49 protein-coding genes and 1 pseudogene (2 of these 50 only partly in view) are annotated in these 57,671 nt (G+C 59.9%); 21 read left to right on the top strand and 29 right to left on the bottom strand.

Features of this window, described 5'->3' with window-relative positions:
* The 3 genes from P3T18_RS02990 to P3T18_RS02980 form a co-directional block, all read right to left on the bottom strand.
* Positions 1-1,496, bottom strand: the 5' portion of a protein-coding gene (locus P3T18_RS02990; protein WP_429298417.1) for a diguanylate cyclase. It extends 427 nt beyond the left edge of the window; 1,496 of the gene's 1,923 nt are visible here — the first part of the coding sequence; the start codon lies at positions 1,494-1,496; its stop codon lies off the left edge, out of view.
* 218 nt (positions 1,497-1,714) lie between these two features.
* On the bottom strand, positions 1,715-2,656 hold the full coding sequence (locus P3T18_RS02985; RefSeq protein WP_429298416.1) for an oxidoreductase: 942 nt from the start codon (positions 2,654-2,656) through the stop codon (positions 1,715-1,717).
* A 90-nt stretch (positions 2,657-2,746) separates the two neighbouring features.
* Positions 2,747-3,595 carry an IclR family transcriptional regulator gene (locus tag P3T18_RS02980; RefSeq protein WP_429298415.1) on the bottom strand — a complete coding sequence of 283 codons (849 nt, stop codon included), beginning with the start codon at positions 3,593-3,595 and terminating at the stop codon, positions 2,747-2,749.
* Between the two features lie 41 nt (positions 3,596-3,636).
* Between P3T18_RS02980 and P3T18_RS02975 the strand changes: the two genes are divergently transcribed.
* Genes P3T18_RS02975 through P3T18_RS02955 form a run of 5 tightly spaced genes read left to right on the top strand, consistent with a single transcriptional unit; the run spans position 3,637 to position 8,627 of the window.
* The gene (locus P3T18_RS02975) at positions 3,637-4,935 is read left to right on the top strand and encodes an MFS transporter (RefSeq protein ID WP_429298414.1); all 1,299 of its coding nucleotides are present in this window, start codon (positions 3,637-3,639) and stop codon (positions 4,933-4,935) included.
* Between the two features lie 20 nt (positions 4,936-4,955).
* Positions 4,956-5,867 (top strand): polysaccharide deacetylase family protein, encoded by a 912-nt coding sequence (locus P3T18_RS02970; protein WP_429298413.1) that lies wholly within the window; start codon positions 4,956-4,958, stop codon positions 5,865-5,867.
* Complete coding sequence (locus P3T18_RS02965; RefSeq protein WP_429298412.1) at positions 5,864-6,616, top strand: SDR family NAD(P)-dependent oxidoreductase; 753 nt, start codon at positions 5,864-5,866, stop codon at positions 6,614-6,616. Before P3T18_RS02970 ends, P3T18_RS02965 begins: the two co-directional genes overlap by 4 nt.
* 45 nt (positions 6,617-6,661) lie before the next feature.
* Positions 6,662-7,843 (top strand): M20/M25/M40 family metallo-hydrolase, encoded by a 1,182-nt coding sequence (locus P3T18_RS02960; RefSeq protein ID WP_429298411.1) that lies wholly within the window; start codon positions 6,662-6,664, stop codon positions 7,841-7,843.
* A gap of 25 nt (positions 7,844-7,868) precedes the next feature.
* Positions 7,869-8,627: an SDR family NAD(P)-dependent oxidoreductase gene (locus P3T18_RS02955; RefSeq protein ID WP_429298410.1), complete on the top strand. Its 759-nt coding sequence runs from the start codon at positions 7,869-7,871 to the stop codon at positions 8,625-8,627.
* Between the two features lie 58 nt (positions 8,628-8,685).
* Here P3T18_RS02955 and P3T18_RS02950 read toward each other — a convergent pair whose 3' ends face one another.
* The 13 genes from P3T18_RS02950 to cyoA form a co-directional block, all read right to left on the bottom strand.
* On the bottom strand, positions 8,686-9,450 hold the full coding sequence (locus tag P3T18_RS02950) for a hypothetical protein (RefSeq protein ID WP_429298409.1): 765 nt from the start codon (positions 9,448-9,450) through the stop codon (positions 8,686-8,688).
* 46 nt (positions 9,451-9,496) lie between these two features.
* The gene (locus P3T18_RS02945; protein ID WP_429298408.1) at positions 9,497-10,909 is read right to left on the bottom strand and encodes a hypothetical protein; all 1,413 of its coding nucleotides are present in this window, start codon (positions 10,907-10,909) and stop codon (positions 9,497-9,499) included.
* A gap of 2 nt (positions 10,910-10,911) precedes the next feature.
* Positions 10,912-13,593, bottom strand: coding sequence for a type VI secretion system Vgr family protein (locus tag P3T18_RS02940; RefSeq protein ID WP_429298407.1), 2,682 nt, complete (start codon positions 13,591-13,593; stop codon positions 10,912-10,914).
* Positions 13,594-13,786: 193 nt separating this feature from the next.
* Complete coding sequence (locus tag P3T18_RS02935; protein ID WP_429298406.1) at positions 13,787-14,074, bottom strand: PAAR domain-containing protein; 288 nt, start codon at positions 14,072-14,074, stop codon at positions 13,787-13,789.
* Positions 14,075-14,129: 55 nt separating this feature from the next.
* On the bottom strand, positions 14,130-14,585 hold the full coding sequence (locus P3T18_RS02930; RefSeq protein WP_429298405.1) for a hypothetical protein: 456 nt from the start codon (positions 14,583-14,585) through the stop codon (positions 14,130-14,132).
* Between the two features lie 4 nt (positions 14,586-14,589).
* Positions 14,590-19,326, bottom strand: a complete 4,737-nt coding sequence (locus tag P3T18_RS02925; protein WP_429298404.1) for an RHS repeat-associated core domain-containing protein — start codon at positions 19,324-19,326, stop codon at positions 14,590-14,592.
* A 16-nt stretch (positions 19,327-19,342) separates the two neighbouring features.
* Positions 19,343-19,879: a hypothetical protein gene (locus P3T18_RS02920; protein ID WP_429298403.1), complete on the bottom strand. Its 537-nt coding sequence runs from the start codon at positions 19,877-19,879 to the stop codon at positions 19,343-19,345.
* A gap of 7 nt (positions 19,880-19,886) precedes the next feature.
* Positions 19,887-20,249 carry an OB-fold protein gene (locus P3T18_RS02915; protein ID WP_429298402.1) on the bottom strand — a complete coding sequence of 121 codons (363 nt, stop codon included), beginning with the start codon at positions 20,247-20,249 and terminating at the stop codon, positions 19,887-19,889.
* Between the two features lie 41 nt (positions 20,250-20,290).
* Complete coding sequence (gene tssI, locus P3T18_RS02910) at positions 20,291-23,434, bottom strand: type VI secretion system tip protein TssI/VgrG (RefSeq protein ID WP_429298401.1); 3,144 nt, start codon at positions 23,432-23,434, stop codon at positions 20,291-20,293.
* 374 nt (positions 23,435-23,808) lie between these two features.
* Positions 23,809-24,192: a cytochrome o ubiquinol oxidase subunit IV gene (gene cyoD / locus P3T18_RS02905; RefSeq protein ID WP_429298400.1), complete on the bottom strand. Its 384-nt coding sequence runs from the start codon at positions 24,190-24,192 to the stop codon at positions 23,809-23,811.
* Complete coding sequence (gene cyoC, locus P3T18_RS02900; protein ID WP_429298399.1) at positions 24,189-24,812, bottom strand: cytochrome o ubiquinol oxidase subunit III; 624 nt, start codon at positions 24,810-24,812, stop codon at positions 24,189-24,191. Before cyoC ends, cyoD begins: the two co-directional genes overlap by 4 nt.
* Positions 24,813-24,814: 2 nt before the next feature.
* The gene (gene cyoB / locus P3T18_RS02895; RefSeq protein ID WP_429298398.1) at positions 24,815-26,815 is read right to left on the bottom strand and encodes a cytochrome o ubiquinol oxidase subunit I; all 2,001 of its coding nucleotides are present in this window, start codon (positions 26,813-26,815) and stop codon (positions 24,815-24,817) included.
* Between the two features lie 5 nt (positions 26,816-26,820).
* Positions 26,821-27,681 (bottom strand): ubiquinol oxidase subunit II, encoded by an 861-nt coding sequence (gene cyoA / locus P3T18_RS02890; RefSeq protein ID WP_429298397.1) that lies wholly within the window; start codon positions 27,679-27,681, stop codon positions 26,821-26,823.
* 340 nt (positions 27,682-28,021) lie between these two features.
* On the opposite strand from cyoA, the gene P3T18_RS02885 reads away from it, so the two are divergent.
* The gene (locus tag P3T18_RS02885) at positions 28,022-29,416 is read left to right on the top strand and encodes a PLP-dependent aminotransferase family protein (RefSeq protein WP_429298396.1); all 1,395 of its coding nucleotides are present in this window, start codon (positions 28,022-28,024) and stop codon (positions 29,414-29,416) included.
* Positions 29,417-30,114: 698 nt separating this feature from the next.
* Here the strand turns inward: P3T18_RS02885 and P3T18_RS02880 are convergent.
* Positions 30,115-31,005: a LysR substrate-binding domain-containing protein gene (locus P3T18_RS02880; protein WP_429298395.1), complete on the bottom strand. Its 891-nt coding sequence runs from the start codon at positions 31,003-31,005 to the stop codon at positions 30,115-30,117.
* A 116-nt stretch (positions 31,006-31,121) separates the two neighbouring features.
* Between P3T18_RS02880 and P3T18_RS02875 the strand changes: the two genes are divergently transcribed.
* On the top strand, positions 31,122-32,117 hold the full coding sequence (locus P3T18_RS02875) for a zinc-binding dehydrogenase (RefSeq protein WP_429298394.1): 996 nt from the start codon (positions 31,122-31,124) through the stop codon (positions 32,115-32,117).
* A gap of 99 nt (positions 32,118-32,216) precedes the next feature.
* Here the strand turns inward: P3T18_RS02875 and P3T18_RS02870 are convergent, their stop codons facing one another.
* Entirely contained in the window at positions 32,217-32,672 is a 456-nt protein-coding gene (locus P3T18_RS02870; protein ID WP_429298393.1) for a winged helix-turn-helix transcriptional regulator, read from the bottom strand.
* 125 nt (positions 32,673-32,797) lie between these two features.
* On the opposite strand from P3T18_RS02870, the gene P3T18_RS02865 reads away from it, so the two are divergent.
* From P3T18_RS02865 to P3T18_RS02835, 7 genes and pseudogenes are all read left to right on the top strand, one after another.
* Complete coding sequence (locus P3T18_RS02865) at positions 32,798-33,433, top strand: NADPH-dependent F420 reductase (protein WP_429299026.1); 636 nt, start codon at positions 32,798-32,800, stop codon at positions 33,431-33,433.
* Between the two features lie 54 nt (positions 33,434-33,487).
* The gene (locus P3T18_RS02860) at positions 33,488-34,429 is read left to right on the top strand and encodes an SDR family oxidoreductase (RefSeq protein WP_429298392.1); all 942 of its coding nucleotides are present in this window, start codon (positions 33,488-33,490) and stop codon (positions 34,427-34,429) included.
* Positions 34,430-34,478: 49 nt separating this feature from the next.
* Entirely contained in the window at positions 34,479-35,099 is a 621-nt protein-coding gene (locus P3T18_RS02855) for an NADPH-dependent F420 reductase (protein ID WP_429298391.1), read from the top strand.
* Between the two features lie 149 nt (positions 35,100-35,248).
* Positions 35,249-35,425 (top strand): hypothetical protein, encoded by a 177-nt coding sequence (locus P3T18_RS02850; protein ID WP_429299052.1) that lies wholly within the window; start codon positions 35,249-35,251, stop codon positions 35,423-35,425.
* Positions 35,365-35,490, top strand: a pseudogene (locus P3T18_RS02845) (hypothetical protein); the annotation flags it as partial. The gene P3T18_RS02850 and the pseudogene P3T18_RS02845, both read left to right, overlap by 61 nt.
* 24 nt (positions 35,491-35,514) lie before the next feature.
* Positions 35,515-35,814: a carboxymuconolactone decarboxylase family protein gene (locus P3T18_RS02840; RefSeq protein ID WP_429299051.1), complete on the top strand. Its 300-nt coding sequence runs from the start codon at positions 35,515-35,517 to the stop codon at positions 35,812-35,814.
* A gap of 83 nt (positions 35,815-35,897) precedes the next feature.
* Complete coding sequence (locus tag P3T18_RS02835) at positions 35,898-36,569, top strand: peroxiredoxin-like family protein (RefSeq protein ID WP_429298390.1); 672 nt, start codon at positions 35,898-35,900, stop codon at positions 36,567-36,569.
* Positions 36,570-36,579: 10 nt separating this feature from the next.
* Here the strand turns inward: P3T18_RS02835 and P3T18_RS02830 are convergent, their stop codons facing one another.
* Positions 36,580-37,494 carry a LysR family transcriptional regulator gene (locus tag P3T18_RS02830; protein WP_429298389.1) on the bottom strand — a complete coding sequence of 305 codons (915 nt, stop codon included), beginning with the start codon at positions 37,492-37,494 and terminating at the stop codon, positions 36,580-36,582.
* A gap of 213 nt (positions 37,495-37,707) precedes the next feature.
* Here P3T18_RS02830 and P3T18_RS02825 point away from each other — a divergent pair, with 213 nt between their 5' ends.
* The 5 genes from P3T18_RS02825 to P3T18_RS02805 all read left to right on the top strand — a co-directional run bounded on the left by P3T18_RS02825 (position 37,708) and on the right by P3T18_RS02805 (position 42,019).
* Complete coding sequence (locus P3T18_RS02825; RefSeq protein ID WP_429298388.1) at positions 37,708-38,229, top strand: 2,4'-dihydroxyacetophenone dioxygenase family protein; 522 nt, start codon at positions 37,708-37,710, stop codon at positions 38,227-38,229.
* On the top strand, positions 38,226-38,984 hold the full coding sequence (locus tag P3T18_RS02820) for an SDR family NAD(P)-dependent oxidoreductase (RefSeq protein ID WP_429298387.1): 759 nt from the start codon (positions 38,226-38,228) through the stop codon (positions 38,982-38,984). The genes P3T18_RS02825 and P3T18_RS02820 overlap by 4 nt, the downstream gene beginning before the upstream one ends.
* Before the next feature lie 68 nt (positions 38,985-39,052).
* Positions 39,053-40,354, top strand: coding sequence for an MFS transporter (locus tag P3T18_RS02815; protein ID WP_429298386.1), 1,302 nt, complete (start codon positions 39,053-39,055; stop codon positions 40,352-40,354).
* A 10-nt stretch (positions 40,355-40,364) separates the two neighbouring features.
* Positions 40,365-41,093, top strand: coding sequence for an SDR family NAD(P)-dependent oxidoreductase (locus P3T18_RS02810; protein WP_429298385.1), 729 nt, complete (start codon positions 40,365-40,367; stop codon positions 41,091-41,093).
* A gap of 101 nt (positions 41,094-41,194) precedes the next feature.
* Positions 41,195-42,019, top strand: coding sequence for an IclR family transcriptional regulator (locus tag P3T18_RS02805; protein ID WP_429298384.1), 825 nt, complete (start codon positions 41,195-41,197; stop codon positions 42,017-42,019).
* A gap of 102 nt (positions 42,020-42,121) precedes the next feature.
* Here the strand turns inward: P3T18_RS02805 and P3T18_RS02800 are convergent, their stop codons facing one another.
* The 6 genes from P3T18_RS02800 to P3T18_RS02775 form a co-directional block, all read right to left on the bottom strand.
* Positions 42,122-43,444: a TIGR00366 family protein gene (locus tag P3T18_RS02800; protein ID WP_429298383.1), complete on the bottom strand. Its 1,323-nt coding sequence runs from the start codon at positions 43,442-43,444 to the stop codon at positions 42,122-42,124.
* Positions 43,445-43,797: 353 nt separating this feature from the next.
* On the bottom strand, positions 43,798-44,835 hold the full coding sequence (locus P3T18_RS02795) for a substrate-binding domain-containing protein (RefSeq protein ID WP_429298382.1): 1,038 nt from the start codon (positions 44,833-44,835) through the stop codon (positions 43,798-43,800).
* A 61-nt stretch (positions 44,836-44,896) separates the two neighbouring features.
* Positions 44,897-45,904 carry an ABC transporter permease gene (locus tag P3T18_RS02790; protein WP_429298381.1) on the bottom strand — a complete coding sequence of 336 codons (1,008 nt, stop codon included), beginning with the start codon at positions 45,902-45,904 and terminating at the stop codon, positions 44,897-44,899.
* Positions 45,894-47,498, bottom strand: coding sequence for a sugar ABC transporter ATP-binding protein (locus P3T18_RS02785; RefSeq protein ID WP_429298380.1), 1,605 nt, complete (start codon positions 47,496-47,498; stop codon positions 45,894-45,896). Before P3T18_RS02785 ends, P3T18_RS02790 begins: the two co-directional genes overlap by 11 nt.
* Positions 47,499-47,552: 54 nt before the next feature.
* Positions 47,553-49,358 (bottom strand): thiamine pyrophosphate-binding protein, encoded by a 1,806-nt coding sequence (locus P3T18_RS02780; RefSeq protein ID WP_429298379.1) that lies wholly within the window; start codon positions 49,356-49,358, stop codon positions 47,553-47,555.
* A gap of 215 nt (positions 49,359-49,573) precedes the next feature.
* On the bottom strand, positions 49,574-50,950 hold the full coding sequence (locus tag P3T18_RS02775; protein ID WP_429298378.1) for an FGGY-family carbohydrate kinase: 1,377 nt from the start codon (positions 50,948-50,950) through the stop codon (positions 49,574-49,576).
* A 215-nt stretch (positions 50,951-51,165) separates the two neighbouring features.
* Between P3T18_RS02775 and P3T18_RS02770 the strand changes: the two genes are divergently transcribed.
* Both P3T18_RS02770 and P3T18_RS02765 read left to right on the top strand, forming a co-directional pair.
* Complete coding sequence (locus P3T18_RS02770) at positions 51,166-52,908, top strand: FAD-dependent oxidoreductase (protein WP_429298377.1); 1,743 nt, start codon at positions 51,166-51,168, stop codon at positions 52,906-52,908.
* Positions 52,905-53,687, top strand: a complete 783-nt coding sequence (locus P3T18_RS02765; protein ID WP_429298376.1) for a GntR family transcriptional regulator — start codon at positions 52,905-52,907, stop codon at positions 53,685-53,687. Before P3T18_RS02770 ends, P3T18_RS02765 begins: the two co-directional genes overlap by 4 nt.
* Positions 53,688-53,815: 128 nt before the next feature.
* On the opposite strand, the gene P3T18_RS02760 is transcribed toward P3T18_RS02765, so the two are convergent.
* The 4 genes from P3T18_RS02760 to P3T18_RS02745 all read right to left on the bottom strand — a co-directional run.
* Entirely contained in the window at positions 53,816-55,027 is a 1,212-nt protein-coding gene (locus P3T18_RS02760) for a pyridoxal phosphate-dependent aminotransferase (protein WP_429298375.1), read from the bottom strand.
* 49 nt (positions 55,028-55,076) lie between these two features.
* On the bottom strand, positions 55,077-56,420 hold the full coding sequence (locus tag P3T18_RS02755; protein WP_429298374.1) for an MFS transporter: 1,344 nt from the start codon (positions 56,418-56,420) through the stop codon (positions 55,077-55,079).
* Between the two features lie 251 nt (positions 56,421-56,671).
* On the bottom strand, positions 56,672-57,613 hold the full coding sequence (locus P3T18_RS02750) for an NAD(P)-dependent oxidoreductase (RefSeq protein WP_429299025.1): 942 nt from the start codon (positions 57,611-57,613) through the stop codon (positions 56,672-56,674).
* Between the two features lie 17 nt (positions 57,614-57,630).
* Positions 57,631-57,671: the end of an aldehyde dehydrogenase family protein gene (locus P3T18_RS02745; RefSeq protein ID WP_429298373.1), read on the bottom strand. Its footprint extends 1,390 nt past the window's final position; 41 of the gene's 1,431 nt are visible here — the last part of the coding sequence; the start codon falls outside the window, past its right edge — the gene reads right to left on this strand; it ends in the stop codon at positions 57,631-57,633.

The raw sequence follows: 57,671 nt of genomic DNA, 5'->3' as shown, positions 1-57,671 counted from the left end.
GCAACCGCACCGGATGAAGACGCGTGCGTGGTCGAGTCGAATAGCTCCTCCACCTTGCTGTCGAGGTAGCGGCGATTACGCAGGCCCGTGAGGCTATCGATAAACACCATGTCGCGAAGCTGACGCTCCTCGGAAAGCCGCGTTTTTTCGGCAATAACCGCATCGTTGATATCCCGTACCGCGAACGCGAGCGCCGTGCGTCCGCCCGGCAGGCCGGAAGGGATGGCAGTGATAAAGCAGCTCACCCAGATGTATTCGTGATCTGCACGGCGAAACCGGTACTGCGCCGACTCCTCCATGCCGGTATCCCATGTCTGCGCCAATATTGCGGCAAGCTCGTGCCTGTCGTCGGGGTGGATCAGATCGCGCACCGAATGTCCGCGCAGCATGTCCGGTTCATAACCCAGAACGACGCTTGCGCGTGGCGACACGTACTTGAACATTCCGTCGGCCGATAGCTCCATCAAGACTTCTTCCGACCGCTCGGCAAGATTCCGAAACCGACGCTGCCCATCAGCCAGCGCCGACAGCAACGCATTGCGCTGAGTCTGCAAAACGGTAATGGGAAGCACGATAGACAGCGCCGCGACGGTAAAGAGCTGCAACGCGAGTATGCGGTCCTGCATCGTGGCAAACGGAAAAAGCCAGAGCGGCCCCGTTCCGTGCACCGTGAGAGGAACCGAAATCGTAATAAATATCAGCGTGCCCACGAGCACCGTCGACAACTCGCCTCTAAATGCCAGGAACGCCAGAGGCGGCAGCATCCAGTACAGGTCGTCGTAGCTGGTTTTCGAGAAAATCACTATGGAGACGATTGCGACCAAGGCTAAAAGCAACGTCGATTTGGCGCGATTACCCGGCTCGAGCAGCGTTCTCCACTCGCCGGACAGCAACACGAGCGTGACAGGCGTAAATATCAGGAAGCCCAGTGCGTCGGATATCACCCAATTCGAAAATGACGAAAACGGATGACTGGTAAAAATGCCCTGAAGCAGAAACACGGCGACCATGCCGGAAAACATGGAAGCGACAATGCACGGGCCCACTAAAAACTGGACGAATACTTTGGGCTGCAAGAGTTCTTTAGCGGAGCGCACGCCGGGCAGCATGAGCGCGGCGGCACAGGTCTCGACCATTCCGGCTGCCGTGAAAGAGAAAGCCACATAGAAAGTCTCGTCGCCGATCAGATTGCCGAGTATGAGCCCGACGGCCGCGCCGACCAGAAAGACGAGCTTGTGGCGTCGCCGGAGCAGCATCATGTGACCGAGAAGGTAGCCGTCGACGATCCATATCGCCACGAGCTCGCCCGCCATTGTTTTCAACTGGCCGCTAATGACGAGTAGCACGAAGGCGGCTGCAAAGCCGGTAAGGCCGACGCGCGCCATTTGCGCGAGTTCTTTTCGCGCAAAGACCTTTCTCAGCGAGTCAAATGCCAGATCTGGTAAATCGGCACGTACCTTCGAAACGACATCGACCTTTCTTTCTACCTCGGCCATCTATATCACCTTAAATTTTTTAAATTTTATTTTTGGTGTCCCGGAATTACGTTATATCGGCCGTGTGCGGCTCAACTTGAGAGTTTGAGTTGCAAAAGAAAATTGAAGGATTCTTTCTGCAAGTTTCACCGTGATTTCGAACTGGCGTTTGAATTAACGGATATTAGACGAGGGGCGGGAAAGCCATCGGCGTGGCGCTCGTTTTAGCCCCAGAGCTCTTATAGGAATCGAACTCCGGTCAGTGTTTCGCATACCTCCCACAACCGTCGCGCTGATTCCGCGTCTTTTGCCTGCGGCGCAATCAAGGCATCACCTACGCGGTCGCCACGCATCTCTTTCCAGCCAGTCGGACCATAATAACCACCGCCAGCCACGTCTGGCGACGTAGCCGCATACAAAGTCGGCAACGCTCCGGCGCCTTCACTATTCAGAAGTGCACCGATCAGATGACTTGCTACCGCACGCATCGCACTGTCCAGCGCGGAGCGCTCTCCGGCGCGGAACAGGTTGGTCATCGCTACGCCCGGATGTGCTGCGACCGACATAACGCGCGATCCCTGAGCCCGCAAACGGCGGTCTAACTCGAGTGCGAAAATCAGATTGGCCAGCTTGGACTGCTGATACGACTGCATCGACGAATAGTGTCGAATGCACTGCAGGTCGTCGAAGTTCAGGCGTCCCCGTTTATGAGCAATTGACGCAATCGTCACCACGCGGGAATGGTCGGACAGAGCGGACTTTTCCAGCAGCGGCATCAGCAAGCCCGTCAGTGCAAAATGTCCGAGCACGTTGGTCCCGAATTGAAGCTCGAACCCGTCGGCGGTTTCAAGCCGCTTCGGAGGCGCCATAACGCCCGCATTGTTGATGAGCGTGTGAAGCGGACGTTGCTCGGCAAGCTGCCGTTGTGCAAACTCCCGAACCGATTCGAGAGACGCAAGATCCAGAACTGCGAGTTCGACACTGGCGCCCGGTGCGCTGGCTTTCAGGCGACCTAGCGCCGCCTCTCCGCGACGCAAGTCACGGCATGCCATCACGACGTGCGCGCCTTTTTGTGCGAGCACTAAAGCGGCGTGATAACCGATACCGCTGTTCGCTCCCGTGATGAGGATGCGTTTGCCGTCTAGCGGCGTGATATCGCCTGGCGTCCAGGTTTCCGTCATATCGGCTCTAGCGTTGTGCGTCGTGGTCGGACCGTCAGCGTAGCACCGGATTGAACTTTGCGTTGTGTGGACGGTGATTAGGTGGCAAGGCTACCGTTCACGCACGGCATGATTGATCAACTCGACCGTCTCTAGCAATTTAGGCAGCATGGTCGAGACGAATACATCCGATTCCCACTCGCGTGCGGACCCGGCAACGTGCACGGCTCCGAGTGGAAAACCATCCGGCGCCACGAGGGGCGCCGCCACGACGATTTCTCCCGCGATGGCTTCGCCGACGGCTACGGCATATCCATCGCGCCGGGCCGTTTTGATGCGCGCCATGATGGCGGGCACATCCGTGATGGTCGAAGCATTCAGGGCAGGCCGCGGATTGTTCTCGACGATCTCTCTCGCCCTCTCGTCTGACAGGCAAGCCAGCATCGCGCGTCCGCCGGCTGTACAGAACACCGGCATTCGACGCCCGACCAGCGCCGTGTAGAAATTCTCGCGCTTGCTCTGCAGGCGCACGACATACACCAGCGTTGCTTCGTCAAACAGACTCAGATCGACACGCTCCTCGCACGCCCGCCGCAGTTCGATCAGATGCGTTGTCGCCAACTCCACCAATGGCTCGGTGCGAATGTATTGAAACGAAAAATCGAGAAACGCGCGGCCCATCGAATAGCGTCGCGTATCCGGGCATTTCTCCAGATAACCCAGTTCGCTGAGCGTATGGGTCATACGCTGGACTGTGCTCTTGTCGAGTCCGCTCCGCGTGCATATTTCCGCAAGACTCAAATAGCGTCCGCCACCGACGAACGCACGCAGCACCTCAAACCCTTTGGCCAGCGACCCGATGAACAGACGGTTCCGCTCCGCACTATTAATTTCGCTCATTGACTTTCCAAGAAAGAAGCTCTTAACATAAATAGCGCAATAAGATACATCGTATTGCATTGCGCTACAACACGTTTCTTGATCTTCTGACCGGGAACCTCATGACCAGCGCTTCTCTCTCGAACGATCGGCCTGTCGCCATCACGGCAGACCGGTCTCGCAAGGCCATCTATGCCGCGTGCGTTGGCAATCTGCTGGAGTGGTACGACTTCGGCGTGTACGCCTATCTGGCTCCGTTGATCGCACTGAAGTTCTTCCCCGGACACGACCCGGCGGCGTCCTTGCTGGCCGCCTTCGCCGCGTACGGCGTGGGCTTTCTGGCGCGACCGCTGGGCGGCGTTGTGATTGGGCGCCTCGGCGACACACGCGGGCGCAAAGCCGCGCTGGTGCTGACCATTTTCATGATGGCGCTCGGCACGATCGGCATCGGTCTGTTGCCGTCGTTCGATAGCATTGGTTTGTGGGCACCGATCTGCCTCGTCGCGTTGCGCATTGTTCAAGGCATCGCCGCCGGCGGCGAATGGGGTACGTCGACCGCATTCATCATCGAATGGGCGCCGCCGACACGACGTGGCTTTTACGGCAGCTTTCAGCAGGTGAGCACTGCGGGCGGCTCGCTGCTCGGATCGGCCGTTGCCGCACTGGCGACAACGACCCTGAGCGAGCCGCAGATGCACGCATGGGGCTGGCGGTTGCCTTTCGTGCTCGGCATCGTTCTGCTTGCAGTTGGCGTCTTCATTCGTCGCAACGTCGAGGAAACGCCCTCTTTCACCCTCGCACAGCAGCACACTCAGCCCGCGCACAAGGTCGTATCCGGCATCCGGCTGGGCGGTTTAGCGTTCGGCTTCACTATCTTCTGGACGGTGGCCTATTACTCGCTGCTCGCGTGGATGCCTACCTTTACGCACAAGTACGCCGGCCTGTCGGCGTCGCAAGCGCTCTGGTCGAACACGGTTGGACTGATCGCCATGGTGATTGCGGTGCCGGTGTGGGGCGCCGTATCGGACCGCATTGGACGTAAGCCGCTCTTACTGGCGAGCGTCGTGAGCATCGGCGTGCTGGCCTGGCCGCTGTATTACCTGATGTCGACCAGAACAGGCCTCGTGTGGGTCATGCCCATCCAGATCCTGTTCGGCGTTTTGCTGGCGATGTATTCCGGCCCAGGACCTGCCGCGATTTCAGAAATATTTCCCACGCATTTGCGTTCGACATGGATGTCGATCGGTTACACGCTTGCTGCGGCGGTATTCGGTGGATTCGCACCGTTCATGTCGTCGTGGCTCATCGGCTCGACCGGATCCGCGTTATCGCCAACTTATTTCTATCTGATTCCTGCCGCCGCGATTTCGCTGTTCGTCATCGCCAGTCTGCGCGAAACGAGCGGACACGCCCTGAACTGACCTAAAGGAATTCGCCGATCATGACCGAACCCGCTCCGATGCAACCGTGGCAATGGGAAGAACCGCACTGGCGCAAGCTGGTAAATCGTGCCCGCGCCGGCCGTTCGCTGCACCCCACGCATTGGCCCGACAACAAGCGCTGCGCCGTAGCACTATCGTTTGATTCGGATCACGAAACGAATGAGTTGCGCGACGGCGGAAAGTCGATTGGCCGGCTGTCCTGGGGACAATACGGCGGTCGCGTCGGTATTCCGCGCATCCGCGAAATCCTCAATCGCCATGCCGTGCCGGCGAGTTTCTATGTGCCGGCGGTGACCGCCTTGCTTCACCCGGACGAACAGCGTGCGCTGGTTGCCGAAGGTCATGAGATTGGCATTCACGGCTGGATTCACGAACTGAACTCGGTCCTTCCCGAATCCGACGAACGCGATCTGATGCTGCGCGCCGCCGACGTGCTCGAATCCGTGTCGGGCCAGCGTCCGGTTGGTTTGCGCACGCCGTCCTGGGACTTTAGCGACGCGACCCTGAGCATCGAGAAAGAAATGGGGTTGCTGTATGACTCGTCGTTGATGGCCGACGAAAGCTGCTACGAACTTCTGCTCGATGGAGAACCATCGGGCATTGTCGAAGTGCCCGTGGAATGGGTCCGCGACGACGCAGTGTATTTCATGATGAACCGCTTCCAGTCGCTACGCCCCTACACTGCACCCACCGACGTGCTCGATATTTTCGTGCGCGAATTCGAAGCGGCCTATCAGGAAGGCGGCCTGTTCCAACTGACCATGCACCCTCACATCATCGGTTATCGGTCACGCATCTGGATTCTCGAAGAAGTGATCCGCCGCGCGAAAGCGACGGACGACGTGTGGTTCGCAACGCACGCGGACATTGCGCGCTGGTCTTTGGCGCACAGTCGGGAGAAGGCGGCATGAGTCTGGTCGATAGGCGCATTATCGTCACCGGTGCAGCATCGGGCATTGGACGCGGCGCGGCAGCCTATCTCGCTGCGCTAGGCGCGCGGGTTGCACTGCTCGATCGCGACGCCGACGGACTCGCGCGCAGCGTCGATGCCATCCCGTCGTCCGCGCCGAGCGCCATCGCGGACGTCACCGACGACCAGGCGGTCGACGTTGCCGTTCAACAATTGATCGACTCGCTCGGCGGCCTCGACGGCGTTGTCAATTGCGCGGGTGTCGATCTGCTGCGGCCATTTGATGAAACCCAGTCCGCCGACTGGCAACGCGTGCTCGCAGTCAACCTGTTCGGGCCCGTGAATGTCTGCAAGGCCGCGCTGCCCGCGCTTCGTCACGGCAACCGGCCCGCGATAGTGAACGTCGCGTCGGCGGCCGGTCTGCATCCGCTACCCAATCGAACGGCTTATTGCAGCAGCAAAGCCGCACTCGTGATGTTCGGCAAAGCGCTGGCGATTGACCTCGCACCCGACGGTATTCGCGTCAATTCGATCTGTCCGGGCATTGTCGAAACACCGATGCTCGATGCGTCGATCCTCGCGAGTCCGGACCCGCACAACGCGCTTTCTCACATCACGAGCCGCTATCTAATCCCACGTGCCGGCAAGGTCGACGAAATCGCCGCCGCCATCGCTTTTCTGCTCGACGACGCCGCGGGCTACATCACGGGCTCGTCGCTCGCCGTGGACGGCGGACGCAGCTTCCACTAATCGCCTGAACGCCGCCATGCCGGAGTTCGCTCCAGCGCCCACATCATGAATCAAGACAACGATCTGCAACTTCTCTCGCTTCCTTTCGATACCGAATCGATGATTGCGCGCCTGCGTGCCTGGGTCGAGTCGGAGAGTCCGTCGTACGACGCAAACGCCGTCAACCGCATGACTGCGCTCGTTGCTACAGAACTCGGCGAACTCGGCGCGCACGTCGAAATCATTCCGGGCAACGGCGTGGGCGACAGCCTGCGAGCGCGCCTGCCGCATGCGCACGGTGCCGGTGCGCCAGGCATTCTGGTGATGGGCCACCTCGACACCGTGCACCCTGAAAACACGTTGGCGCGGCTACCCTGGCGCAGAGAGGGCGGCAAATGCTACGGCCCGGGAATCCTGGACATGAAAGGCGGCGTGTTTCTGGCTGTCGAAGCGCTGCGACAATTGCAGCGCGCGGGTGTGACGACAGGTCTCCCGGTCACGTTCCTTCTGACGAGCGACGAGGAAATCGGCAGTCCCACTACTCGCGCGCTAATCGAGCAGGAGGCATTGCGTCACCACTACATTCTTATTCCTGAGCCTGCACGCCCCGACGGCGGTGTCGTCACGGGCCGGTACGCCATTGCCCGTTTTAACCTGCAAGCGAGCGGCACGCCAAGTCACGCTGGCTCTCGCCCCGGCGACGGCCGGTCGGCAATCCGCGTCATGGCCGAGAAGCTGATCGAACTGGAGAACATGACCTGCGCTGACTACACGTTCAGCGTCGGTGTAATCGAGGGCGGTAAGTGGGTCAATTGCGTGCCGATGGACTGCCGTGCCGAAGCGCTTTCGATGGCGCGAACTCAGAACGATCTCGATCGCGCAATCGAGCGCGCGTCATCGCTGGGATTTCGCAGCGACACCGCTGCGTTCCGCGTTGAAGTCAGCAACACCCGTCCGGTCTGGAACACGAACGACGCGACACTGCGGCTTTACGAACTCGCACGCACCGAGGCTGCGCGGCTTGGTTTCGAATTGCCACGTCAAACCTCCGGCGGTGGCTCAGATGGCAATTTCACCGGTGCATTAGGTCTGACTACGCTTGACGGCTTGGGTCCGCGCGGCGCGGGCATGCACACGCTGAACGAGCACATCGACGAATCCAGCCTCGTGCCTCGCGCACGTCTTCTCGCCAGCCTGCTCTTGAAACTGGACGAACCCTCGGCGCGCAACACCCAGGCGGCCGCCTAACCCCATCAAGCACCGGAGATTCAGCATGAGATTCAGCGGAAAAACCGCGATAGTCACAGGCAGTGCACGCGGCATCGGCGCAGCAATCGCGCGCCGGCTGGCGTCGGAAGGCGCAGCCGTCTTAGGCGTGGATCAGGCCGAAGCGCGTGACACCGAGCATGACGCAAGCGGCGGATCGATCGAACACGTTCAGGCTGATATCGCCGATCCGTCAACCGCCGCGTCGCTTGCTCGCCGATTTGCGGATCGTCCCCTCGATATCCTTGTCAATAACGCCGGCATCGGTAACTCGCGACCCATCGATCAAACCTCGGACGCAGACTGGTCCCGCTACATGGAAATCAACCTCGGGGCGGCGTTTCGCATGTGCCGCGATCTGCTGCCCGTGCTGACACCACACCACAGTGCGATCGTCAACATGACGTCGGTGTTCGGTCTGGTCGGATTTCCAAACTCGCTGCCGTATTCCGTCAGCAAGGCGGGGCTCGCACAGATGACACGCCAACTGGCGGCGGATCTCGGTCCCAAAGGTATTCGCGTGAATGCAGTGGCGCCGGGCGTGATCGAAACCGATCTCACGCGCGAGCGTATCCAGAACAACGCGTGGTATCAGAAGATCATGTGCGACGCCACCGCGCTGCGCCGTAATGGAACGCCCGAAGATGTTGCAGGTGCAACGGCATTTCTCTGCTCGGACGACGCCGCGTTCGTTACGGGCCATGTTCTCGTCGTGGATGGAGGCTGGCTCGGCGCGCGCTTCCTGCCTTCCGTGGACGGCGAATGACGATCCTCCTGAGTTGATCCGCAACGCCGTTCGGGAGGAGCGACCGGCGTCCCGCCTCTTACTGCAGCACCACCAACACCGGCTTGCGATGTTCTCTCTCAAGCCTTCTGGGCAAGCTGACCATCACAAGATAGATGCGAACCAGCAGGCCGACAAACCAGAGCGAGACCGGCATGCCCAACACGGCAAGGAAGAGCAGCACGCCATTTGCCCCAAAGTTCGCCGACAATAATCGGCCCAATATCAGACAGAAAGGCGCGATACCAAAGGCAATGTAGGAATAGATTTTCGGAAACGGCGAAGGCTCTTTATTGAGCCGTTCGAACAGCGCCATGCCGGTCTGGGGCGAATAGCGAAAATCGGACGGATTCTCGTCAAAGGCCTTTTGGACGAAGGACGTGGATGTGATCGTGTGCTCCACCGTTCTCCGCGACAGAGCGATCCAGTAGAGCGTCAAGGCCATTCCGCCCAACAGTCCTGGCCAACGTAGCGCCGGCGACATTGGCGCGAATACAAAATAGAAAAAATAGGCGAATAGCCCGAAGAAAAAATAGACGGCGAATACTCCGGTGGAGAGGATCAGTCCGTACACCCACAGCAGGTTCGTGCGGCGGTACATCGTCGACACGGCCAACGGCACGAAAAGGCAAAGCAGCGTAACGGACAGACCGATTTTCCACGGCCATCCGGATACCGCCAGATCGTCCGCGTACGCGGCGTATGAAATGCCCGTGCCCAGCAAAGGAAGCAACAGGCTCATCGGCGCGGTTTTTTTCGTGATCTCCCAAACCGGGTCTTTCGGTTCTGTCTGGGGCTTCGTCATCGATTGTGCTCGTGGCATCTAGGTTCGCTTTCCAGTGGATGCCATATCACGGCATGTACATCATGGGATACGCATCGTAGTCTTTTGGCATGGACTTCTCGAGATATTCGGCCGCGTGCTTCATCGACTCGCCGATGGAGCGAAACCACGAGGTGACATGCTCGGTTGCGTGGGTCTTCTTGTCGACCCAGTCGAGCCCGTAACCCACGGCGATCGCCACGACGATGGTTCCCACCACGATCGCCGCAACCGGCAGCGCAACCGTGCCCGCCAGTCCGGCCACGATGGCACCAACCACGACGGAAGCAATGGCAGCACTCAACCCCGCCTTGGCAAGATCGATGCCTATCTTGGCGAGTAAATCCGCAAAGTCCTTTTTCCTCTTTCCGTCGGGACCGATCTGTTCGTAATCGTGAAGCCATTCGGCCGTATCGAGCGTGACGGTAAAAATCAATGCGATCAAACCGGCCTTTTTGAATGCCCCCTTGGACCCTTCCCAGGCAGCTGCCGCGCCCGACTCAGCAGTGCCTGCGCCACCGGCAATCGTCAGCACCTTCTCGTTCTTCACGCCATACCGCGCTGCCGTTACCAGCTTGCGCAATCTCGGGTTGCCAGTGAAAACAACGTACATCCTTTCCCCAACGTTCTTGTGAACGACCTTCGTCAGCCTGAACGTTTCTCCCCAAAGTTCCTGAATCCACTGCTTGTTATCGTTGAGAAAGGCCGTTGCACCAGCCAGTTGTCCAATGAGCCAGTTGCGTGTCGCAATCTTGTTGGTGTCGATGGCCGTTTCTTCGGAGCCGCCTGCGGCCAGTGCGTCCATGACCTCCTTCGGAACCGAGTTCTTGTCCACTTCGACAATATGCGCTTCCTGCGTCGGCTGAACGGCAGTGCCAGGCGCCAGCTTGATCGGAAGCGGACATGACCTTGGCTGGTCCACGTGCAGCGGATCGAATGGCTGCGCGGGTCGCAGATACGCCGGGACATTCGCTTGCGGGTACGCGAACAGCGGCGATGCGTGTGCCGCTCTGGGCGGCGTCGACGCGGCCGGCGGATGCGTGGCGTGATTCGTGCCGATTGCGATGATAATCGGCTCGGGCTTGGCCTTCGGTGAAGGATCGGTATTAGCCAACCCGAAAGTGCGCATCGAATAGTTTTGGTACAACTTGCCGTTCTGCTTCAAAATCAGATGTCCCTTGAAATCCCGGCTAATCCAGATGTGGTAGCGCTGCCCGTCCGAGAACTGGCCCTGCTTGACGCGCTTTTTTCTGGCCACGTCGTAAATCCAGTCCTCGGTCGCTTCGACGGTGTAGCTTGCGCCTTTCTTCACCTGAATATCGAAAATGACATCGCGGTGTTTGCGCAGCAGAACCGTAATATCAGTCTCGGCCCAGCATTCAACCGGCTCACCCGGTAAATCGATGCACACCGTATGTTGGATCAGGGGACGATCACCCATTTTTATTCTCCGCTTCGCTTGACCTGGTCTGCAACGAATTTGCCGAAATCGATGCCCGTCAGTTCGCCCTTGCCCTCACTATCGAGAACGACGTTATGCAACGCACCATTCTCCGACGCGAGCTTGATCGGTTCGCCCTCGGGTACGTTGCCCTCTGCGTCCATGTAACGGATTCGCATGTCGGCTTTCTTGCCTTCCGTGTTGTAGGTTCGATCAAGACTCGTCGGACCGGCAAAGGAATGTTGGCTGCCTTTGATGTCGATCTTTCCGGGCGCATGAATCTCGATGTTGCCACCGGAAATGCGCACGTACGCGCCGCCCGACGTGAGAAGAATTTCCTGCTTGGCAGCCATATCGATCTTGTCCGTCGCAGAGAGCAACTTCAGGGTTTTCTGCGCAGTGATTTCAAGGTTGTCGCCTTGCGCCTGAATCTCCACCTTGCCCTTCGCGGCGAACAGCTTCATGCCCGCGTTCTGCGCGAACAGGCTGATCTTCTCGCCCACACTCGCCAGCAGCGACTTGCCCGCCGCAATATGCGTGCTCTGGCCGCTCACCACATTGATGTGCTCCGTCGCCGCGAGATGCACCGACTTCTGCGTCGACATCGCCAGCCCCGCAGGCGTGGCGAACAGCATGATCGGCTCCCTGAACCCGTTGGCACTGCCCGTGCCACCGCCGGCCGTATTGCCCCCACTGCCCGACGCCCCCGCCACGCTGTTCTGCGTGGCATCCGTGAACGACTTCAGCGAGTCGTAGCCGTCCTTCAGACTCTCCGCCTGGTGCGCTTCGCTCGCCTCGCTCAGCGACTCGATCACACTCTCCGAATTCACCAGCTGGCTGTTCGCTTCACCCACCGCCAGCGGCTGCCCCACTGCGCCCGCCGCCGGATGCGTCGAGACATACAGCCCCTGGGCAGCTCTGACCGCCCCGTACGCGTCGGACTTCAGGTCGAAGCCGCTGCCCAGATACGCGCCCCGCGTGTTCCCCGTCTGCGCCACCAGATACCCCAGATGCAGCTGCGAATTCGCGCTGCTGCTGTACAGCTGCACCCGGTTCTGGCCCGTCGCATCGTCCATCACCATCTGGTTATAGCCGCTGCCCTGGTACTCCTTCGACTTGTACCCCGACAGGATCCCGTTCGAATGCCACTCCGGCGTCTTCGCCCCGTTGTACACCCGACCGGTCACGATCGGCCTGTCGCAGTCGCCGTCCAGAAACGACACGATCACCTCTTCGCCGATACGCGGCACGTGTACCGCGCCGTAGCTGCCCCCCGTATCCGACTGCGCCACCCGCACCCAGCACGACGCATTCTCGTCACCCGGATTCAGCCGGTCCCAGTGCATCTGCACCTTCACGCGGTTCAGCGAGTCCGTGAACACCTCTTCGTTCTGCGGCCCCACCACCGTCGCCGTCTGCATGTGCATCTCCGGCTTGCGATGCACCAGCGGACTGCGAAACGGCACGCTCCTGCGCTGGGCCTCCACCGTCGCCATGAAGAAGCCCTCGCTGCCGTCGCCCGGGTGGATCACCCGCGACGCTTCCGCGCCGTGCGCCGCACGCGCCGCCGCGATCACCCCATTCAGGCTGTGCGGGAAGTCCGTCGTGCCGCCCGACACCGGCAGGTTGTTCTCGATCACCCACTGCACCGCGATCACCGCGAACTGCCGCTCCTGCTCGCCGCCCGCGTCGTGCTCCGGGTGGTCCTGCAGTTCGAACCAGCGTCCCGTGTCGACGCGGCGCACCGCGCCCACACCGTGAAACCGCTTCGCGCGCGATTCCCACTCCTCCATCCGCACCCGCGAGAGCTGCTCACCCCGCTCCTGCTGGCCGTACGTGTACGCGCCCGTGTACTCGTACACCTCCGCCTGCTGCGGCAGCTCGCCCTGCGTGGTGAGCGTCGGCACCGTGGTGCCCTTCGGGTTCGCCGCCGGCGACGGCGATTTGTAGTCGAACGTGCGCGTGCTCAGCGTCGTACTCTGCAGCGTGCGCGTGCCGCTCCACTGCACGAACGCATCGGTTTCGCTGCCCGTGCCCGAGCGGTAGAAATTCACCGTCTGCGGCGACACCGCCGCCAGGCTGCCCACATCGTCGGTCACCACAAGCGTATGCGATTTGCCGTCGCCCGCCTGCTCCACATAGCTGAACAGCCCTTCCGCTTCCATCAGCCGGTGACAGAAATTCCAGTCGTCCTCGTATTGCACGCAGAACGAGCGCTGCGCTAATGCCTTGCCCAATACAAAACGGAATGCACCCTGTGCCTGAGGATGCATATTGAATACATCGGTGAGGATTTCATCGGCCGTTTTATCCTGCCAGATGCGCGCATCTTTCCTGAATCGCAGAAAATGCAGCCATGGAACAAAGCCGATCTGGTAACTCGTTATTGCGCTATCCGAGCCTAACCGGCGCGCCGTATGGACATAACCGTGGCGCGGCGCGTACGACTGGTCCACCTGCTGCACCCACAGCGTCACCGGCTGCGCAATCAGGCTTTTGAGTTCAATATTCTCACTGGTTGAAACCGCATCCAGCGTGAATGCGTCATCCCCGCCCAGCCGTGAATGGCCCACCAGTCTTTGCGGCAGCAGGACATTGGCGCCCAGTGGCGTATCCAGTTTAAGCAGCCGGTCATTCTGCAACAGACCGCCTTTTATCGCCGCGATTATGTCCTGCGCCCCCATCACGCCTCTCTCTTATGCAAAATGCGCAGCTGCGCTATCGCGCGATAATACAAAAGATCAGACGCTCACGGCAATCGTATATTCAAATGCAATTGTTAAATCGGAATTTGTTTCGTAAAAATACGATTATTAAAAACGATCGGTAAAAACAACTCTCCAAACATTAACGCTTCAAACGATTCAATTTTATTCATCAAGCATCGACTGCCATCATTTGCTGGGACGACACCAGTCGCGGCGGCGGCTGACATCCGCAAATACAGAGATCGTCGCTTAATGCAGCATGCCGGCCGTCAGGCGCGGTCATAATCTGCCGGGGACCGTCGCACTGGATTTTGCCGGTCGTATGACACGCCGGGCATGCGACGGGATCTCCCTCATGAGCAACGTCCTTGTCGCTCAATTGAATCGTGGTCGACACGGCCTGGACAACGCCGTTAGCGGTTGTCTTGTCGCCGTTCAAAATCAGATAACGTTTCATGATGCTTCCAAAGTTTCCGCATTTCTGCTGCCTGGCGGATCGTCATGCGGGTCGCTTACGCTTTTTCGTCCGAGTAGGCGACGCTCGTCGTCACGATCGTTGATCGCAGGTCAGCGTGCACAGTCAGCGTTCCCCAATTGAAGACGAAAGTATCGGCGCCGATCGTGGAAGACACACAAGGCGACTGCGCTTCAGTTGCGATCAGCTTCGATAGCTTCTTCTTCTCTTTCACGAGGTCGTCTTCGGTCGCTGACCAATCGACCTTTTTTGCCACGCCGTCCACCCACACGAGATCGACCATGGCGAGTTTCCGATTGCAAAAGCGGGCCGTCACCGCGAAGGTTTTGCCCCACAGCTTGACGTTCTCGATGCCGTAGTTTTCCCAGTCGCCGTACTTTGCCAGTTCTCTCGCACCGGCCAGCGGCGACTCGTCAGGCGACGGCCTGCCGCGAGAGAGGCTTCTCGACTCGTCGATACTCAACGTGCCCGTTAAAAAATCAAACGCGGCCATTCATTCAGCTCCCAAACTTCAAAACGTTGCCACCAACCAGGCTGCCTTTATCGGCGCTCGATACGAAATACTGAGTGCCTCCGCCCTTGCCCAGATTTGGATTGGCAAGCGATTGCCCCTTTGCGACACAAAGGTCTTTAGTGACAACAAACGCTCTTAACTGACTTCTCATCGGACGGGCACCAGCGGTGTTGTTCGCGTGCGAAATCTGCGTCATATCGTTGTACTCCTGCGCCGAACCGCCCGTACTCAGAATCGTGCGAGCATCGGAGAAATAGTTGCCGGGCAACGCAGTCGCGATTTTGTCAGGCGGCGCATACGGATACAACGTGTACAACACTGTACCGCGCTTCAGGACTGTATTCGTATAGGAGTCGACGCCGGGGTAGGGGTCTTTGCCTTGCCAGCTTCGAGCTTGCGCAGCGGGATCTTTTCCGGCACATGGATCTTTCTGGCAGCAATCTTTGTCCGGCGTTTTCGCCTTCTTCTTGAGACCCAGCGGATCGATCCAGCCAGTCGGATTCGGTGCGTACTGGTAGACGTTCCCACCGCCCAGCAGTCCAATCGGGTCCTTCGCCGTAAAGCGTCCGGTGCCCGGATCGTAGTAGCGGTGCCGGTTATAGGCGAGGCCAGTCTCGTCGTCCAGTTGCTGGCCCTGAAAACGGATCGGGTTGCGCGTAACGCGGTGCGTCGTCTTCGATACACGCGCTATCACGTCACGCGCTTCGCCCCACGCCTTGTAGTGTGCCTCCCAGACGACTTCGCCGAGTTCGTCGGTCAGCATCTGCGGTGTACCGAGTTGGTCGCAGTGGTAATAAAAGACGTTCGCGGCCGAGGCAGGGCCTACCGGCTTCAGCAGCGGATCGTCCTCCGGCGCATAGCGATCGGTCTGTTTCCAGTCGGGTGTCGCAATACCCGAGACCGGCCCGGAGACGAACTGTGCCAGAGGGATAAACGAGCCCGCTTCGTACACATAATGCGTGCTGCCTTCGTGGGTATTCTCGTACGCCAACGTGTCGCCGTCCCAGCCGAACGTCGTGCGCACACCGTCGACCTCCTTACCGATACGACGGCCGAAAGCGTCGTAGAAGTAGCGCGCCTCGTGGCGACGCGCCGGCTCGACGACACTTGCCGCTGTCATGCGGTTGAACTCATCCCACTCGTAGCGCTGTTCGGCGCCTGGCGAGCGCTTCTCGATCAGGTTTCCACGTTCGTCATACGTAAAGTGAGTACCGGCATAGTCTTTCAGCAGATTACCCAGTACTTTGGGCGTGTGAGCGGGCAGGCTGTTCAGTTGTTGTCCGGAAGCCGTGCGCGCCTGGGCAGGGCTGCCGGGGTCGACGATATTGCTCGCCGGGTCGAATGCGAAGCGCTCTGTCGCGAATGGACTGACAGCTTCTATCAACCGGCCGACGGGGTCGTACTCATAGCGAGTCGATCCCTGCCGGCTGTCGTCGATCTCCTTGAGTTGTCCGACTGCATCGTACTGATACCTGCGTGCCACGATCGGAGCCGGCGCGCCGGCCCGCCTCATCGCCTGGGACTCGATCCGACCAACCGGGTCGTAGCGCGTGTTCTGATCAATCCGGTTCGAGAGCGTGCGCTGTGTTTCGCGGTGAAGATCGTCACGTTCGAACTGGATCAGTTCCCGACCGTCCAGTTGCATGCCATGAACATGACCCGTGCCATAGATCAGCCAATCGACTGCATGACCATCCGGACGCACGGTTTTGATACGCGTGCCGATCTCATCATATTCATGCCGCCACACGTAGCTGCGACGCTGACCAAACAATTGCTGTGCATGATGTTCGCGCACCAGATTGCCAACTGGATCGAAGAAATGCTGAACCCGGCTAACTGAATTCTGCGCATCGATCAGACGTCCGCTACCGTCGTACATGAAGCGCTCTTCGCTCGCGCCGGCGACGCGCCGTGCGAGCCGTCCGCCGCTGTCATATTCGAGTCGCGTCGTGTGTCCCGCTTCATCGACGGTTTGCAACCGGCCGGTCGCGGCATCGTAGCCGTAGCGGGTCGTCATGCCGTCGAAGCTAGTTTCCTCGAGCAGCCGGCCAACAGGATCGTAGTGGAACTGGTAGGTGGCCTGATTCGAATCGGTGAGTGCGCCAAGACGCCCGACCCGGTCGTAGCGATAGGACAGCAATTCGCCTGACGCATCGCGCCGGCTCGCAATTCGCCCGGCGGCGTCATAGCCATAACGCGTGATGCGGTTCAGCGGGTCCGTATGCACGAGGAGCCGACCTTCCGCGTCGTACTCCAGCTTTTCCATTCCCGCTGCGGACTGGACAGCAGCCAGTTGGCCGTTGCCACCATAGCGGTACGTCACACTCCGGCCGCCCGCGTCTTTTTTCTCCAGCAGGCGACCTTGCGTATCGTAGGTCCACTGCGTGGTCTTTCCCGAGCAATCCGTGTAGCTGACAAGCCGCCCCGCCGCGTCATAGGCGAGTGCCTTCGCCCCGCCTTTTGCATCGACGATGTCGGTGGGCTGTCCCTGATCGTTGTAACTGTACTGAGTTTTGTGGCCTAACGGATCGATCTGCGTCGTGACATTGCCGGCGTCATCGTATTCGCGCGACCAACGATAGCTTTGCGGATCGACGATCACCGTCATCTGATCCTTCGCGTCGTATTCCATCCGTACGACGCTGCCATCAGGACGAGCCTGCTCGACCAGGTTGCCGCGCTCGTCGTAGGTGAAGCGCTCGACGCTGCCGTCCGGGTAAATATGCTGCGTCAGATTATGTTGCGCGTCGCGATAAAACCATTCATCGAGTCCATCAGCATGAATGATGCGATACGTGTAACCATCGATATCGAAGTAATAGCGGGTGACGTTGCCGAGTGCGTCACTCACGTCGACGAGACGGATATCCGGATGCCAGGCGAGGCGCGTGTCGTAGCTACCGTCGTCCGCATATTCGCGCACGCACTTCGCCATGGGTCCGGAACCATCCCACTCCAGATTCATACCACGGCCGGTGCGGTCCGTGTAACGGGTCACGAGATGATGCGTGTAGGCATATTCGCGACGATTGTCGTGACGGTCTACCGACGCGATCAGATCGCCATGCCGATCGTACGCGTAACGCACCAGTGTGCCGAGGCGTTCACCTTCCTGATCGACCTCGACCGCTTCGATGAGACGACCACTCGCATCATGCGAAAACACGACAATGCTTTGGGCCGTAATCAACCGGCTAAGCCGATGTGCATCGTCGTAGTCGAGCGTGACCTGACTGCCGTTTCGATCCTTCAGGAAAGCAAGACAGAAGGCGTCACCGCGCTTTTCATAGGCTTCGAGCAGTTCGTGGCCACGCGTTAGCGTGAGCCACTGGTCGTCGAGTCGTGCGAGCGTGAGGTCTTCGGCGAGATCGTCGTGCGTCTCACCCGCTTTAAGCAGCGGATAGTCGAGGCTACGTCCGCTGGAATCGTGATACACCAACTTCGCTGCGTGAATATCGAAGCGTGTGGTGTAGGGCGTGATCCACCGCGCGCCCAGATCGCCCTCGTCATAAGCAGAGAGAAAAGACCGGTACGTACGTCGCCAGACGACCGGCATGGCGCCAGGCAAGACGAAGTCTTCGTGATCGAAACGCTCGTCGCCGAGTGCGTAGCCGATCGAGCCGCCGCTACGTCCCAGACCGCAGCTTTTGCAGTCGCTCGCTCCCGGATGTTTGGCCTTCGACTGCGTGGCAATCGTTTCCAGTTCGCCTTCGGTTTTCTTCAGCTCGGCTTCGACCTTGCCGGCTGCCTTGATGCCGACGGTCTGCTTATGCTTCTGCTTTTCCTTCCACTTGACCACCGCCTGCATCAGCGTGTCGAGCATCCAGATCAGGCCGCCGACTTCCGCGCTGTTCAATCCCTTGATTTTCTCCGTCACCATCGGGATCGCGTGTCGCGCCTGCTCGGCCATCTGCCTGAGCCGCTGATTCGTCGACGGCGAAATTTCATTTGCTGCGCGCGAGGCGAGGTTCGCCGCATCCTTGACCAGCACCTTGGTGCCGTCTTTCAGATACGACCACAGGTTTTCGGCGACCTTGCCGGCGTCGTGAGCGGCAAAGCCGTCGCCCACCTGCTCCAGGTGCTTGTCCGCTGCCCGATAGTTGCCCGACGTGTCGAAGAGCTTGCCTGAAGCCGCACCTTCGAAGATTTGCGCGAGACCTTCGAGCAGTTTTTTCGCATGATCCGCGCAGTCGTCGAGCATCTGCGCGAGCTTCGCCTGCACTTCCTGAATGAATTTTTCGATGTCGCCGGCAAACTTCGCGCTGATGTGCGCCACGAGCACTGAGATCACCGTATCGGCGATCATCTGCGCTCCACCTTCTGCAACGGCCTTCGCACTTCGCGCAAGTTCCTCACGCGCCAGCTTCATCAGCGGCCGCGCACCCATGCGAAATTCGCCCATCACGGGCGGCAGCGGAATAATGCCGATCAGGTCGATGCCCAGGTTCAGATAGTCGAAAAAGTCTTTCGACTCTGCCTCCATCAATCGCTTGATATCCATCACGACGTCGATCGCGGACAGAATGTTCGAGACAACAGGAATGTAGTTCGCCAGTTGCTCGACGCGATCGAGGGTAATGTAGCCGTCGCTGACGCTCTTGAGCCACGCGTCGAACTGCTCGAGCGCGGAGCCGACGTCCTCCTTCGCGATGGTAACGAGGGGCGCGATGGCGACTTCGGTTCGAACAACGGTAGGCTGGGCAGCGGCTGCGCTCATACTGGGTCAGTTCGGTTTAGTTGCTATGGGTAAAGAGATTGTCGTATCCGCATCCGAGCAGAATCCAGCCCGGGCTTTCCTGCTGATCGACAAGCAGTCTGATTTCCTTCTTGCGGACCATCTTGCGATAGTCGACGCCTCGCCAGCCCGCCGATTCGCGCAGTGCCACCGTACCGGCACTCTCGCTCATACCGCCGATTCGCGCGGCCCATTGTTTTGCGACGCCGACTTCGTCGCCCTCACGCGTGGGGATGGCGAGCAACATCTGCCGTGGCGACACGAGCGAAACGAGGTTCGACGAAGTCCCCCATGCCTGGATGGGCTTCCGTGTTTTCCACGCCAGATCGACCGCCTTCTGTTGCGCGGGTTGACTCGTGAATCCCGGCACGGCTTCGCTGTCGACACGGTTAATGAAACTGTCGATCTGGCGCGCGTCGAGCTTGCACTCGACAAAGCCGGCGATCGTCTGCAAATCGGCCGCGGACTGCGCATGCGCGCTGGCGGCGACCATCACGCCGCAGGCCACGCACGTCAATGCCTGAACGAATCTCATCGCGGACTTACCTGACCTTGCAGTCGGTCGCCGACGGATAACTGGTCGAGAACGCGCCGATGCAATGCAGAGTGACCTTCTGCCCGATTCGCGAACGGACTCTGTCGATGCTCGCCCGGTCGGCGAATGTCACACGCACGGCGGTGTCGGAATCGTCGCCCAGTTTTCCGATGACGTTATCGGCCAAACCGGAATCGAGGGACAGCAGCTTGCCGGTGACAGCCAGTGGCTTGTCGGTGTATTTCGACGCAGCGTCGGCATCGCTTGCGTATTGCGAGACCATCGCGGCCGAGGATATTTTCAGTTCGGCGGCGCCGGACGCGGTCGAAGCGACAATGAGCGCGAGTGCGAGAAAAGCTGTTTTCTTCATGATGGACAGTATTTATTTGAGTCGCGCGATCGTGTGTCGAATCAGGCACCTTTGATTGCCGGCAGCGCACTGCGCGCGGATTGCGCGATGCTGCTGATCTGTTTGGCCGCACTGGCTGTCTGGCTTACCTGCGAAAGCGCAGCGTTTGCTTCCGATGGGAGTGCCTTCGTGACTGCGCTTTGGGCGAGCCCCGTCGCCTGACTTTTTGCCATCGATGCGAGTCCACCGGTACCCTGCGAGGCGAGGCTCGCAAGACTGCTGAGTTGCGATACGCCGCTAGCAGCCGTGCTCATCGCGCCGGTTGCGGCGCTCGCCAATTTGTCTCCGGCGCTCGTCGCGCCTGCGGCTCCCAACGCCGTGGTCGCGGCCGCACCCATGCCGTTGCCGGCAGCCGGCAGGAACGAAGCCATCTGGGAAGCAGCAGCTGTGTCGCCCGACGCGGCGAGCGGTTCGATCGGCCATTTGATGCTCTTGAAATAATTGGCGGGCTGCGACGGGTCGCGAGGATCATTGCCGAATTGCACCTGTGCAACGCCCGGCGGCAAGCCGTTGACCGTCATGCGACCGTTAGCGTCCAGTGCTCCCTGCCGCAGCACGCCGCCGTTGGCGTCGAGCACCGAGAACTGCCCGCCTTTGACGGGTTCGCCATTTGCATACTGGTGCAATAATTCGAGTTGCCCGGGCTGATCGGGACGAGCAGCCGGCAACGGATAGCCTTGACTCGTCGGCCCGGCAAAACTGTGCTGCGCACCTTTGACGTCGACCATGCCCGGCGCGTGGATATCGATGTTGCCGCCTTTGATGCGAATGTACGCACCACCGCTCGTCAACAGAATTTCCTGGTCGGCGGCCGCTTCGATTTTTTCCGTTGCGGACAGCAGTCTGAATGTCTTCTGCGCGGTGAATTCGATATTGTCCGACTGTGCCTGAATCTCCACTTTGCCCTTCGCGGCGAACAGCTTCATGCCCGCGTTCTGCGCGAACAGGCTGATCTTCGCGCCCACACTCGCCAGCAGCGACTTGCCCGCCGCAATATGCGTGCTCTGGCCGCTCACCACATTGATGTGCTCCGTCGCCGCGAAATGCACCGACTTCTGCGTCGACATCGCCAGCCCCGCAGGCGTGGCGAACAGCATGATCGGCTCCCTGAACCCGTTGGCACTGCCCGTGCCACCGCCGGCCGTATTGCCCCCACTGCCCGACGCCCCCGCCACGCTGTTCTGCGTGGCATCCGTGAACGACTTCAGCGAGTCGTAGCCGTCCTTCAGACTCTCCGCCTGGTGCGCTTCGCTCGCCTCGCTCAGCGACTCGATCACACTCTCCGAATTCACCAGCTGGCTGTTCGCTTCACCCACCGCCAGCGGCTGCCCCACTGCGCCCGCCGCCGGATGCGTCGAGACATACAGCCCCTGGGCAGCTCTGACCGCCCCGTACGCGTCGGACTTCAGGTCGAAGCCGCTGCCCAGATACGCGCCCCGCGTGTTCCCCGTCTGCGCCACCAGATACCCCAGATGCAGCTGCGAATTCGCGCTGCTGCTGTACAGCTGCACCCGGTTCTGGCCCGTCGCATCGTCCATCACCATCTGGTTATAGCCGCTGCCCTGGTACTCCTTCGACTTGTACCCCGACAGGATCCCGTTCGAATGCCACTCCGGCGTCTTCGCCCCGTTGTACACCCGACCGGTCACGATCGGCCTGTCGCAGTCGCCGTCCAGAAACGACACGATCACCTCTTCGCCGATACGCGGCACGTGTACCGCGCCGTAGCTGCCCCCCGTATCCGACTGCGCCACCCGCACCCAGCACGACGCATTCTCGTCACCCGGATTCAGCCGGTCCCAGTGCATCTGCACCTTCACGCGGTTCAGCGAGTCCGTGAACACCTCTTCGTTCTGCGGCCCCACCACCGTCGCCGTCTGCATGTGCATCTCCGGCTTGCGATGCACCAGCGGACTGCGAAACGGCACGCTCCTGCGCTGGGCCTCCACCGTCGCCATGAAGAAGCCCTCGCTGCCGTCGCCCGGGTGGATCACCCGCGACGCTTCCGCGCCGTGCGCCGCACGCGCCGCCGCGATCACCCCATTCAGGCTGTGCGGGAAGTCCGTCGTGCCGCCCGACACCGGCAGGTTGTTCTCGATCACCCACTGCACCGCGATCACCGCGAACTGCCGCTCCTGCTCGCCGCCCGCGTCGTGCTCCGGGTGGTCCTGCAGTTCGAACCAGCGTCCCGTGTCGACGCGGCGCACCGCGCCCACACCGTGAAACCGCTTCGCGCGCGATTCCCACTCCTCCATCCGCACCCGCGAGAGCTGCTCACCCCGCTCCTGCTGGCCGTACGTGTACGCGCCCGTGTACTCGTACACCTCCGCCTGCTGCGGCAGCTCGCCCTGCGTGGTGAGCGTCGGCACCGTGGTGCCCTTCGGGTTCGCCGCCGGCGACGGCGATTTGTAGTCGAACGTGCGCGTGCTCAGCGTCGTACTCTGCAGCGTGCGCGTGCCGCTCCACTGCACGAACGCATCGGTTTCGCTGCCCGTGCCCGAGCGGTAGAAATTCACCGTCTGCGGCGACACCGCCGCCAGGCTGCCCACATCGTCGGTCACCACAAGCGTATGCGATTTGCCGTCGCCCGCCTGCTCCACATAGCTGAACAGCCCTTCCGCTTCCATCAGCCGGTGACAGAAATTCCAGTCGTCCTCGTATTGCACGCAGAACGAGCGCTGCGCTAATGCCTTGCCCAATACAAAACGGAATGCACCCTGTGCCTGAGGATGCATATTGAATACATCGGTGAGGATTTCATCGGCCGTTTTATCCTGCCAGATGCGCGCATCTTTCCTGAATCGCAGAAAATGCAGCCATGGAACAAAGCCGATCTGGTAACTCGTTATTGCGCTATCCGAGCCTAACCGGCGCGCCGTATGGACATAACCGTGGCGCGGCGCGTACGACTGGTCCACCTGCTGCACCCACAGCGTCACCGGCTGCGCAATCAGGCTTTTGAGTTCAATATTCTCACTGGTTGAAACCGCATCCAGCGTGAATGCGTCATCCCCGCCCAGCCGTGAATGGCCCACCAGTCTTTGCGGCAGCAGGACATTGGCGCCCAGTGGCGTATCCAGTTTAAGCAGCCGGTCATTCTGCAACAGACCGCCTTTTATCGCCGCGATTATGTCCTGCGCCCCCATCACGCCTCTCTCTTATGCAAAATGCGCAGCTGCGCTATCGCGCGATAATACAAAAGATCAGACGCTCACGGCAATCGTATATTCAAATGCAATTGTTAAATCGGAATTTGTTTCCTTTATTTTTGATTTTATTTGAATGGAGGTAAAAATAACTTGCCGCTTTAAATTCGATCACACCCTTGAGCGAAAATTTCAATAAAACGACACAAACCGCCAGGAAACGGTTTCGAGAAATTCGCTCATTAACATGCAGATGAGCCGCAACATGGAATGCACCGTTATATGAACGGGAGTGCGGCTGTTCGCGAGGTGGGCCGAGATATATGGCGGCGGACTTTAAACACAGTCCGCCGCTCTTCGAAACAAAATCCCGATCAATCGCGCGCCAACGCCCGCTCAACCGAAATCTGCGTCGGCATCATGTTCACGTTCGCATTGTGGATGACCCACAGCGACCCGGCGATGATGATGGCGATCAGCAGACCCGTGCAAATAAAGATGCCCGTATTGGCGCGCTGATCCGCGGACGAACCCAGATGCAGGAAGAACACCAACTGCACGACGAGTTGCACCACGCACAGCACGACTACGGCAGTCAGCCCCATCGACCGCGGCAGCAGATGCATCATGACCACGCCGAACGATGCAAACGTCAGCACGAGCGAAAGCACCATACCGACGACATAACTCTTCACGCTGCCGTGCGAAACATCGTGATTGCGCGCGTGCGCAACGTTGGATTGAGCGGCTTTGCTCATAGAAACTCCCGCAGATAAACAAGACTGAACACGCAGATCCATACGAGATCGAGGAAGTGCCAGAAGAGACTGAGGCACGCGATCCGCCTGCGAGTCACGGGTGTGAGACCAAAACGGCTGACCTGATGCATCATCACGGCGATCCACAACAAGCCTGTCGTGACGTGCAAACCGTGCGTGCCGACCAGCGTGAAATAACCCGATAGAAATGCACTTGTCGAAGGACCCGCACCATCGCTGATCAGTTTGGCGAACTCGGCCACTTCCATGCCAATGAAGCCGGCGCCCAGCACGAACGTCGCGGCGAGCCAGCCGATTACGGCAGGCCGTTTGTTCGCATGCATGCTCAGCACACCCATGCCGAACGTGAAACTGCTGGCGAGCAGCAGCAACGTTTCGCCCAGCACATAAGGCAGTTCGAACAACTGTTTGCCCGCGGGTCCGCCCGCCGTCGAATTGACGAGCACGCCGAACGTCGCGAATAGTGTCGCGAAGATCAGGCAGTCGCTCATCAGGTAAATCCAGAATCCGAGCGTCGTGCGAGTGCCGCTATCGTGTTCGTGATCGTGGCCGTGCGCGTCGTGATGCTCGCCGGCCCTGTATGTCGTTACGCTAGTCATGGTCAAGCCATCTCCGGAATCTGTTCGTCACGCGCGCTATCGAGGGCTGCGTAACGCGCGTTTTCGATGCGTTCGACTTCGGCAGCCGGCACGTAGTAGTCGACGTCCTGATCGTAAGAGCGCACGACAAACGTCGCGCCCATGCCGAGCAGGCCAACGATCACGAACGGCCACATGTGCCATACCATCGCGAAGCCGAACAGCAGGCTGAACGCCGCGATGACGAAGCCCGCTGCCGTATTACGCGGCATATGAATGTCTTCGTACTTCGCGGGCCGAATGCGTGTGCGCCCGGACGTCTTGTTGTCCCAATGCTGTTCCAGCGAGGTAATCTCGGGAACGATAGCGAAGTTATAGAAAGGCGCAGGCGAGGCCGTCGACCATTCGAGACTGCGCGCATCCCACGGATCGCCCGTCAAATCCCGATACTGCTCGCGCCTGTAGATACTCACCGCGAACTGGACGATCAACGCCAGAATGCCCATGCCGATCACGACAGCGCCGACCAGCGCAACGATCAACCACGGATGCCACGCGGCCACCGAGTAGTGATTCATGCGGCGCGTCATGCCTTCGAAGCCCAGGATGTAGAGCGGCGTGAAGGCGAGCCAGTAACCGACCAGCCAACACCAGAACGCGACCTTGCCCCAGAATTCGTCGAGCGTGAAGCCGAACACTTTCGGGAACCAGTAGCTGATGCCGGCGAGGCAGCCGAACACCACGCCGCCGATAATCACGTTATGAAAGTGCGCCACGAGGAACAGGCTGTTGTGCAGCACGAAGTCCGCGCCCGGCACGGCGAGCAGCACGCCCGTCATGCCGCCGACGGCGAACGTCACCATGAAGCCGATCGTCCACAAGGTCGACGAGTGGTAACGGATGCGGCCGCGATACATCGTGAACAACCAGTTGAACAGCTTGACGCCAGTGGGCACCGAAATGATCGATGTCATGATGCCGAAGAACGCATTGACGTTCGCGCCCGAACCCATCGTGAAGAAGTGATGCAGCCAGACGAAGAACGACAGCACGCCGATCGACGCCGTCGCGTATACCATCGACTTGTAGCCGAACAGCGGCTTTCCGGAGAACGTTGCGATGATCTCCGAAAATGCGCCGAACGCGGGCAGGATCAGGATGTACACCTCCGGGTGACCCCAGACCCAGATCAGGTTGATGTACATCATCGCGTTGCCGCCCAGCTCGTTCGTGAAGAAATGCATGTCGAGATAGCGGTCCATCGTGAGCAGCGCGAGCGTTCCCGTGAGCACCGGAAATACCGCGACGATCAGGATATTCGTGATCAACGCAGTCCAGCAGAACACCGGCATCTTCATCAGGTTCAGACCCGGCGCGCGCATGCGCAGAATCGTCACAATGAAGTTGATACCGCTTAGCGTGGTGCCGAGTCCCGATACCTGTAGCGACCATATGTAATAGTCGACACCCGTTGTCGGACTGTAGCCAAGCTCAGATAAAGGTGGATACGCAACCCAACCCGTCGCCGCAAAATCGCCGACGAACATCGACACCATCACGAGCACCGCGCCGACGGCCGATAGCCAGAAACCCAGCGAATTGACGAACGGATACGCCACGTCGCGCGCGCCAATCTGCAGCGGCACGACGACGTTCATCAGACCGAGAATCAGCGGCGTCGCGACGAAGAAGATCATGATGACGCCGTGCGCCGTGAAGATCTGATCGTAATGATGCGGCGGCAGATAGCCAGCGGAATCACCGAACGCGATAGCCTGCTGCACGCGCATCATGATGGCGTCGGCGAAACCGCGCAGCAGCATGACGAGCGCGAGAATGATGTACATCACGCCGATCCGTTTGTGATCGACCGATGTGATCCACTCCTTCCACAGGTAAGTCCATTTCCCGGCGTACGTGACGAGACCGAGCAGCGCGAGACCGCCCAGTATCACGACGCCGAGCGTGCCCATGATGATGGGCTCGTGATACGGAATCGCATCGAGCGTAAGTTTTCCAAACATATCTACTACTCCGATACCAAAGCGGCGTGCGAAGGCAGGCGCGCGGGCTTGATGTCCATGTCGGCGGTCGCCGTCGTGCAGATGGGATGGCCGCCCGAGTCGCGCATGTACTGATAGACGACACCGTCGAACAGGCCCGGCGTCACATTGCTATAAAGCGCGACGGGGTTCTTGCGGCTGGGCTGCTGCAAGACGTCGTAGGCTTTCACGTCGAGCGTCTGTTGCGATGCTTTGGCGCGTGCAATCCATGCGTCGAATTCACTCCGGCTGGTCACGACCGCGCTGAAGTCCATGTCCGAGAATCCCGGTCCACTGAACGCGGACGAGCGTCCCGCATAGGTGCCTTCGCTGTTCGCGATCAGGTGCAGTTGCGTTTGCATGCCGGACATCGCGTAGACCTGGCTGCCCAGTTGCGGAATGAAGAACGAATTCATCAGCGACTCCGCCGTGAGCCGGAAATCGACCGGTGTATCGACGGGCAACGCAAGCTGATTGACGGAAGCCACGCCGTAATCCGGATAAACGAACAGCCATTTCCAGTTCAGCGCGACGACTTCGACGCGCACCGGCTTCACGTCGGACTCGAGCGGCTTGTAGGGATCGAGGTTGTGGGTTGTCTTCCAGATCAGAACGGCAAGCGTCGCAACGATAATGCAGGGAATGGTCCAGACGACGACTTCGATCAGCGTCGAATGCGCCCACGTCGGGGCATACGTAGCCCGGGTATTGGAAGCACGGTAGCGCCACGCGAAAAACAGCGTCAGCGCGATAACCGGGATCACGACGAGCAGCATCAGCCCGAGCGCGATCAGAATCAGGTTCTTTTCCTGTTCGCCGACCGAGCCTTTCGGATTGAAGAGAACCATACTGCATCCGCCCAGCAGACTTAGCGCGCCCGTTGCAACGACGCGGGCCGCGCGAGACAGATGACTTCGAAACGGTGAGGGGTGGCGAGTTCGTCCCGCTGTATGGGACGGGTCTTCGCATGTAGGTGGGTTGCGCATGTGGTCGAGTGGTTGACGGTTACATAGCGCCATGTATGTATCCTCGAACCGTCGATCGCGCCGCCCTTCCGCTATGACCAATCCTTCGTGCCGGACCGCTTTCCGGCCGCTATTCCGGCCTTCCCGACAGATACATACATAGGCTACGCTGGCGCATGCTAGAGTAAGACATAGACCATACAAGCGCGACAAGTTGCCACACATGCCACCACGAAAACGAACCGTGCAGCGCCCCGACTGGATCACCGATCTGGCGTCCACCGGCAAGGCGCGCTACCTGCAAATCGTCGATCTGATCGAGCGTGCGGTGGCCGACGGCAAGCTGAATCCGGGCGACCGTTTGCCGCCGCAGCGCAAACTGGCCGAGATGATCGGCGTCGATCTGACCACCGTGACGCGCGGGTTTACGGAAGCGCATCAACGCAATCTGATCGAATCGCGCGGTCCGCTGGGTACGTTCATCGCGCCGCCCAAAGCGACCTTCCTGCAGCAAGTCGACCTGAGCATGAACATACCGCCGCCGCCCGCCGGCCTCGACTTCGCGGTGCTGCTCAAGCGTGGACTGTCGCAAGTGCTGGTGCGCAGCGACATCGACCTGTTGATGACCTATCAGCTAGGCGGCGGCAGCGAGACGGATCGCGAAGCGGGCGCTGCGTGGCTCAAGCCCATCCTCGGGCGAGTCGAACGATCGCGCATTGTCGTCACGCCCGGTGCGCATTCGGCGCTCGCCGCGCTGATACTGACAGTCACGAATCAGGGCGCGCCTGTATTCACCGAGCAGCTGATCTATCCGGGCTTGCCGCTCATCACACAGCAATTGGGCCGCACATTGACGCCGCTCGCATGCGACGAACACGGCATGCGTCCCGATGCGCTCGACGCCGCCTGTACGCACTCAGCAGGTGGACTCGTCTATCTGAACCCGACAATCCGCAACCCCACCGCGCGCACCATGCCGGCGGCTCGTCGCAAGGAACTGCTTGCCGTCGCGGCACGACGCAAGGTGCCCATCGTCGAGGACGATCCGTACTGGTTGTTCGCGGACAACGCGCCTGCGCCGCTCGCCGCTCTCGCGCCGCAACAGGTGTATTACCTCGCCACGCTGTCCAAATGCATTTCACCCGGTCTGCGCGCGGCCTTTCTCGTGCTGCCTTCGTCGGATAAGCAGGATGCGTTTCTGAACGCGCTGCGATCGCTATCGCTGATGTCGCCGCCGCTCACGACGTCACTGGTGACGCAGTGGATTCTCGACGGCACGGCGGGAGACGTAATGACGGGCATCCTGAAGGAATCGAAGGAACGTCTGCTGACAGCCGCGCAAATTCTCTCGAAAGCGGGTGCTGCGACGAGTGGCGCCATTCATATGTGGCAAACGTTGCCCACGCACTGGGCCGCGTCGACGCTCGCGGCGGCAGCGCGCAGCGAAGGTCTGGTCGTCGCGCCCGCCTCCGCTTTCAGCCAGAACGGCGAAGCGCCGAACGCGATTCGTCTGTCGCTCGGCGGATGTACGGGCCGTGCCGAATTGATGGCGGCGTTGCGCAAGCTCGCCGCATTGCTCGAGCACAAGCCTTCTAGCGAGAGTCGGCTGCTTATCTAGTGCGTAAGGTTTCTTTGGCGGTTGGCGTTCGATTGACGGCTTCTGCATGCGCGAGCGCTGCGATCGGGCTGATTGCGTTGAACAATGCGGGCAGCAGCCGCAGCGGCGAGCCGCCGTGGCGCGATGGATAATGTGTCATCCTTACCGGCGGCTTGTCCCCCAAACGCGCCGCCGACTAATCCGCGCCGCAATCGCTTGAAATAAAGGCTCCGCACACCATCTACATGTCGTGAAGAAACGTACCCGCCACCCTCCGCCGCCCCAATGGCCGTTCCCGCCGAAGCGCGATGTGGCCGGCCGCGCCTTTGGCGATCTCGTTGCGCTCCAGTACTGGGGCGCCGGGACGTGGCGCTGGCAATGCCGGTGCGGCGGCCAGCTGACCGCCGCTCTCGCGAGTGTCGAAAGCGGCGAAGTGACGGATTGTGGCTGCCGCGAACAGCGTCGCATATGGCGATCACGACCGGGCTCACGAGCCTTGAAAAGCGGCGAACTTTTCGGCCAGCTAACAACGGAGCGTTACGACGGTGACGGCCTGTGGGTTTGCCGATGCGAATGCGGCAATGAAACAAGAGTGAGCGCGGGCCGCTTGCGATTGGGCAAGGCGCGCTCATGCGGCCTCTGCGTGGTGATCTCCACCGACCGGGCGGCATAGCCCGCTCGTCGTTTAATAATCATCGGCCGCTTGGGTCCAGTGCCGCTCAGCCGGCCGTATCGAAAGCGGCCTGAAGGTAATCCATCAGCAACTTGACGCGCATCGGCACCCGTCGCCCGGCGGGGTGGACCAGATGCGTGGGAACGGATTCGCGCTGAAACTGCGGCAGGAGCACCTGCACGTCCCCGCTGGCGATTTCAGGCGCGACAACCCACTCAGGCACCTGCGCCACGCCAAGTCCGCACAGGATGCCCGCGCGGATCTGTTCGGCGTCGCCGGTCATGAAGGGTCCACGTGGCATGTAAGCAATGGACTCGTTTCCTGCCCCGAAAATCCACGGACGACGCTCCCGACCATGCGCGAAGACCACGCAGTCGTGCGCATCGAGGTCCTCGAGACACGTCGGCGTTGCGTGCGTGGCGAGGTATGTGCGGCTCGCGACGAGCACGAACGCCGAGTCGCACAGCTTTCTCGCGACCAGCGAAGAATCCTGCATGCGTCCATGACGGATCGCGAGATCGATGCCGTCGCCGATCAGGTCGACCTGACGCTCGGAGACGGACATCTGGATTTCCACCTGCGGATAACGTCGGAAGAATTCGGGCAAAAGCGGCGTGATGCACAGGCGCCCGTGCGCAGGCGATGTACTCAGCCGAATCAGGCCGCGCGGCGATTGCTGCCGCTCACCCACCGACGACTCGGCGACATCGAAATCATCCAGCAACGCTTTGGCCGAGGCGTAAAACGTCTGTCCGGCTTCCGTCACGGTCACCTGGCGCGAGGTACGCGCGAGCAATTGCGCGCCCAGATAGCGCTCCAGCATGCTGATCTGTTTGCTCACGGCAGGCTGGCCCATTCCTTCGGCGCGCGCCACGGCCGTAAAACTCCCGCTTTCCACCAGCCTCACGAACAGCCGCATTGCGTCCAGTCGATCCATTCCTGTCCGCTCCCGCTATCAATTCCTAGATGGAATGAATGGTATGCCTATTGCAGCCGTTTTCGCAATGGATCGACTCGCTTAAGGTGGGACTTTCCACCCACAAGGAGCAGAAGATGAAAGCGATTTGCGTAACAGCCGCCCGTGATCTGGAAGTGCGCGACGTGCCGACGCCGACCGAACCGGCGCCGAGTCATGTGCTGATCGACATGGCCGCCTCGGCAATCAATCATGGCGACAAAACCTTCCTCAAGCAGCCGGCGTCGGTGGGTGTTGCGCTTCCTGCCGTTCGACACGACGTGTGGGGTGCGTCGGGTGCAGGCCGGGTCGTCGCGGTCGGCGACGGCGTGCCATCGCGCTACGTCGGACGGCAGGTCGCCATCTACCGGTCGCTCGGACGCAGCGCGGAGAGCGTGGGGCTGTGGTCGGCGCGCGCGGAAATGCCGTACACCAACTGCGTGATCCTGCCGGAGCACGTGTCCCCGGTGGATTACAGCGGCTCGCTGGTCAACGTGATGACGGCGTATGCCTTCATCGAGGGAATCACGACGGCGGCACATCGCGGCATCGTCGTCACGGCAGGGCATTCGGCGACCGGCAACGCCATCGCCGCGCTCGCACGCCGACGCGGCATTCCTGCGATCTTCCTGGCGCGCAATCACGAGGCGCGCGACGCGTTGCATGCCGCGGGCATCGAGCACGTGATCGTCACGAGCGAGGGGTTCACGTCTACGCTCGCCGAGCTTTCGGCGAGACTCGAAACGACCGCGGTGTTCGATGGCGTCGGCGGTCAGCTGCTCAGCGACGTCGCAACGGCGCTGCCGGTGAATTCGACGATCTGGTGTTACGGTTTTCTCGGTGCCGCGCAACCGGTATCGTTCCCGACGACGCTGGTCATGATGAAGAACCTGGTGATCCGGCGTTTCAGCAACTTCGACAGCGCGACGGTCAAGGACCGTCGAAGACTGGAGGCCGCATTGCAGGATCTCGAACAGGTGATCGACGATCCGCTATACCGGACGCGAATCGGCAAGACGTTTGCCTTCGAGCAGATTGAAGCGGCGATGGCTTATGAGGGCGCTGGCGGAACGAAGGCGATTCTGGTGGCGTGATGTTGCTGGATGCGGATCGAGGGCGCGTGAGGAAGCAGGATCATACGTCATCGAGCGAGCGCGATCTATTCGCCTCCACGCCACGGCGAAAAACCGCCCTCACTCCCGACTCTCCGGAAACATACATCCACCACTGCGCACCAGCGCCTTCACTTCCTCGCCCATCTCCGCGGGATTTCGGCTCAATCGGGCGACGAAATCCTTGCTGCGCCGCACGTACGACTTCGAATCGTGCTTCGCGCTCCAGAGCACGATACTCAGCACGATCGGAATGAGGTCCAGGCCTTTTTCGGTCAGCGTGTAGAAATCCTTGCGCTTGTCGTCCGGGTTCGGCGTGCGCGAAAGAATTCCTTGCTCTTCGAGTGAAGCCAGGCGGGAAGCGAGGACATTCGTCGCGATACCCTCTTCCGACTTCAGAAATTCGCCATAGGTCTTCTTGCCGACAAAAACGATGTCGCGAATGATGAGAAGCGACCATCGGTCGCCAAAAATCTCCACGCCGTAGTTCACTGCGCAGTGGGACCGAAAGTCATCTTTGCTCGTCGTTTTCTTCATGGGTGCATTCTGGCATCACTTGCACAAAGCAAGTAAATTTCGCATATTTACTTGTTTTTTGCAAGTAACGTGTTTAGCATGACTGGGTGGAAAGCACGAGCACCACTCAATCTACCTGGAGACTCATGAGCACGATTAGCATCATCGGCGCAGGCGATATGGCCGCTGCGATCGCGCGGCTTGCCGTCAAGGCCGGACACATCGTCGAGCTGACGAGCCGCGACGCTGTCAAGGCGCAAGCGTTGGCCGGCCAGATCGGAGCGAACGCGACGGCGGTAACGTTCGGCACCGTTCCGGCTGGCGAGATGGTTATTCTGGCGGTTCCTTACGCAGCCGTTCTCGACGTGGTGAAGCAGTACGGCGAAAAGCTGGCTGGCAAGTTTCTCGTCGACATCACGAACCCGATCAAGTCCGACTTCTCCGGTTTCCTGACGCCTGACGACAGTTTCGGCGCGCAGGAGATCGCGAAGGTCGCCCCGTCGAACGCGGATATCGTCAAGGCGTTCAACACCCAGTTCGCTCACGTCCTCGCTGCCAGTGCGGAAGAGGGACGCTCGCTGGACGTGTTCCTCGCCGGAGACAGCACACAGGCAAAAGTGCGCGTTGCAGCGTTCGTCGCGAGTCTCGGACTGCGTCCGATGGATACCGGGCTGCTGCCCATGGCGCGAACGCTGGAGCACCTTTGCATGCTGACGCTCGGCCTTCTGACTCACTCCGTCAAGCACACCCGTTTCTCAATCGGCGTCAGCGTTCCCGGCTGAGCACATCGTCATCCTGTATCACACATCGACTCAAAATTCATAAGGATTACTAACATGCGCGTTTTCATTACTGGCGGCACCGGTCATTCCGGTCCGTACATCATCTCTGAACTCATCGCGGCCGGTCACGAAGTTACCGCGCTCGCAAGGTCCGATAAAGCGGCGGACGCGGTGTCCGCGCACGGCGCGAAAGTGCGTCGCGGCAGCCTCGAAGATCTCGACGGACTCAAGGCGGCGGCGGCCGAATTCGATGGCGTCATTCACGTGGCGCACAGGCAGGACTTGCTTCCCTCCGGCGGCATCGACGCCGTGGCCGCAGCGGAACGCCAGATCATGCTCGCATACGGCGATGCAATGGAAGGGACCGGAAAGCCGCTGGTCGTATCGGGGAGCATCGGCTCGCCAGGCTGGGAAGGTCTAGGTCGGGCCGCCAGCGAGGAAGATCCGCCACTTCCCGGGGGCGATCCGTACAAGGGCAGCTTGCGGGTCCGCAATATCGTGGAGACCACCGTGATTGGCCTTGCGGAGCGCGGCGTGCGGTCGTCGGTCGTGCGTATTCCTCCGATCATGCACAGCACCACCGACAACGCCGGATTTCTCCCGCTGCTGATTGCGCTTGCGAAGGAAAAAGGTGTGATCGGTTATCCCGGCGACGGCGCAAACCTGTGGTCCGCCGTGCATAGCCGCGATCTCGCCGCCGTGTTCCGACTCGCGTTGGAGAAAGGTCCGGCTGGCAGGAACTGGCACGCGATCGGCGACGACGGTATCCCGTTCCGCGAAATCGCCGAGGCTATCGGCGTACGTCTGGGCTTGCCCGCAGTCAGCATTCCCGCGGACGTATTGATGTTGCCCGGATATTTTGGATTTCTTGCGAATCTCGTCACGCTGAACTTAGCGGCCTCCAACCTCATTACCCAGCGGACACTCGGTTGGAAACCGGCTGAGCCTGGTTTGATCGCGGATCTGGACAACGGCCACTACTTCCCTGCTGCCTGATCCATCGATGCCAACCACAGACAACATCCCAACTCACGAGGCAATTGCCATGAGCACGATCAGCATCATCGGCGCAGGCGGCATGGCCGCGGCAATCGGTGGCCGTATCGCGGCAGCAGGACACACAGCCGAAATCATCACTCGCGACGCCGCGAAGGCGCAAGCGCTGGCAGACCAACTCGCGGCCAGCGCGACCACATTGGAATACGGCGCCGTGCCGTCGGGCGACATCGTTATCCTCGCCGTGCCGTACGCCAGTGCGGCGTCGGTGGTAGCGGAGTACGGAAACGCGCTCGACGGCAAAGTGATCATCGACATCACCAACCCGGTCGCTCTCGACCTCAAAAGCCTGGTCACGCCCAATGGCAGCTCCGGTACGCAGGAAATCGCGAAGCATGCGCCCGCTGGCGCCCATTTCGTGAAGGCGTTCAACACCATCTTCGGCCACGTACTGACTCGGGGTGGACCACTGGACGCGTTCATCGCGGCGGACAACGCGCAGGCCAGGTCGAGCGTCTCGGCCTTCATCGAAAGTCTTGGGTTGCGTCCGCTCGACGTCGGCGGTTTGCACATGGCGCAGACGCTGGAGGCATTGGGTCTGATGATGATCGGCCTCGCCAAAAACGGCGCCGGCACGTGGGACATCGCCATGAAAGTCGATATCGGCTGAACCGCCAATACTCGGCCCAAACGCACGGCACAACGGCGCGGCAAGCGCTTTATGCCTGCCAGGAATGAGTGTTATCGACGGTGCCCGCCTTCTTCGGGCGGGCACCGACCTTCATCATTTGCTCACCGTCAACCAACAGGAGCAAAACGATGAGCACCTTCCAAACCTACACGATCGAAAACGCACCGGCCGCCTCGAAGGCCAGCCTCGAAGACACCCAACGCGCCTTCGGCTTCGTCCCCAATCTGCAGGCCAATATGGCGGAATCGCCCGCGCTGCTCGCTGGTATTCGGCGCTGTGGGATCTGTTCTCGAAAAGCACGCTGACGCCGCACGAACAGCAGGTCGTCTACCTGACCTCGAACTTCGAGAACAACTGCCATTACTGCATGGCCGGTCACAGCACGCTGGCACAAATGATCAAGATGGACGCCGGCGTGATCGCCGCGCTGCGCGCCGGCACGCCGCTGCCGGACGACAAGCTCGAAGCGCTGCATCGATTCACGACGCTCGTGGTGCGCGAACGCGGCTTCGTGCCGGACGCCGATATCGACGCATTCCTCGCGGCGGGTTACACCCGTCAGAACGTGCTCGAAGTGATTCTGGGTGTCGCGACCAAGGTGATGAGCAACTACACGAATCACATCGTCCACACCGAACTCGACGGCTTCATGGCCGGTAACGAGTGGACCAAACCGGCCGCCGTCGCTGCTTAAACCGCATGCGGGAGCCCTCGCGGCTCCCGTCATGAATCGCCTCTGCGCTTCAATCCACCTATTCCTCTACACGGAGAACACTCATGTCACTGCAAGACAAACTCGACGCATTCCGGTCCGACTTCAAGGCGGGCAAGGCGCCGTTCAACGCGCCGCCGGAGATTCATCCGGTGATGGAACGCGCGACGGCCGAGCTGATCGCAAGCGGACAGGCGGGGCGCGCCATCAAGGCAGGCGACCGCGCGCCGCACTTCAACCTCAAGGATCAGGAAGGCAACGACGTGTCGTCCGCGGCGCTGCTCGTGAAAGGACCGCTGGTCGTGACGTTTTATCGCGGCGTGTGGTGTCCGTATTGCAATATCGAATTGCAGGCGATCAACGAAGTTCTGCCGCAGATTCAGACGTATGGCGCGAACGTAGTGGCGATCTCGCCGCAGACGCCCGTGAACAGCCGCAAGTCCGTGCGAACCAATGAATTGGGCTTTCCGGTACTGAGCGACGTGAACGGTCAGACGGCTGCCGACTTCGGCTTGCGTTTCGCACTGCCCGATTATCTGGTCGAGTTGTACAAGAACCTGAGGAACGATCTGCCGGCGTTCAACGACGACCCGAGCTGGACCTTGCCGATGCCCGCGCGCTACGTCATCGGACAGGATGGCATCGTGCTGTATTCAGAGGTCAACCCGGATTACACGCGCCGCCCCGATCCGTCGGACATGTTCCCGGTTCTGGAAAAAGCAGCGGCGAGAGCCTGAGTATCGACGCTTACGATGCCGCACCGCCGTCGCTGCTGACGGCGACACCGAGCACCTCTTCCACGAAAGCCACGAACGCTCGCGCTTTCGCACTCACGAGGCGTCCGGCCGGGAAGACGGCCCACAGGTCGAGCGTGGGCAATTCCCAGTCGGTCAGCACAGCCTGAACGGTGCCGTCGGCGAGTTCCGGCGAGAACATCCATTCCGATGCGATCGCCAGACCAAGGCCGCCGAGCACCGTCGTGCGCATGCCCTCGGCGGCGCTCACGCTAACGCGCCCGGACACCACCACCGCCACTTCCTTGCCTTGCTGGCTGAACGCCCACGACTCGCCGCCGCCTCGCAACGAATACACGATCACCTGATGCTGGCTGAGGTCCGCAGGCGTCATCGGGATACCTTCGTCGGCAAGATAGGCGGGCGTGCCGACGACCAGCCGACGGCTCTGCGCGATACGGCGAGCGGTCATCGTCGAATCATCGAGCGAACCCATGCGCAGCGCGACATCCACGCCTTTTTCGAGCAAGTCGATGGTGCGATCGTCCAGCACGATATCGATCTTCAGATTGGGATGCCGGTCGAGAAACGTCTTGAGCGCGGGCAGGATATGCAGACGCGCGAAGGTCACGGCCGCGCTGATACGCAGCACGCCGGACAGCCCGGTGGACGCGTCGCGCGCAACGTGTTCCGCAAGATCCACTTCTTCGATGGCGCGCCGCGCGTGCTCATAGAAGCGCTGGCCGGCATCGGTCGGTGTCAGGCCGCGTGTCGAGCGCAACAGGAGTCGCACGCCGAGCCGCTCTTCGAGTTGCGCGATCGACTTCGAGACCGCCGGTTGTCCGAGCTTGAGCCGCTTGGCGGCCGCCGAGAACGAGCCCGACTCGACGACGCTGACATACGTTTCCATTGCTGCCATCCGGTCCATGCCGCTGATTCTCCCTGAAGGACCGTGAAGTCCGTGGTGTGGGTAAAGGTATTCAGCGGAAGTCTATCGTTCTCACCGCCCAAACGCCGCCCAACGCTCTCTTCCGCAGACGTTTAAGTAAAAACCCCAGGATTGACCCCGCTCGAGCCCCTCCCGATAATAACCATATCGTGGACTATACGTCCATATTATGGACATCAAAGAGGATTCCCCATGACCGACACCACTTATTCCCCGATGACGCCTTACCAGTTGCCCTTCCCGAAGGAGGCGCAAAAGGAGGTCGTCGTGCCGTTCGCGATTCCGACCGACGAGCGCGTCTGGGTGCCTCAAGCCGAAAATGTGTCGTTCCGCCCGTTGTGTCTGAACGCTTCGCAGGGTTACTGGATGAACCTGTTGCGCGTGCGTAAGTCGGGTGTGCTGAGCCGTCACCGTCATCCGCAGGGTGTGCACGGCATGGTGCTGAAGGGCCGCTGGAAATACCTCGAACACGAATGGACCGCGACCGAAGGCAGCTACGTCTACGAGCCGCCGGGCGAAACTCACACGCTGTACGTGCCCGAAGACGTCGAAGAAATGATCACGTACTTCCAGGTCAATGGCGTGATGTTCTATTGCGATCCGTACGGCAATTACACCGGCTACGAAGACGTGTTCACCAAGATCGACATGTGCCGCAAGCACTACGCGTCGGTCGGCCTCGGCGAAGACTACGTGGACCAGTTCATCCGATGAGCGCGCGATCCGTTTTCGCCCGTTACGACTTTGCCGGGCGCGTCGCGGTGGTGACGGGTGCCGCGAGCGGCATCGGTCGCGCAGTGTGCGATGCGTTTGCGCAGCACGGCGCCGTCACGGTCAACTGGGATCGGGTCGCGGGCACGCCCGGCAACGACGACACGCTGCACGCAACGCGCCACTTGGCCGTCGACATCACCGAGCCGGAATCGATTCAGGCAGCACTCGAGGCTACGCTCGCCGAATTCGGCCGCGTCGACTATCTGGTGAACAACGCAGGCTTCGCCGGTTCGACGAAACCACTCGACGAATACGATCCGCTCGAATGGCAGCGCGTGATCGAAGTCAATCTGATCGGCACTTACCACGTGAGCCGCATCGTCGTGCCGGCCATGCGTCGTGCGAGCGCTGGACGCATCGTCAATATTGCGTCGCTCGCGGGCAAGGAAGGCACGCCCAACGCGTCCGCTTATAGCGCGGCGAAGGCCGGCGTGATCGCGATGACGAAATCGCTCGGCAAGGAACTGGCGCAGACCGGCATTCTCGTCAACGGTATTGCGCCGGCCGCGGTGGAAACGCCGTTGCTCGCGCAGATGTCCGCGAGTCACGTGCAGACCATGATCGACAAAAGCCCCATGGCGCGACTCGGTACGACACGGGAAGTCGCCGAACTCGCTTTGTGGCTCTGCTCGGACTCGTGCTCGTTCAGCACGGGCGCGATTTTCGATCTGTCCGGCGGACGCGCCACCTACTAACAACGCTCAAACGCACGACGTTCCAGCAAGTCCCGACACTACAAAGTCACACGGGCCAGGAGACACACATGCTTGAAAAATCACCGCGCCTCAAACGCATACAGATCGTCGCCGTCGTCTTTTTGACGGTGGCGGGCGTCGTCAATTATCTCGACCGCAGCACGCTGTCCATCGCCAATCACCTCGTCAGTGAAGAGTTGCACCTGTCGGCTGCGCAGATGGGACTTCTGCTGTCGGCGTTCTCGTTGGCGTACGCGTTCGCGCAATTGCCGGTTGGCGCGTTGCTCGACCGTTTCGGATCGCGCGTGATGCTCGGGCTCGGCATGCTGGTCTGGTCGCTCGCGCAGGTTGCGGGCGGCTTCATCCAGACGATCAACCACTTCCTCGTTGCGCGGATCGTGCTGGGTGTCGCCGAAGCGCCGCTGTTTCCGGCCGGCGCGAAAGTGGTGAACGAATGGTTTGCGGTGCGCGAGCGGGGCGGCCCGACCGGCACGTTCATCTCTTCGTCCACCATCGCACCGATGCTCGCGCCGCCGCTCCTGACGGTATTGATGCTTTCCTTCGGATGGCGAACGATGTTCGTCATCATGGGCGCGCTGGGTGTACTGGTCGCGCTCGGCTGGTACATGGTCTATCGCAATCGCGACGAAGTGGCGCTGACCGAAGCGGAAACCGCTCACCTGGACGAAGGCTCGCAGATCGTGGAGCGCCCGAAGGGTTTGAGTTTCGCCGAATGGGGCGCGCTCTTCAAACTGCGCAACACGTGGGGCATGATTTTCGGCTTCATGGGCGTGATCTACATGGTGTGGCTGTATCTCACGTGGCTGCCCGGCTATCTGGAGAAGGAACGTCATCTGAGCATTGCACACACCGGCTGGCTCGTCACGATTCCCTATATCTTCGGCACGATCGGCATGGCAGGCAGCGGCTATGTCGCTGACTATCTGCTCAAGCGCGGCATGGCGCCGATCAAAAGCCGCAAATGGCCGGTCTGTATCGGCCTGATCGGCGCGGCCGCTTTCACCGTGCCGGCTGCCTATACGCCGAGCACGACGCTGGCGATCGTGTACGTATCGCTTGCCATGCTGTTCGTCAATCTGGCGAGCGGTAGCGCATGGGCGCTCGTCAGCGTCGCGGCGCCGCGTCATCTGGTTGCGTCGCTCGGCAGCATGCAGAACTTCGGCGGCTATCTGGGCGGCTCCTTTGCGCCGGTCATCACCGGCATCGTGGTCGATCAGACTCACTCATTCGTGAACGCCCTGCTCATCAGCGCGGGGGTGGCCTTCGCCGCCGCGTTCGTCTATCTGTTCGTGGTCAAGGAAGTGCCGGCCGCGCCGTTGTCGGATGCCGCGGAATCTCTTCCTACTTAAGGTAACTCACATGACATTCCAGACTAATCTGCTCGAAGGTAAAACCGCGTTCGTGACCGGCGGCCTGTCCGGCATCGGTGCGGCGATTGCAAACGGACTCGCGCAACTCGGCGCGAAGACGGTCGCCGCCGGCCTGCCACTACCGGAAGGCGCGCCCGATACCTTGCGCGACGACATCCGCCGCCTGACGCTCGACGTGCGCTCGACCGACGACGTCAACGCGGCCATGGGCGCGTTTTCGCGGCTCGATATCGTGGTCAATTGCGCGGGCGTGATCAGCCGTATCGAGGAACACCGTATCGACGTATTCGAACGCGTGATGGACATCAACCTGAACGGCACGATGCGCGTGTGCTCGGCAGCGCGCGAATTGCTCAAGGCGTCCTCGGGTTGCATCGTCAATACGGCGTCGATGCTGAGCTTTTTCGGCGGTGGACTGGTGCCTGCCTACAGCGCGAGCAAAGGCGCGGTCGCGCAGCTCACCAAATCGCTGGCGATTGCTTATGCCGCCGACGGCATTCGCGTGAACGCGATTGCGCCCGGCTGGATCGCCACGCCGCTGACGCAGGCGCTTCAGGACGACGACAATCGCTCGCAGGCCATTCTGGAACGCACGCCCATGCGCCGCTGGGGAACACCCGAGGAAGTTGCGCAAGTCGCGGCGTTTCTGTGCACGCCGGCTGCGTCGTTCATGACCGGCGCGATCGTGCCGGTGGACGGCGGCTATCTGGTGGCGTAACGATTTTCGTGAAGCGCGGCCGGGCCGAGACTTTCAAGGCTATGCAGTGCCGACCCGGCCCGCAATAAAAGGCATAATTGCTTCATCGTGCCCAACGCAAAATGATGTCCACATCCGATTCCAGACAGCCTGCCGACACCACCGCTGGCGACGCGAAAACCGTCGCCGGCGCCGCTGCATTCTCCAAATTCATCGCCGTCCTGCAACTCGTCGCCGATGCCGAGACGCCGCCCAATGTCGCTAAACTCAGCGCGGCGAGCGGTTATCCGCGTCCCACGGTTCATCGCATCGTCGCAGCGTTGCAGGCGGAAGGCATGATTGTCGCGACCGGCAACGGCACGGTCTTCAACCTCGGGCCGCGCCTCGTCAATCTGGCGAGCCGCAGTTGGGAGCGTTCGGATCTGCGCCTTGCCGCAGTGGACGCCTTGATGGAACTGCGCGACGTCACGTCTGAGACGATCCACCTCGCCGTGCCGAGTCAGGGCGAAATGGTCTACATCGAAAAGCTCGAAAGCCCGCACGCGGTCCGCATGGCATCTCGCATCGGCACGCGCGTCTCGCTCACATCGAGTTCAGTCGGCAAGGCTTATCTCGCCACGCTCGGCGAGAACGAGCGCGAGACATTGCTGAAAGACGCGCCTTTGCGACGCTTCACCGAGCACACGCTCACCGATCTCGACGCCGTTCGCCAGGAAGTGGCGCTTACGGCGCAACGCGGCTATGCCGAAGATCGCGAAGAGAACGAAGTCGCGATCTCCTGCTATGGCGCGGCGATTCGCGGCACCGACGGGCGCACCGTCGGTTGCATCAGCATCAGCATGCCGACCTTCCGCCTGCAGAACGACCCGCAAACCCGTTACATCGAGCCGCTGCTGGCCGCGTGCCGCACGATCGCCGCACGCCTCGGCCCGACTAGCGGACGTTGAACGGAGCCGGTTTTCAAACCGGCAACCGGCCCCGCTCTGTTTCCCGCTCTATATGGCGCACTCATCGCAGCTTGCGGATGAGCGCGATGCCGCGTCTGCTGCTTAGAAAAGATAAAGTCCGGCGACGAACACCACGCCCGAGAAAAGCAGCGCGGTCACGCAGTAACCCATGATGTCGCGCACGCCGAGCCCGGCGATGGCCAATGCGGGAAGCGCCCAGAACGGCTGCGCCATGTTGGTCCACGCTTCACCGTAGGCAATGGCCATGGCCGATTTACCGAGATCCGCGCCAATGGCTTTCGCAGCGGGCATGACGAACGGGCCTTGCACCACCCAGTGACCGCCGCCGCTTGGCACCGCAAAATTGATGACCGCCGAACTCAGGAAAGCAAGCAGCGGGAACGTGTGGACATTCGCGATTTCGATAAACCAGTTGGTAATCACACCCGCCAGCCCCGAATGGTCCATCGTTGCCTGTATGCCGGCGTAGAACGGGAACTGGATCATGATGCCCGCTGTGCCGCGCGCTGCATTGGCAACGGCGCGTGCGTAGGCCATCGGCGTTCCGTGCAGCAAAATGCCGGCTGCGAGGAACACGATATTCACGGTGTCGATATCGAGGCTGAAGCCCTTCTTCGTGAAGCGGACCACGAGATAGGCAACGATAAGCAGCGCCACCAGCACCGACAGAATGCGGCTTTCTTCAATGCGCTCGGCAGCCGTCGATTGCGGCGTGATTTTGCGCACGGCGACGGGTTCGTCGACGAGGAGTGCCGGGTCGATCGCAACGACGTCTTCGGGTTTCGGCATCATCGCGCGCACCAGCAACGGCAGCAGCACGATCAACGCGATCGTGACGAACGCGTTGTAGCCGGTGAAGAGTGTCTGCGAGACCGGAATCAGGCCGATGACCTTTTCCATCGGATTGCCCTTGGTCGCCGCGACGAGCGGAACCGAGCCGGACAAACCGCCATGCCACGTCAGAAAACCCATGTAGGCAGCGGCGACGAGCAGCCTGTAGTCGACGCCTTTGACACGGCGCGCCACCTCTCGCGCGAACATCGCGCCGAGTACCAGCCCAAATCCCCAGTTGATCGCGCACGCAGCCGCGCTGACGAAAGCCACCAGCATCGTCCCCTGCACCGGCGTTTTTGCGACGCTACCCAGCGCAGACAGGAACCGCTTCACGGGGCCGGATGTGGCAAGCGCATGACCTGTCACCAGAATCATCGCCATCTGCATGGTGAAGGCGAGCAGGTTCCAGAAACCGCTTCCCCACATATAGACGAGATCGGTTGGCGTCTGCGGCGTTAGGCCGAGTGCCAGCGCAAACGTGATCGCGGTGAGAATCAGCGCAAAAATGAGCGGATCGGGCAGGTAGCGGTGAACAACCTGCGTAAAAAATCGGGCGATACTTTGAATCACGTGGTCCCCAGCTTTGTTCGTTGATTAGGCGTGGGATTCTGCCACGCGTTTGAAAAGTTGGCTGGGAGGCGGGCAGGGGGTTGAAGGTACTGGTTTTGGGGGTGCGGTGGGTGGGGGATGGGTTGGTGAATTGAAGGCTGAAGCTGGGCAGTTGGGACGCGTTTTTGTGTGTCATGAAGCTGTCGCGTCAATTAAAAAAAGACCCGCGGGAAGCGGGTCTTTTTCTGCGGCAGAGAAATTGACTGCTGGAGGAATTCAACCAGTGCCATCAGTCATGGCATACCGAAGTCACGTCCGACTGCGCTCTTACACCACCAGCGTCGGAACCCGCTCCCGAATCCCCTCACCTTTGACTATTGTGCCGTCAAGTCGCCAGTCTTAAGGTTGGTCTTGACCAACGTCGGCAGGCGGTCGAGAAACGCCGCTGGGTCTGTATACAACTGATCGTAGTACTTCGACACGTTCGCCTTGTCCACGGGAATCATGTTGAGTAGAGCCTTTTTGGGGTAAGGCCTTCCTTGCAGATAATCGACCGCTACCTGCACAGCCTCTCCCATTTCGAGCGCGGCATTCTGCAAACTCGTGCCGACCATCGTGCCGCCCTGCACCTCGCGCATGCCGTCCTTGATCCCGTCGATGCCCGCAACGACAATCTTGCCGTCGAGTCCCTTTGCCTTGAGTGCCTGAGATGCACCTATCGCCATATCGTCGTTCTCGGCAATGATGCCGTTGACCTGTCCGCCAAAGCGCGACAACCAATCCTGAGTCACGTTATACGACAGAGTGCGGTCCCACTTCCCGGGTTGCCATGCCAACACCTTAATACCCGGAGCCTTGGCGAGCGCCGCCTTGATACCCTTGGTTCGATCAATTTCGGCGGACTGCCCGATCGGCCCCTGCAGAATCACGACATTGCCCTTCCCTCCCAGCTTACTGATCACCTGGTTGGCCACTTGCGAGCCCGCGCCCACGTCGTCGGGGCCTACGTAAGAAGCAAGCAGCGCATCGCTAGGCGCGTTGATCGCCATATTCACGCCTACGACCGGCACTCCCGCTTTCTTCGCCGCCTCGAATTGCGGGGCGAGCGTTGCGGAATTGACCGCTCCGACAATGATCAGATCCACTTTGCGGTTGATGAATTGCTGCATCTGAGAAATTTGCGTGTTCACGTCCATGTTCGCGCTGACCCACAACAGTTCGACGTTGTTGGCCGCAGCGATTTTTTCCGCTCCCTGTTTGCCCCAGGCAACCCAGGAAGGCATACCATAGACGGCGAATCCGATCACGGGCTTGTTCTTGTCGGCATGTACAGCAAGCGGCGCTGATGTGATCAACGCTGCGGCCAGCAATGCTGAATTACGTCGCGAAAAAAGCAACTTTCCGAAGTTCATGTCTGCCTCCTCCAATTTATTAGATGTGCCGATGCTGTACGCGCCGGCGAATCTACTGCCACTACGAAGACTTCTTATTGACGATGACGTCGATGAACACCGCGCAGATGATGATGCCGCCTTTCACGATGTTTTGATAAAACGGCGATACGTTCATGATATTCAGGCCGTTATCCATGATTCCAATAATCAGGATGCCAAAGCACGTACCTTTGATCGAGCCGCGGCCGCCGGACAAACTGATACCGCCGATCACCGCTGCGGCAATCGCGTTCAATTCATAACCCGCGCCAGTAGTAGGAATGCCCGCCGTAACGCGCGAAGCCAGTAACACGCCACTCACAGCGGCCAGCAGCCCGCTGATGGCATACACGCCCGCCTGGACAACGCGCACCTTCACGCCGGCAACACGCGCCGCCTGCGCGTTGCCTCCCACCGCATAGATGTGCATGCCAAGCTGGGTTCGCGACAGCACGATGTGCGAAACGACGATCACGACAATCATGACCAGCACGGACGTCTGTAGTATTCCGACGCTACCCGACAGGCCAAGGAATGAGGTCGACAGACCCGATATGGGTTGCCCGTCGCTGATCACGGATGCGACGCCTAACATCACGGTCATCGTTCCCAGCGTGGTAACGAAGGCCGGTAGACGCCCGAAAGCAATCAGAATCCCATTCACGGCGCCAATCGCCGCACCCGCCGTCAGCGCCGCGATCACGGCCGCGGCCGTGAAGCCGGTTCCGTCCTGCTGCGCGACCAGTGCCGCGATGACACCCGTCAAACCCACGATGCTCCCAACCGAGAGGTCGATACCCCCGGTCAGAATGACAAAGGTCGCGCCAGTTGCAAGTAGCGCATTCGTCGACACCTGGGACAGAATCACGCCCATGTTCGAGAACGTCAGGAATTCGCTATTCGACAAGGAAATGGCCGCCATGAATACCAGCATGATGACCACGAGCAGATAGCGCACGAGCATCTGCCGCCAACCACCAAAAAAGCTCTTTACGCGACCGAACGCACCGTGATTGTCCAGTTGCAAGGTTCCGTTTTCAGCGTTCATCTGCCCCTCCCATTGCAAGGCGAAGAATGGTTTCCTGATCGAGTCGATGTCTCGGCAATTCGCCGACGATCTGTCCGCCGCGAAACACGAGTACCCGATGACTGAGATTCAGCAGTTCCGGCATATCCGACGAGGCGAGCAGAACACTCACACCGCTTTTGGCGAGTTCGATGATCTGATTGTATAAATCACTACGAGCGGACACGTCGATCCCGCGAGTGGGTTCGTCGAGCAACAGCACCCGCGGCGCTTTCGTGATCAACCAGCGGGCAAGTGCGATCTTCTGCTGGTTGCCCCCTGACAAATGGTTGACCTTCTGATTCAGACTCGAATAGCGCACGCCAGTCGTCTTCAGCGCGTCGACAGCCGCTCGGCGACGTGATCGACGTTTGAGCAGGCCGAGTGCATTCCTGAAGCAACGGATATGCGGTAACGTCGTGTTGTCGAGCACGTTCATCTCGACCACGATGCCGGCTAACTTGCGATCCTCCGGCACCATCGCAAGACCGCCCTTCAGCGCGGCTCGCACGTTGTTGCGTGGCAACTCGACACCGTCGAGTTCGACCGATCCGCTGGATGCACGCAACCCGAAAATCCCCTCCAGCAATTCGCTGCGCCCCGCACCAACGAGACCACCCAGGCCGAGAATCTCTCCCTCCGCGAGCGAAAAGCTGTTCTCGGCGCCATAGCCTGCGACACTCAGCTTGTCCACCTTGAGTCTGACGAGCGCGTTCGGTGAAACACACTGCAAGTCTGGAAAAAGATTGCTGATTTCCCGTCCCACCATCGCCGCAACGATTTGCGGCTCGGTAATCTCACGTGCCCGCACCTGCGTGATCAACTGACCATCTCGCAGCACAGCCACGTAATCTGCAACGGTTGCAATCTCTTCCATGCGATGTGTGGTGTACAGAATGCAAGTCTGTTTGCGGCGCAACTGTTCAATTACGCGAAACAGGTGCTCCGTTTCCCGCGAAGACAACGACGAGGTCGGCTCGTCCATCAAGACAATGCGCGCATTACGTGAGGTTGCCTTGATGATCTCGACCAGTTGTGTGGCGGCAATGCTCAGCCGCCGCATCGGCATGCACGGATCGACATCGAGCTCGACATCTTCGAGTAAGGTTCTCGCCTTGCGGATCATCTGCTTGCGGCTAAGAAATCCATACCGATCCCGGATCTCCTGACCGATCAGCAGATTCTCGTAGACCATCATGTCTGGAATCGGCAACAACTCTTGCGGGATGATCGAAATGCCTGCGTCACGCGCATACAGCGGACTGAAGTGCGTAATACGCTCACCGCCGATCCGGATCTCGCCGGCGTCGGGTGCAATTTGCCCAGTCAGGATTCTGAACAGCGTCGATTTTCCCGCGCCGTTCTCGCCTGCGAGGACTGTCACCGCACCCGCCGGAAACGAAGCAGTTATGTTGCGAAGCACCGGAATTCCGTCGTACTGCTTGGACACGTTCTGACAATCGATCGCAATCGATTCGGTCAAACTCGCGAGGCCTGTACCACCGGCCTGAAGCAGATGATCCGATGCCGCGCCCGGCGCCACCGCGAACGACATTACGGCGTTGTTTGCAGCCATGGGAAGCTCCACTGAAGTCGAAGAAGGTTGCGCCGTCGATGGCTTCGCGCGCTGCTACGCCAGCGACTCTTCAGCTTGCTTCAGATCCACTGCCGTGCGCCATTGCCGCAGTTCGTAGACCGTCCCGGGGCGCGCCGCGACTTTGCCGCTGGTGTCGGCCAGACGCCGCCGGAAGCTATGAATCGGTGTAGCTCGCGAATCGACGATCACTTCGATCACACTGGGGCCGTCGTAGGCAAGTGCCGCGTCGAACGCTCCGGCAAGCTCCGATGCGGCGTTCACTTTGAGACCGAGCAAACCCATTGCATCGGCTGCCGCTGCAAAATCCGGCTTATTGCCGAAGGACAGATCGACCGACTGCCGCAACGCGTCGAAATAGATCTCCTGCCACATCTGCAACCAGCCCAGCGTGCCGTTGTTGAGCACGACATTGACCACCTTCAGGCGATTTTGCGCGAGTGTCGCCAGTTCGCCGATCGAGAATGAATGTCCCCCGTCGCCCGCCACGGTCACGACATATCCGCCGCGCGCACGTTGCACCGCGCCTGCGCCGATCGCTGCGGGTATGGAATATCCAAGACCACCCTGGCCGCGCGCGTAGATGAATTGCCGACCGTTCTGCTGGGCTGGGATGTATTGCGCGATCCATCCGGCGGACCAGCTTGCATCGCTAATAACCACATCCTCTGGTTTCAGTCTTTCCGCGATCTCGTGCATCACGCGTTGCGGCTTGAGCGGTGAAGTATCGGTTGTCAATTCGGCATGCAGTTTTGCAGTCAGCGCGCTCTTTCGGGTCGATATGATGTCGAGCCATTCGGGTTGCGGTGCAGCGCCAGCATCGAGCAACGCTGCATGCAAATCCTCTACCGTGAGGCGAACGTCACCGCAAAGTGTCACGGTCGGCTCGAACGTGCGCCCGTGCTCGGTCGGATCGGCGTCGATCGTGATGGTGGCCTGGCCGGCGAGCGGTAACGTCCAGTTCATTGCGGTGTTCTGACTGGCTTTGCTGCCGCACCAGATCAGCAGGTCCGCTTCCTTGACCAGTTCGATAGCACCCGCCGATCCGAGAGGGTTGAGCACACCGGCACAATAAGGACGCGATTCGGGTACTGCGCCCTTGCCGGACAGGCTCGTCACCACGAGCGGGCGTAGCAGATCGGTCAATGAAGTCAGCGCGTCGGAAGCATCGGAGCCATGCACACCACCACCGGCGATGATCGCCGGGCGGCGGGCTCGCGCGATCAGTGCGGCAGCGCGTGCCACATCGTCTTGCGGCGGTCGGTAACGTACTGACGGTGCATAGATGCAACGCGACTCGATCGGCGTAGCGAGATCGACCGGATACGGTGCGTCCATCACGTCGTGCGGCACGATGATCACCACCGGGCCCGGCCTCGGCGACGTTGCGATACGAAAAGCGCTACGCACGACATCGGGCAGTGCCTCTACGCTCGGTACCGTAAACGTAGCCTTTGTGATCGACTGAAAAAATGCCTGCTGGTCGAAGCCTTGCGATGCGACGCCTTTATGCCGGAGCGTCACCCAGTCCAGAGGTAATTCGCCGACGATGGCAATCATCGGAATCGACGCGTTATATGCCTCGACGAGTCCGTCAGGCAGTTTCGTCGCGCCGGGTCCAACGGTCACGTCGCACACACCGGGTTTGCCAGTAAGACGTGCGTACGCATCGGCCGCATAGGGAGCGGACCGCTCGTCGCGCACCAGAATATGCTGGATCTTTGGTGCCAGACGTGAGATGCCGTCATGCAACGCGGTAGTCTGACCGCCCGGCATTCCGAAAACATATTCGACGCCGTAGTCCATCAGCATTTTTGCCAGAAGATCGCCGACATGTGTCATTTGCACTCCTATATATTTAAGAAAATTAGCGATGTACGGCCGACACTGCTGTGTCGGCGCCGTCGTCGCTGAAAAACGAACTAAGCTTTATTCAACGCTGCCAGCGCGTTGACGTGGTCCTTGAAGCGGGCAAACTTCCGTGCGTAGACGCTTTGCCACTCCGCCCGCGGTTCGATGCGTTGCGTGACGTGAACCATATTGTCGATCGCAGCATCTCAGTTGGCGTATTCGCCGATCCCCACCGCGGAAGCCATGACCGTGCCGAGTGCGCCGAGCTCGCTACATCGCGTGATCTCGACAGGCAAACCGAGCACATCTGCGAAAATCTGCGCCCACGGCTGACTGCGCGCAGCGCCTCCGGTCAGGCGAATGAGTTCGACTGACGCCACATCTCGTCCGGCCGATAGCGCCTCGATATCCAGACGATGCGCGAAGGCAATTCCTTCGAAGATTGCCCGTACGATATCCGCCGAAGTATGTGCGGCTTCCAACCCGATAAAGCCGGCGGGCGCGCTGTTCGGACCACCGAACAGAAACGGCAGGAAGAGGATGTTGTTCGGCCGGTCCATTGCGCTCTGCACACGGCTGCTAAGCGATTCGTAGATCGTGCGACCTGAATCCTCGGCCGCGGCAGCGACCACCGGCCCCAGCACCGACTTGCAATACCATTCGAAGTTGCTGGCGGATGTCGGCGAGCCTTCCGTTGCCAGATACAACCCGTCAACCGGATAAGGACTCTGCAGCAGCGGCAGACGGTCAATCCGCGGCGATGTGTGCAAGGTCGAATTAATGCTGAACGTACCTGCCACGACACTCATCTGACTCGGCGCACGGATCCCGGACGCAATCGCCGCCGCGACAACGTCCACCACGCCTCTTACTACTGGTGTTCCTTCGAGCAGACCGGTGAGGCTTGCTGCCGTTGCGGTGATCTTTCCAGCTACTGCCGTGCTAGGTGCAATTTCAGGAAGCTTGCCAACCCACCCTTCGAGGCCCAACGCCGCGAAAAAGTCGGGATCGTAGGCTTGCTTTGTGACGTCGCTCAGACCTGCAATGCCCGCGTCAGTGGGATCCGTGTCAAAGACACCGCACAACTTGCCGCGCAGAAAGTCTTTACAAAAAAGAATCCGATGTGTCCGCTGAGACAGCCCCGGTTCACGCGCCTGCAGCCAGGCAAGCAGCGGGGCCGGTTGCCCGCTCCACAAGCGTTGCTGTACACGTAACTCGTTTTCCGGCGCAATCTTGTCGCGGACCCATTCCTCTATCACGTGATTGGCGCGCGAATCCGTCGACATGATGCCGGGACGCGTCGGGTTGCCTCGTTCGTCCACCAGATACAAGCCCGCACCGTAACCGGACGTGCTAACGGCGGCGATATCCGAGGGTTCAACGCCGGTCTCTTGCAGTAATGCACGAATCGCTTCGGCGGAGTCCTGCCACATCCGGTCTGCGTCGCGTTCGGTGTGGCCCGGAGCCGGAAACCGGATCGGGTTGCGTCTTCTTTCCGCGCCGATCTCTTTACCTTGCAGGTCGAAGAGAACAGCCTTTGTCATCGTGTTGCCGGCATCCAATCCCAGTAAATAGCTGGTCATTGCAGGTGTCTCCTTCCGGGTCAACTTGTAGTTACAAGCTTTAGTTTGAGTGGATTCTATATGCTCGTTTCGGCAAGTCAATGAAAATACAGAGGTCTCCTGATAGGGGTTTTCACTGCGTATCGCTCCAAATGCTAGACAACTAGCATAGCGATACGGATTATTTGTAATTACAAGTTGACCCTATTCCACAGTCGTATGCCCAAGGAGCACCGATGAGATCCCGCGCCTCAGTCCTTGCGACGTTGCGAACGCAGCCCTCTATCGACGTGTTGATTGTCGGAGCCGGCATCAACGGCATCGGCCTTTACCGGGATCTTGCTGCGCAAAACGTGGGCGCGCTGCTCATCGATCAGGCCGATTTTTGCAGCGGCACCAGTGCGGCGCCCTCCCGCCTCGTACATGGTGGGCTGCGCTATCTGGAGACAGGCGAGTTCGCACTCGTGCGGGAATCCGTCGTGGAGCGTAATCGTCTGCTGCAAAACGCTTCGCATCTCGTCAAGCCGCTCGTCGTGTGGGTACCACTGCGCGAACACTGGGCTGGTCTGATGAAAGCACCCGCGCGCTTGATGGGCTGGACTCGCACTCCGGGTGCAAAAGGCTCGCTCGTTACGAAGCTCGGCTTAATGGTGTACGACTGGTTTGGGCGCGGCAATCAGGCTACGCCTCGCCACCGCATGATTGGCCGCAGCAACTTGAAGAAACTGATGCCGGCTATGGATCGCTCGGTGCGGATGGCGGCTCAGTTTTACGATGCGCGCCTGATTCATCCGGAACGTCTCGCACTCGAATTGATTGCGGATGCGGAATCGGACTGCCCGGCCTCACTCGCCATTTCTTACCTCACACTGGAGAGCAGCGAAGGTGGCCTGGTCACGTTACGCGATACGGTGAGCAACGAGAAGATCAACGTACGGCCAAAGCTGGTCATCAACACCGCTGGTCCGTGGGTCGACAGGGTCAATCAAAGGATTGGCATTCACGGCCGGCTGATCGGCGGTACGCGTGGGTCACATCTGGTCTTGCGTCATTCCGCACTCGCTGCGCAGCTTGCCGACCGGATGATTTACTTCGAAACGCCGGACCATCGAATCTGTCTTGCGTATGGACTGGGTGGCGACAACGTCTTGCTCGGCACAACCGATATCGGCGTGCAGGACCCTGACGAAAATCTCTGCACGTCGGCTGAAGTCGGTTATCTGTTCGATGCGCTCAAATCAATCCTGCCGCATGTCGATGTGTCTGCGAATCACATTGTGTTCCAGTACGCCGGCATTCGTCCGCTCCCGCATGCGGACGCACATGTCACGGGATCGATCAGCCGTGATCACAGCTTGCGCGCATTCGAGGCAAACCCCGCGCGCCCTTTTCCCGTGCTGGCCTTGATCGGCGGAAAATGGACAACGTATCGAGCCTGCGCCGAGCAGATCGCTGACGAGATACTGGGTCGCTTGAACCGCGCGCGCTCGAGCAGCACCGCATCTTTGCCGATCGGAGGAGCGCGCGATTGGCCGCGCGAACCACAGCAGGTGAAATCGCGAGTCTCAATGTGGGCTGAGCGTTATAGCGTTGCATTGGCGATTGCGCAAACGCTGTGCGACCGCTACGGCAGCGCGGCCGAAGGCGTGCTGTCGTCGGTCGCAGCCCACCAGAGCGAAATGTCGCGCGCCGCGCCTGGCTACTGGAAAGGAGAGTTGCTGCACCTGATCCGCCATGACCGCGTGACTCATCTCGATGATCTCGTGCTCAGGCGAACTTTGTTGTCGATGGAAGGCCACTGCACGCTCGATACGCTTAACGAACTGGCGGAATTGATGGCCGAGGAATTAAACTGGGATGCGGACGCAATCGACGGGGAAATTGCCCGGACGGCCGCCATATTGAACGAAAGGCACGGTGTTAAGATAGTGCTTAACAAGCCTTCGCATGATCTTCGAACCACCGCGCCACTACGATGAAATCCGACGACGACGCCATGCTGCAGCCATCCGCCGAGTCCAGCGTCACAGCACCCCGTGAACCGTTATGGGCAAGGGTCAAACACGCGATTCTCAGTCTGATTCAGGATGAACGGCTGCCGGCCAATGCTCCGTTGCCATCGGAAAGTGAATTGTGCCAACGCTTCGGGGTATCGCGCACCGTGGTTCGCGAAGCGATGAACCAGCTCGTTTATGAGCATGTCATCTATAAACGTCAGGGCAAAGGCGCTTTTGTCGCAGGCCGTCGCGAGAGTCAGGAGTTCGTCGGATCGATCATCGGCTTCTCGGACGAATGGTTCGAAAAGCACCGCGCGGTTGACCGGAGAATTTTGCGGCAAGTCAGCACGCTTCCATGCGACCGTGCGCGCGAACTGTTGCGTCTGCCCGAGGGCGATGGTCCGGATTCTCGCGTCATCGAGGTCTCCCGAGTACTGAGTGTCGAAGGCATTCCTCACATGCTCGTGACGATTTCGATTCCGGAATGTCTGGTGCCGGGACTCGACCAGGTACCGCTGCAAACGCGCTCGCTCTACGATGTCTTGCGCCGTCAATATGGCTTGCATTTCCATAACGCCGATCGATGGATCGAAGCCGTCACAACCACGGCCGAGAATGCGCAATTACTCGAGGTCACGACCGCTACTCCTTTAGTCGCCATCGAGTCTTGTGCGCATTCGGATTCAGGCAGGCCGATCGAATACTGGAAAGCGCTTTGCCGGACCGATGTTGCTTCACTGCACTTTCAGATTCGGCGATAGACTCGCTCGTCGCGCCAGCTTTTATCGACTCCGCTTACCGGAAGTTGCGTAAGGTGGGTAATTTCACCGCACTGGCAAGAAGCTGTCTTATCTGGCTGAAAGCCGTTTGACAATGGCTGCTGGAATTGTCAAGCGCGCCGCCGCTTAAGAAACCCGCTCATCCGCAACAACCCCTCCCTCAGCTTCTCTTCCGAAACGGCATGGCACCATCGCAGCCAGCCTAGCCCTTCCGGTCCAAAGGCCGCGCCAGGTGCCAGACCCAGCCCCGATACCTCGATCAGTTGCTTCGCCACGAGGGTTGTATCGGCAACGCCGGATATTTTCAGGAACGCGTACATGCCCCCGCCTGCGTCGGGCACTTCGATACCCGGCAGCTCGCGCAATCCATCCACCAGTATTTTCCGGTTCGAACACAATTCAGACCGCAGAGAACGAATTGTGCTTTCGCCATGAAGCAATGCGGCCTCGGCGGCTCTTTGACTAGGTTCGAGAATGCAGCACGTGTTGTACTCGATCATCTTCGCCATCGCGCTGACGATAGCAGGCGGCGCAACGATCCAGCCCACCCTGAAACCTGTCATCAACCATGACTTGGAAAAGCTGTTGACGGAAATGATGCGATCTCCCTCGCGATAGCGACTCAGGAACGACGGCGTGCATGACACAGACACGTCGTACGCGAGCCGCTGATAGACGTCATCGGAAAGTATCCATATTCCGTGGTTTCTACAATGTTCCAGAATCGGATCGATGTCGCTTTCCTCGATCGTCCAGCCCGTCGGATTGTTGGGCGAATTGAGCACCAGCATTCGCGTGCCGGGCGTGAGCGCATCGATCAATCGCGCCACGTCGAGCTTCCATGCGCCGCCTACAATCGACAGCGGCACTCTTGTGACCTGCGCACCGAGGATTTTCGGGATCTCGGCGATGTTCGGCCAGAGCGGCGTGATCACGACAACTTTGTCGCCTGGGTCGACAATCGTTTGCGCCGTAAGCATGAGCCCCGAAATGCCGCCGCTTACGATTGCGACGCGATCCTCTCCGATCGGACGTCCATGGAGTGTCGTCAAATACGCTGACAACGCCGACCTCAGGTAGGGTCTCCCGAGGTTCTGAGGATAAAAGGTTTCGCCGCTATTCAACGAAAGCACTGCTGTCTCGCGGATAAATTCCGGCGTCACTCGATCCGACTCGCCGAACCAGAACGGCAAAACGTCAGGACGCCCCATTCCACTGTCGGCCACTTCCCGGATCAACGAGGAAGGCAACGCGACAACCGAATCGCGAGGAGTCGCCGAACTCGTGGTCCGGGACTTCTCCTTCGACATCAAAGTATTCATGAAGAGAGTCCGCTACAAGGTTCTTTAAGATTTCTGCGTAACCAGTTACTCACTGCGCACCGTCCAACACACCTGACGGAGTCGCGCGATTGACGATACGGGACGGGATGCACAACGTCAGCACGACACCAAGCGCGCACGCTATGGCAAGAACGATGATGGCGATGTTCGTACTTCCCGTCGTCTGCTCGACCCATCCAATCAGATAAGGCCCGACGAATCCCGATACGTTCGCGAGGGAGTTGATGAGCGCGATCCCCGCTGCCGCCGCGACGCCCGATAGATATGCCGTGGGAAGACTCCAGAACAGCGGAAGCGCGGAATACATGCCGATGGTCGCGATTGCCAGAGAGATCAGCGAGATGGTTGTGCTCGAACTGAACACGACACTTCCTACCAGACCGACCGAGCCGAGCGCGATCATCGCCGCGAGATATTGCTTGCGATTGCCGGATTTGTCGGCCTTCCGGCTGATAATTATCATAAAGACAATCGCCGCCAACGACGGAATGGCAGTGAGCATGCCAATATCGAACAGGTCGACAATGCCCGTCGCCTTGATGATCGTCGGCAACCAGAAACTGATTCCGTAGATACCGATCACGTTGCAGAAATAGATGGCCGCCATCACGAACACCATCGGGTTGGAGAACACCCCTGCTAATGAGAACTCGTGCGCCTTTTTGGCTTCGACATTGACGGCGCTTTCCAGATAGATCGACTGCTGCGACGACAGCCATTTCGCCTTGCGGATGTTATCCGGCAAGATGCGCAGAATCGCAATGCCGATCACGATCGCAGGCAAGGCTTCAATGATGAACATCCATTGCCAGCCGGCGAGCCCGTGCGCACCCGAGAAAGAACTCATGATCCAACCCGACAAGGGACCGCCGATGATGCTCGATGCCGGGATAGCCGCAAAGAAGAGCGCCATGATCTGCCCACGACGATGTTCGGGGTACCAGTAAGTCAGATACAACAATATCCCCGGCTGAAATCCGGCTTCCGCTACGCCGAGCAGGAGCCGCAAGATATAAAACGATGTCGGCGTCTTAACGAAAATCATCGCGCCTGCGAGCACGCCCCACGTAATCATGATGCGAGCTATCCAGCGTCTTGCTCCAAATCGATGAAGCAATATGTTGCTGGGAATTTCGAACAAAGCGTATCCGGCAAAGAAGATACCGGCTCCCAATCCATAAACAGCTTCGCTCAAATTCAGATCCGATAGCATTTGCAGCTTTGCGAAACCGACGTTCACGCGATCGAGGTAAGAGAAGACATACGCCAAAAACAGAATAGGTATCAACCGGCGCGTCACCTTTCGGTATGTCAAATCTTCCTGCTCAAGCGTATGCGCGAGATGATCGTCATTTGCCAGACTCTTTAACATCGCGTCTCCATATAGTGTATTTTTGTCAGCCTTCGCATCCTTCTCGCCGCGCAATCGGCACTACCGTCAGATGCGGTTGTCGAGAAGGATGATGTGTTGTTTGTGACTCGAACTATTTATCCGCAATCCTAATCAGTTGCGATTTACTGCGTCGACAAAAACGCACCTCGATGGATCTTCGTCGCCGCAGTTATAGGCGCAGATGGCGCGAGATTTTTTCCTGCGCGTCCATCATTGGCTTTCGGCCGACTTCAGCCTGGTGTCCAACCGGTCGGGATGCGAGGACGATCGATCTTTGCCAGGTCGCAGACCACGTCCGTGATGCCGGAAAAGTCGATGCCGCCTCGGTCGCTCGCTCGTGCAAGGCTGAAAGATTCATGAACGGCGGCAGCGACCGGCATGGGTACTTTTGCGGCATGAGCGGCGTTCACAACCAGCGACATGTCTTTATGGGCAAGGTCGATCGTAAAACCCGGCGCTGTGTTTCCGGCCAACACCTTGTTGACGAAGTTCACACGCAACTGCGCATTGTTGGCTGAAGTGCCGAGCAGAACGGGAAGCGTTTTCGTGAGATCCAGGCCGAAACGCTGGGAGAGTGCCAGAGCTTCCGCATTGACCTGACACAGCGTGACCGCAACGTAGTTGTTGACCAGCTTGGTCCGCCCTCCGGTTCCTACGCCTCCGCAGTGATAGACGGTCGAACCCATCGCGTCCAGCAAGGGTTTGACTCTGGCGAAATCGCTGTCGCTGGCTCCGACCATGAACAGCGATTCGCCGCGGTCGGCATGTTCGGCCAGGCGTCCCACTGGCGCGTCGACAACGGACATTCCTTTCGTCACTGCCTCGGCCTGCAGCCGATCCGTGGCGATCGGGTCGATCGTGCTCATGTCCATGAGCACTGTGCCTCGCTTCGCGTTGGCGAAAATCCCGTTCGCGCCGAGTGCAACCCATTCCACTTCTTTCGACGTCGGCAGCATCGTAATCACGATGGTCGATTCGCGTGCCAGTTCGGCAACGTCGTTTTGCGCATGCGCTCCCAGCGCAACCAGTTCGGCTACGGCCGAAGCATTCAGGTCCGTGACGATCAGCTTGAAACCTTTTTTGACGAGGTTCGCCGCCATCGATTTGCCCATGCGGCCGAGTCCGATGAAACCGATAGTTTCCATTTGTCTTCCTGTTTTGTTATTAGCGATTCTGGGTTTTGCGTCGCTTATTCGTAACTCACGTACGCCGTCTTGCTGATCGTGTAGA

The organism is Paraburkholderia sp. GAS199 (genome assembly GCF_050436585.1).
Taxonomy (GTDB): Bacteria; Pseudomonadota; Gammaproteobacteria; order Burkholderiales; family Burkholderiaceae; genus Paraburkholderia.
The sequence above is the reverse complement of the archived record's forward strand: the minus strand, read 5'-3'. Positions and strand labels throughout refer to the sequence as shown.

Bases quoted from the DNA above. Each gene is read 5' to 3' on its own strand.
- P3T18_RS02840 (WP_429299051.1), top strand. From the start codon at position 35,515: ATGATCAAGATGGACGCCGGCGTGATCGCCGCGCTGCGCGCCGGCACG.
- cyoA (WP_429298397.1), bottom strand. From the start codon at position 27,681: ATGGTTCTCTTCAATCCGAAAGGCTCGGTCGGCGAACAGGAAAAGAAC.
- P3T18_RS02940 (WP_429298407.1), bottom strand. From the start codon at position 13,593: ATGGGGGCGCAGGACATAATCGCGGCGATAAAAGGCGGTCTGTTGCAG.
- P3T18_RS02780 (WP_429298379.1), bottom strand. From the start codon at position 49,358: ATGACACATGTCGGCGATCTTCTGGCAAAAATGCTGATGGACTACGGC.
- P3T18_RS02915 (WP_429298402.1), bottom strand. From the start codon at position 20,249: ATGAAGAAAACAGCTTTTCTCGCACTCGCGCTCATTGTCGCTTCGACC.
- P3T18_RS02885 (WP_429298396.1), top strand. From the start codon at position 28,022: ATGCCACCACGAAAACGAACCGTGCAGCGCCCCGACTGGATCACCGAT.
- P3T18_RS02785 (WP_429298380.1), bottom strand. From the start codon at position 47,498: ATGGCTGCAAACAACGCCGTAATGTCGTTCGCGGTGGCGCCGGGCGCG.
- P3T18_RS02810 (WP_429298385.1), top strand. From the start codon at position 40,365: ATGACATTCCAGACTAATCTGCTCGAAGGTAAAACCGCGTTCGTGACC.
- P3T18_RS02870 (WP_429298393.1), bottom strand. From the start codon at position 32,672: ATGAAGAAAACGACGAGCAAAGATGACTTTCGGTCCCACTGCGCAGTG.
- P3T18_RS02955 (WP_429298410.1), top strand. From the start codon at position 7,869: ATGAGATTCAGCGGAAAAACCGCGATAGTCACAGGCAGTGCACGCGGC.
- P3T18_RS02980 (WP_429298415.1), bottom strand. From the start codon at position 3,595: ATGCAATACGATGTATCTTATTGCGCTATTTATGTTAAGAGCTTCTTT.
- P3T18_RS02880 (WP_429298395.1), bottom strand. From the start codon at position 31,005: ATGGATCGACTGGACGCAATGCGGCTGTTCGTGAGGCTGGTGGAAAGC.
- P3T18_RS02770 (WP_429298377.1), top strand. From the start codon at position 51,166: ATGAGATCCCGCGCCTCAGTCCTTGCGACGTTGCGAACGCAGCCCTCT.
- P3T18_RS02945 (WP_429298408.1), bottom strand. From the start codon at position 10,909: ATGGGTGATCGTCCCCTGATCCAACATACGGTGTGCATCGATTTACCG.
- cyoC (WP_429298399.1), bottom strand. From the start codon at position 24,812: ATGACTAGCGTAACGACATACAGGGCCGGCGAGCATCACGACGCGCAC.
- P3T18_RS02790 (WP_429298381.1), bottom strand. From the start codon at position 45,904: ATGAACGCTGAAAACGGAACCTTGCAACTGGACAATCACGGTGCGTTC.
- P3T18_RS02825 (WP_429298388.1), top strand. From the start codon at position 37,708: ATGACCGACACCACTTATTCCCCGATGACGCCTTACCAGTTGCCCTTC.
- P3T18_RS02815 (WP_429298386.1), top strand. From the start codon at position 39,053: ATGCTTGAAAAATCACCGCGCCTCAAACGCATACAGATCGTCGCCGTC.
- P3T18_RS02875 (WP_429298394.1), top strand. From the start codon at position 31,122: ATGAAAGCGATTTGCGTAACAGCCGCCCGTGATCTGGAAGTGCGCGAC.
- P3T18_RS02985 (WP_429298416.1), bottom strand. From the start codon at position 2,656: ATGACGGAAACCTGGACGCCAGGCGATATCACGCCGCTAGACGGCAAA.
- P3T18_RS02850 (WP_429299052.1), top strand. From the start codon at position 35,249: ATGAGCACCTTCCAAACCTACACGATCGAAAACGCACCGGCCGCCTCG.
- P3T18_RS02930 (WP_429298405.1), bottom strand. From the start codon at position 14,585: ATGGCCGCGTTTGATTTTTTAACGGGCACGTTGAGTATCGACGAGTCG.
- P3T18_RS02765 (WP_429298376.1), top strand. From the start codon at position 52,905: ATGAAATCCGACGACGACGCCATGCTGCAGCCATCCGCCGAGTCCAGC.
- P3T18_RS02925 (WP_429298404.1), bottom strand. From the start codon at position 19,326: ATGAGCGCAGCCGCTGCCCAGCCTACCGTTGTTCGAACCGAAGTCGCC.
- P3T18_RS02835 (WP_429298390.1), top strand. From the start codon at position 35,898: ATGTCACTGCAAGACAAACTCGACGCATTCCGGTCCGACTTCAAGGCG.
- P3T18_RS02865 (WP_429299026.1), top strand. From the start codon at position 32,798: ATGAGCACGATTAGCATCATCGGCGCAGGCGATATGGCCGCTGCGATC.
- P3T18_RS02920 (WP_429298403.1), bottom strand. From the start codon at position 19,879: ATGAGATTCGTTCAGGCATTGACGTGCGTGGCCTGCGGCGTGATGGTC.
- P3T18_RS02795 (WP_429298382.1), bottom strand. From the start codon at position 44,835: ATGAACTTCGGAAAGTTGCTTTTTTCGCGACGTAATTCAGCATTGCTG.
- P3T18_RS02805 (WP_429298384.1), top strand. From the start codon at position 41,195: ATGATGTCCACATCCGATTCCAGACAGCCTGCCGACACCACCGCTGGC.
- tssI (WP_429298401.1), bottom strand. From the start codon at position 23,434: ATGGGGGCGCAGGACATAATCGCGGCGATAAAAGGCGGTCTGTTGCAG.
- P3T18_RS02755 (WP_429298374.1), bottom strand. From the start codon at position 56,420: ATGTTAAAGAGTCTGGCAAATGACGATCATCTCGCGCATACGCTTGAG.
- cyoB (WP_429298398.1), bottom strand. From the start codon at position 26,815: ATGTTTGGAAAACTTACGCTCGATGCGATTCCGTATCACGAGCCCATC.
- P3T18_RS02820 (WP_429298387.1), top strand. From the start codon at position 38,226: ATGAGCGCGCGATCCGTTTTCGCCCGTTACGACTTTGCCGGGCGCGTC.
- P3T18_RS02970 (WP_429298413.1), top strand. From the start codon at position 4,956: ATGACCGAACCCGCTCCGATGCAACCGTGGCAATGGGAAGAACCGCAC.
- P3T18_RS02830 (WP_429298389.1), bottom strand. From the start codon at position 37,494: ATGGACCGGATGGCAGCAATGGAAACGTATGTCAGCGTCGTCGAGTCG.
- P3T18_RS02935 (WP_429298406.1), bottom strand. From the start codon at position 14,074: ATGAAACGTTATCTGATTTTGAACGGCGACAAGACAACCGCTAACGGC.
- P3T18_RS02775 (WP_429298378.1), bottom strand. From the start codon at position 50,950: ATGACCAGCTATTTACTGGGATTGGATGCCGGCAACACGATGACAAAG.
- P3T18_RS02965 (WP_429298412.1), top strand. From the start codon at position 5,864: ATGAGTCTGGTCGATAGGCGCATTATCGTCACCGGTGCAGCATCGGGC.
- cyoD (WP_429298400.1), bottom strand. From the start codon at position 24,192: ATGAGCAAAGCCGCTCAATCCAACGTTGCGCACGCGCGCAATCACGAT.
- P3T18_RS02950 (WP_429298409.1), bottom strand. From the start codon at position 9,450: ATGACGAAGCCCCAGACAGAACCGAAAGACCCGGTTTGGGAGATCACG.
- P3T18_RS02960 (WP_429298411.1), top strand. From the start codon at position 6,662: ATGAATCAAGACAACGATCTGCAACTTCTCTCGCTTCCTTTCGATACC.
- P3T18_RS02855 (WP_429298391.1), top strand. From the start codon at position 34,479: ATGAGCACGATCAGCATCATCGGCGCAGGCGGCATGGCCGCGGCAATC.
- P3T18_RS02860 (WP_429298392.1), top strand. From the start codon at position 33,488: ATGCGCGTTTTCATTACTGGCGGCACCGGTCATTCCGGTCCGTACATC.
- P3T18_RS02760 (WP_429298375.1), bottom strand. From the start codon at position 55,027: ATGAATACTTTGATGTCGAAGGAGAAGTCCCGGACCACGAGTTCGGCG.
- P3T18_RS02975 (WP_429298414.1), top strand. From the start codon at position 3,637: ATGACCAGCGCTTCTCTCTCGAACGATCGGCCTGTCGCCATCACGGCA.